At 43.7% G+C, this 57,671-nt stretch carries 49 protein-coding genes (1 of these 49 running past the window's edge); 23 read left to right on the plus strand and 26 right to left on the minus strand.

Features of this window, described 5'->3' with window-relative positions; translation table 11 throughout:
- Window positions 1–325 precede the first annotated feature (325 nt).
- Complete coding sequence (locus AAA938_RS12885; RefSeq protein ID WP_338229148.1) at window positions 326–1,903, plus strand: ArnT family glycosyltransferase; 1,578 nt, start codon at window positions 326–328, stop codon at window positions 1,901–1,903.
- On the opposite strand, the gene AAA938_RS12890 is transcribed toward AAA938_RS12885, so the two are convergent.
- The 4 genes from AAA938_RS12890 to AAA938_RS12905 form a co-directional block, all read right to left on the minus strand.
- A complete protein-coding gene (locus AAA938_RS12890) occupies window positions 1,904–2,779 on the minus strand; it encodes a DUF5777 family beta-barrel protein (RefSeq protein WP_338229149.1) in 876 nt (291 codons plus the stop codon).
- Window positions 2,776–3,318, minus strand: coding sequence for a YceI family protein (locus tag AAA938_RS12895; RefSeq protein WP_338229150.1), 543 nt, complete (start codon window positions 3,316–3,318; stop codon window positions 2,776–2,778). The genes AAA938_RS12890 and AAA938_RS12895 overlap by 4 nt, the downstream gene beginning before the upstream one ends.
- Window positions 3,315–3,812 carry a Rieske (2Fe-2S) protein gene (locus AAA938_RS12900; RefSeq protein WP_338229151.1) on the minus strand — a complete coding sequence of 166 codons (498 nt, stop codon included), beginning with the start codon at window positions 3,810–3,812 and terminating at the stop codon, window positions 3,315–3,317. Before AAA938_RS12900 ends, AAA938_RS12895 begins: the two co-directional genes overlap by 4 nt.
- A gap of 75 nt (window positions 3,813–3,887) precedes the next feature.
- Window positions 3,888–4,424, minus strand: a complete 537-nt coding sequence (locus AAA938_RS12905; RefSeq protein WP_338229152.1) for a hypothetical protein — start codon at window positions 4,422–4,424, stop codon at window positions 3,888–3,890.
- A gap of 468 nt (window positions 4,425–4,892) precedes the next feature.
- On the opposite strand from AAA938_RS12905, the gene smc reads away from it, so the two are divergent.
- From smc to AAA938_RS12925, 4 genes are all read left to right on the plus strand, one after another.
- Window positions 4,893–8,432, plus strand: coding sequence for a chromosome segregation protein SMC (smc, locus tag AAA938_RS12910; RefSeq protein WP_338229153.1), 3,540 nt, complete (start codon window positions 4,893–4,895; stop codon window positions 8,430–8,432).
- Window positions 8,433–9,082: 650 nt separating this feature from the next.
- Window positions 9,083–10,240, plus strand: coding sequence for an McrB family protein (locus AAA938_RS12915; protein WP_338229154.1), 1,158 nt, complete (start codon window positions 9,083–9,085; stop codon window positions 10,238–10,240).
- A 3-nt stretch (window positions 10,241–10,243) separates the two neighbouring features.
- Entirely contained in the window at window positions 10,244–12,529 is a 2,286-nt protein-coding gene (locus tag AAA938_RS12920; protein WP_338229155.1) for a DUF2357 domain-containing protein, read from the plus strand.
- Window positions 12,530–12,534: 5 nt separating this feature from the next.
- Window positions 12,535–13,626: a competence protein CoiA family protein gene (locus AAA938_RS12925; RefSeq protein WP_338229156.1), complete on the plus strand. Its 1,092-nt coding sequence runs from the start codon at window positions 12,535–12,537 to the stop codon at window positions 13,624–13,626.
- A 343-nt stretch (window positions 13,627–13,969) separates the two neighbouring features.
- Here AAA938_RS12925 and AAA938_RS12930 read toward each other — a convergent pair whose 3' ends face one another.
- Window positions 13,970–14,440 carry a hypothetical protein gene (locus AAA938_RS12930; RefSeq protein WP_338229157.1) on the minus strand — a complete coding sequence of 157 codons (471 nt, stop codon included), beginning with the start codon at window positions 14,438–14,440 and terminating at the stop codon, window positions 13,970–13,972.
- A 291-nt stretch (window positions 14,441–14,731) separates the two neighbouring features.
- The gene (locus AAA938_RS12935; protein WP_338229158.1) at window positions 14,732–17,713 is read right to left on the minus strand and encodes a DEAD/DEAH box helicase; all 2,982 of its coding nucleotides are present in this window, start codon (window positions 17,711–17,713) and stop codon (window positions 14,732–14,734) included.
- A 453-nt stretch (window positions 17,714–18,166) separates the two neighbouring features.
- Here AAA938_RS12935 and AAA938_RS12940 point away from each other — a divergent pair, with 453 nt between their 5' ends.
- The gene (locus AAA938_RS12940) at window positions 18,167–18,661 is read left to right on the plus strand and encodes a hypothetical protein (protein ID WP_338229159.1); all 495 of its coding nucleotides are present in this window, start codon (window positions 18,167–18,169) and stop codon (window positions 18,659–18,661) included.
- Between the two features lie 264 nt (window positions 18,662–18,925).
- The gene (locus AAA938_RS12945) at window positions 18,926–20,737 is read left to right on the plus strand and encodes an adenylate/guanylate cyclase domain-containing protein (RefSeq protein ID WP_338229160.1); all 1,812 of its coding nucleotides are present in this window, start codon (window positions 18,926–18,928) and stop codon (window positions 20,735–20,737) included.
- Between the two features lie 204 nt (window positions 20,738–20,941).
- On the opposite strand, the gene AAA938_RS12950 is transcribed toward AAA938_RS12945, so the two are convergent.
- Entirely contained in the window at window positions 20,942–22,066 is a 1,125-nt protein-coding gene (locus AAA938_RS12950) for a hypothetical protein (RefSeq protein WP_338229161.1), read from the minus strand.
- 135 nt (window positions 22,067–22,201) lie between these two features.
- On the opposite strand from AAA938_RS12950, the gene AAA938_RS12955 reads away from it, so the two are divergent.
- The gene (locus tag AAA938_RS12955; protein ID WP_338229162.1) at window positions 22,202–24,100 is read left to right on the plus strand and encodes a sensor histidine kinase; all 1,899 of its coding nucleotides are present in this window, start codon (window positions 22,202–22,204) and stop codon (window positions 24,098–24,100) included.
- Window positions 24,093–24,731, plus strand: a complete 639-nt coding sequence (locus AAA938_RS12960; RefSeq protein ID WP_338229163.1) for a response regulator — start codon at window positions 24,093–24,095, stop codon at window positions 24,729–24,731. The genes AAA938_RS12955 and AAA938_RS12960 overlap by 8 nt, the downstream gene beginning before the upstream one ends.
- Window positions 24,732–24,882: 151 nt before the next feature.
- Here the strand turns inward: AAA938_RS12960 and AAA938_RS12965 are convergent, their stop codons facing one another.
- Window positions 24,883–25,971 carry an aromatic ring-hydroxylating oxygenase subunit alpha gene (locus AAA938_RS12965; protein ID WP_338229164.1) on the minus strand — a complete coding sequence of 363 codons (1,089 nt, stop codon included), beginning with the start codon at window positions 25,969–25,971 and terminating at the stop codon, window positions 24,883–24,885.
- Window positions 25,972–26,029: 58 nt separating this feature from the next.
- Here AAA938_RS12965 and AAA938_RS12970 point away from each other — a divergent pair, with 58 nt between their 5' ends.
- Window positions 26,030–27,346 carry an APC family permease gene (locus AAA938_RS12970; RefSeq protein WP_338229165.1) on the plus strand — a complete coding sequence of 439 codons (1,317 nt, stop codon included), beginning with the start codon at window positions 26,030–26,032 and terminating at the stop codon, window positions 27,344–27,346.
- Between the two features lie 7 nt (window positions 27,347–27,353).
- Here AAA938_RS12970 and AAA938_RS12975 read toward each other — a convergent pair whose 3' ends face one another.
- Entirely contained in the window at window positions 27,354–27,803 is a 450-nt protein-coding gene (locus AAA938_RS12975; protein WP_338229166.1) for a GNAT family N-acetyltransferase, read from the minus strand.
- Between the two features lie 248 nt (window positions 27,804–28,051).
- Here AAA938_RS12975 and AAA938_RS12980 point away from each other — a divergent pair, with 248 nt between their 5' ends.
- Entirely contained in the window at window positions 28,052–29,407 is a 1,356-nt protein-coding gene (locus tag AAA938_RS12980; protein ID WP_338229167.1) for a metal-dependent hydrolase family protein, read from the plus strand.
- Window positions 29,408–29,759: 352 nt separating this feature from the next.
- Here AAA938_RS12980 and AAA938_RS12985 read toward each other — a convergent pair whose 3' ends face one another.
- Together AAA938_RS12985 and AAA938_RS12990 are read right to left on the minus strand one after the other, a co-directional pair.
- The gene (locus AAA938_RS12985) at window positions 29,760–30,662 is read right to left on the minus strand and encodes a hypothetical protein (RefSeq protein WP_338229168.1); all 903 of its coding nucleotides are present in this window, start codon (window positions 30,660–30,662) and stop codon (window positions 29,760–29,762) included.
- 26 nt (window positions 30,663–30,688) lie between these two features.
- The gene (locus tag AAA938_RS12990) at window positions 30,689–31,909 is read right to left on the minus strand and encodes a hypothetical protein (RefSeq protein ID WP_338229169.1); all 1,221 of its coding nucleotides are present in this window, start codon (window positions 31,907–31,909) and stop codon (window positions 30,689–30,691) included.
- A 133-nt stretch (window positions 31,910–32,042) separates the two neighbouring features.
- Here AAA938_RS12990 and AAA938_RS12995 point away from each other — a divergent pair, with 133 nt between their 5' ends.
- Both AAA938_RS12995 and AAA938_RS13000 read left to right on the plus strand, forming a co-directional pair.
- Window positions 32,043–32,843 (plus strand): universal stress protein, encoded by an 801-nt coding sequence (locus AAA938_RS12995; protein ID WP_338229170.1) that lies wholly within the window; start codon window positions 32,043–32,045, stop codon window positions 32,841–32,843.
- A 132-nt stretch (window positions 32,844–32,975) separates the two neighbouring features.
- Entirely contained in the window at window positions 32,976–33,425 is a 450-nt protein-coding gene (locus AAA938_RS13000) for a D-Ala-D-Ala carboxypeptidase family metallohydrolase (protein WP_338229171.1), read from the plus strand.
- A gap of 34 nt (window positions 33,426–33,459) precedes the next feature.
- On the opposite strand, the gene AAA938_RS13005 is transcribed toward AAA938_RS13000, so the two are convergent.
- From AAA938_RS13005 to AAA938_RS13025, 5 genes are all read right to left on the minus strand, one after another.
- Window positions 33,460–34,017 (minus strand): CIA30 family protein, encoded by a 558-nt coding sequence (locus AAA938_RS13005; protein ID WP_338229172.1) that lies wholly within the window; start codon window positions 34,015–34,017, stop codon window positions 33,460–33,462.
- A gap of 104 nt (window positions 34,018–34,121) precedes the next feature.
- Complete coding sequence (locus AAA938_RS13010) at window positions 34,122–34,616, minus strand: thermonuclease family protein (RefSeq protein WP_338229173.1); 495 nt, start codon at window positions 34,614–34,616, stop codon at window positions 34,122–34,124.
- 93 nt (window positions 34,617–34,709) lie between these two features.
- Complete coding sequence (locus tag AAA938_RS13015) at window positions 34,710–35,105, minus strand: hypothetical protein (RefSeq protein WP_338229174.1); 396 nt, start codon at window positions 35,103–35,105, stop codon at window positions 34,710–34,712.
- A 4-nt stretch (window positions 35,106–35,109) separates the two neighbouring features.
- Window positions 35,110–35,976, minus strand: coding sequence for a hypothetical protein (locus tag AAA938_RS13020; RefSeq protein ID WP_338229175.1), 867 nt, complete (start codon window positions 35,974–35,976; stop codon window positions 35,110–35,112).
- A gap of 131 nt (window positions 35,977–36,107) precedes the next feature.
- Entirely contained in the window at window positions 36,108–36,836 is a 729-nt protein-coding gene (locus tag AAA938_RS13025; protein WP_338229176.1) for a carboxypeptidase-like regulatory domain-containing protein, read from the minus strand.
- Between the two features lie 389 nt (window positions 36,837–37,225).
- Here AAA938_RS13025 and AAA938_RS13030 point away from each other — a divergent pair, with 389 nt between their 5' ends.
- The 3 genes from AAA938_RS13030 to AAA938_RS13040 all read left to right on the plus strand — a co-directional run bounded on the left by AAA938_RS13030 (window position 37,226) and on the right by AAA938_RS13040 (window position 41,983).
- Window positions 37,226–40,459, plus strand: a complete 3,234-nt coding sequence (locus AAA938_RS13030) for an endonuclease/exonuclease/phosphatase family protein (RefSeq protein WP_338229177.1) — start codon at window positions 37,226–37,228, stop codon at window positions 40,457–40,459.
- Window positions 40,460–40,616: 157 nt separating this feature from the next.
- Window positions 40,617–41,207, plus strand: a complete 591-nt coding sequence (locus AAA938_RS13035) for a Crp/Fnr family transcriptional regulator (protein WP_338229178.1) — start codon at window positions 40,617–40,619, stop codon at window positions 41,205–41,207.
- 74 nt (window positions 41,208–41,281) lie between these two features.
- Window positions 41,282–41,983: a hypothetical protein gene (locus tag AAA938_RS13040; RefSeq protein WP_338229179.1), complete on the plus strand. Its 702-nt coding sequence runs from the start codon at window positions 41,282–41,284 to the stop codon at window positions 41,981–41,983.
- Between the two features lie 59 nt (window positions 41,984–42,042).
- Here the strand turns inward: AAA938_RS13040 and AAA938_RS13045 are convergent, their stop codons facing one another.
- A complete protein-coding gene (locus tag AAA938_RS13045) occupies window positions 42,043–43,062 on the minus strand; it encodes a hypothetical protein (RefSeq protein WP_338229180.1) in 1,020 nt (339 codons plus the stop codon).
- Between the two features lie 167 nt (window positions 43,063–43,229).
- Here AAA938_RS13045 and AAA938_RS13050 point away from each other — a divergent pair, with 167 nt between their 5' ends.
- Complete coding sequence (locus tag AAA938_RS13050; protein WP_338229181.1) at window positions 43,230–44,474, plus strand: cation:proton antiporter; 1,245 nt, start codon at window positions 43,230–43,232, stop codon at window positions 44,472–44,474.
- A 174-nt stretch (window positions 44,475–44,648) separates the two neighbouring features.
- A complete protein-coding gene (locus AAA938_RS13055) occupies window positions 44,649–45,362 on the plus strand; it encodes a head GIN domain-containing protein (protein ID WP_338229182.1) in 714 nt (237 codons plus the stop codon).
- Here the strand turns inward: AAA938_RS13055 and AAA938_RS13060 are convergent.
- The 4 genes from AAA938_RS13060 to accC are packed head-to-tail and all read right to left on the minus strand — an operon-like array spanning window position 45,359 to window position 49,153.
- Window positions 45,359–45,730 carry a hypothetical protein gene (locus AAA938_RS13060; protein ID WP_338229183.1) on the minus strand — a complete coding sequence of 124 codons (372 nt, stop codon included), beginning with the start codon at window positions 45,728–45,730 and terminating at the stop codon, window positions 45,359–45,361. The genes AAA938_RS13055 and AAA938_RS13060 overlap by 4 nt on opposite strands.
- Before the next feature lie 57 nt (window positions 45,731–45,787).
- Window positions 45,788–46,378 (minus strand): Maf family nucleotide pyrophosphatase, encoded by a 591-nt coding sequence (locus AAA938_RS13065; protein WP_338229184.1) that lies wholly within the window; start codon window positions 46,376–46,378, stop codon window positions 45,788–45,790.
- Window positions 46,353–47,657: a DUF1015 domain-containing protein gene (locus AAA938_RS13070; RefSeq protein WP_338229185.1), complete on the minus strand. Its 1,305-nt coding sequence runs from the start codon at window positions 47,655–47,657 to the stop codon at window positions 46,353–46,355. The genes AAA938_RS13065 and AAA938_RS13070 overlap by 26 nt, the downstream gene beginning before the upstream one ends.
- Window positions 47,657–49,153 (minus strand): acetyl-CoA carboxylase biotin carboxylase subunit, encoded by a 1,497-nt coding sequence (accC, locus tag AAA938_RS13075; RefSeq protein ID WP_338229186.1) that lies wholly within the window; start codon window positions 49,151–49,153, stop codon window positions 47,657–47,659. The genes AAA938_RS13070 and accC overlap by 1 nt, the downstream gene beginning before the upstream one ends.
- 183 nt (window positions 49,154–49,336) lie before the next feature.
- Here accC and AAA938_RS13080 point away from each other — a divergent pair, with 183 nt between their 5' ends.
- Both AAA938_RS13080 and AAA938_RS13085 read left to right on the plus strand, forming a co-directional pair.
- Entirely contained in the window at window positions 49,337–50,587 is a 1,251-nt protein-coding gene (locus AAA938_RS13080; RefSeq protein ID WP_338229187.1) for an aminotransferase class I/II-fold pyridoxal phosphate-dependent enzyme, read from the plus strand.
- Between the two features lie 102 nt (window positions 50,588–50,689).
- Window positions 50,690–50,866, plus strand: a complete 177-nt coding sequence (locus tag AAA938_RS13085) for a histone H1 (protein ID WP_338218482.1) — start codon at window positions 50,690–50,692, stop codon at window positions 50,864–50,866.
- Window positions 50,867–50,931: 65 nt separating this feature from the next.
- On the opposite strand, the gene AAA938_RS13090 is transcribed toward AAA938_RS13085, so the two are convergent.
- The 5 genes from AAA938_RS13090 to AAA938_RS13110 form a co-directional block, all read right to left on the minus strand.
- Window positions 50,932–52,503 carry a S8 family peptidase gene (locus AAA938_RS13090; RefSeq protein ID WP_338229188.1) on the minus strand — a complete coding sequence of 524 codons (1,572 nt, stop codon included), beginning with the start codon at window positions 52,501–52,503 and terminating at the stop codon, window positions 50,932–50,934.
- A gap of 225 nt (window positions 52,504–52,728) precedes the next feature.
- Window positions 52,729–53,277: a DUF4136 domain-containing protein gene (locus tag AAA938_RS13095; RefSeq protein WP_338229189.1), complete on the minus strand. Its 549-nt coding sequence runs from the start codon at window positions 53,275–53,277 to the stop codon at window positions 52,729–52,731.
- Between the two features lie 71 nt (window positions 53,278–53,348).
- Window positions 53,349–53,951, minus strand: coding sequence for a DUF6992 family protein (locus tag AAA938_RS13100; protein WP_338229190.1), 603 nt, complete (start codon window positions 53,949–53,951; stop codon window positions 53,349–53,351).
- A 30-nt stretch (window positions 53,952–53,981) separates the two neighbouring features.
- Window positions 53,982–54,605, minus strand: coding sequence for a LysE family translocator (locus tag AAA938_RS13105; protein WP_338229191.1), 624 nt, complete (start codon window positions 54,603–54,605; stop codon window positions 53,982–53,984).
- A complete protein-coding gene (locus AAA938_RS13110; RefSeq protein ID WP_338229192.1) occupies window positions 54,598–56,151 on the minus strand; it encodes a GH3 family acyl-acid amido synthetase in 1,554 nt (517 codons plus the stop codon). The genes AAA938_RS13105 and AAA938_RS13110 overlap by 8 nt, the downstream gene beginning before the upstream one ends.
- Before the next feature lie 49 nt (window positions 56,152–56,200).
- Between AAA938_RS13110 and AAA938_RS13115 the strand changes: the two genes are divergently transcribed.
- The 3 genes in view from AAA938_RS13115 to AAA938_RS13125 are tightly spaced (at most 29 nt apart) and all read left to right on the plus strand, a layout consistent with a single transcriptional unit that may run on beyond the window.
- Window positions 56,201–56,905: a YggS family pyridoxal phosphate-dependent enzyme gene (locus AAA938_RS13115; RefSeq protein ID WP_338229193.1), complete on the plus strand. Its 705-nt coding sequence runs from the start codon at window positions 56,201–56,203 to the stop codon at window positions 56,903–56,905.
- 29 nt (window positions 56,906–56,934) lie between these two features.
- Window positions 56,935–57,258, plus strand: coding sequence for a DUF423 domain-containing protein (locus AAA938_RS13120; protein WP_338229194.1), 324 nt, complete (start codon window positions 56,935–56,937; stop codon window positions 57,256–57,258).
- A gap of 4 nt (window positions 57,259–57,262) precedes the next feature.
- On the plus strand, window positions 57,263–57,671 hold the beginning of the coding sequence (locus AAA938_RS13125) for a D-alanyl-D-alanine carboxypeptidase (protein ID WP_338229195.1). 884 nt of this gene lie beyond the right edge of the window; 409 of the gene's 1,293 nt are visible here — the first part of the coding sequence; its start codon is at window positions 57,263–57,265; the stop codon falls past the right edge of the window.

The following is a 57,671-nucleotide window of genomic DNA, read 5'->3' on the forward strand; positions in this document are numbered from 1 at the left end:
TGACCGGTATATTTCTTCCAAATCTCAACTTTTGAGTAATTCCCCGAAAGATACTCTTTGATCATTTCTTCCCGTTCAGCCCAACTCAGAGATCCTATTCCTCTTGTTTTTTGTTCTTTTTGTCGTTTCATAGTAGTTTACTTTGTGTAAACTCAATTCAGGACAAGTCACCTTATTTCAATCCCCCCAGCCCCCTTTTCAAGGGGGAGTCGCCCTGTCTTGAACTCCAACCCTTTATCCCTTAAAATCAACCTTCAATTCCATCTTATCCCATTTGTAATTCCTGATCAATAAATTTTCACACATTCCCTCCTATATTTACCTCATGACCCGATTTGTTCAGAATCAACCCAAGCGTGCAGCATTTCTTTCTGGGACGATATTTCTGTTTTTGTATTGGTTGCTTGGATTCGATGGGATTACTTTTTCCGACGATGTGTATTACTTGCTTGCAGGAAAAAGCTTCTGGGAAGGCACCATGGAGGTAAATGCCTACCATTTCTCCAGTCGTTGGGGAGCCTATGTGCCCTCTGGATTTATAGGATTTATCTTGGGGTTTGATCCGCATAAGATATCCCTGATTTCGCTACTCAGCTATGTGGGGAGTCTATACCTTTTGATTAAAATCCTTCCCATGGGCAGCAACCCCTGGGTTCTGGCTCTTTGGGCAAGTACTCAAGTTTACTTTCTCCACTTTTTGACCAAGGTTTATCCTGATTCTCTGTTGGTTTTCTGGACTGTTCTGGTTCCCTTTTCTGCCTACTTCCGCAAGGAAAACCCTTTTCTAGCCTCTCTTGGAGTGATTTTGGGCTTGTTTCTTGGATTTATCACCAAAGAAACCATTGTCTTTTTGGCCCCTCTGCCTATCCTGCTTTTTATCTGGGACAGGAAAAATCAAAACTCCAATACGCCCTTTTACTTCGGGATATTGGGTTGGGGCTTGCTATTTGGCGCAGCCTATCTGTCCTACTTCTGGATCAAATTCGGCGATCCCTTTTTCCGGGTTAGCTCGATCAACGCAGGGCACTACATCTCTGAATTCACCTATGCGGACAAAGGACCTTGGGCCATGTTCCGAAGACTGAGCTACCTGCCCATCCTCACCTGGGTGGAGCGTTCTTATTGGCTTTGGATCGTCCTGGCCCTTCCGGGAGTCTGGAAAACATGGAAAACAAAGCATAGCCCCGGTATCGAGTTTGCCCTGACTGCCTTCTGCCTGATTCTGGGCTTTTGGTTTATGTCATCCACCTTGGAGATTTACAACCCCATCTATCTCAATCCACGGCATCTGATCATTCTGGTTCCGATTCTGGCCTTTTTGATTCCTTTGGGTTGGGGAATTTGGGAGGAAAACCCAAAGGTAAAACAGCTTTTAATTGCCCTGATTGCCTTGGGAGTAGGCATCAGCCTAGTTCAAAAAGACTTTAAAATGGTCGTCTTTCAGGCAAGTTTTCTCGGGATTTTCTGGATTAAAAATTCCAAGTTTCAAACTGCTTTTCTTTTCCTTATTCTGATTGTCCCTGCCTTGGCTTCTATTTTTTATCAAGAAAAAATCAAAGCCTATACTGATTTCATTGAAACTTTATCCAAAGAATTAAATTCCACTGAAAATCAATCGATTATTATAGTCAATGATTTCGTGAAATTCAGCGAGGAAGTTCTTTTTCCCGAGGATGAAAAAGCAAAAATCCAGCTCTTCCCCTTGGAAAAACTGGATTCTCTGAAAGGCATCCATCCGAAAGAAATCCGGGTTTTGATCTACGAATATTACCTGCATGCTTATCCTCAGGAACAGGAGGAAGTCGATGGGTTAGAGGCTTGGCTGAAGCAACATTATTCACTCGAAAAAGAAGCGAAGGAAAACAAGGTTTGGATTCGGACTTTTACCCAATCCTCCGAGTGATTACCTTCTTTTCATTTGCCCCAAAGCAAAGATCCGATTGACATTGAATCCCAGTCTAAACTCCTCTCCGGGTACTCCATTTCCTCCAGCCAAAAGATAGGGTTCAGTCAAGGCTTCGGAAGTCACAAAGTACATCTGGAACACGTGCCCTCCGGCTTCCACATCCCAACCAATTCCAAAATTGCTTCGCAAATCCGAATTCAGATTGGGAATGTATTGAAGGGTGAGCGAGGATCTCTCCGTCACTTTCCACTTGCCACTCATACCTAAAGCCAAGTAGAAATTTTGATCGCCTTCGATCTGATAGATAGAAAGGGGATTCGTGAAGTAGGCAAACATTGGCGTCAACTGGAAGCTGATTTTCCCGGAAAACTTCCTCGCCAACATCACCTGCCCAAAGTAATTCATCCGGTCTCCAAAAGCAGGCTGCTCAGGCTCGGGAAGAAAGGTGTAGGAATTGGTAATCACGCCTGCACCTCCTGCCAAACTCAAGGAGAAAGGCATCTTTCCGTTTTGGGTTTGCTCGAAAAGATGGTAGCGTCCAAACACCTGATACACTTTGTCCCGACTTGCCCGGGATACGCCCAAGGAGAGTTTATCACTCAATCCAAACTCAAAGCTGAACTGAATATTCGCTCCATTGTCCAGACCAAAGAGATTTTCCACTCCCCCATCCAAAGTCCCGAAAGTATGCATGATCGCAAAGTGCATGGACTTTTTCTCCAAAGGCTCCACCGTCAGTAGGTTGATATGTCTTGGAGCATGAAAAATCAAATCCACAGGCTGATTTTCATTGGCAAGCTGTCTTTCCAGTTGGGAAAAGGCAGGTAGAGCCAACCCAATTAGGAAGGCAAGGAATAAAGATATCTTTCTCATTTTTTGGGACTTAAAGTAGCGTTGATCGTGATTTTCTGCTCGGAAGCCAGTTCGTAGAAGACCAACTTGGGTATTTCGATCTTGTAATCGTCCAGCAGGATCACAAACTCAGATTGGAGATCCAAACTCTTATCGTTTTTCTGGGTCAGGGTACCTTGCACGGTGATTTCCCGCTCTACCCCATGAATTTTGAATTTCCCCTTGGCTTTGACCGGGTAGCTCTTACCAGTTTCCAAAGCTGGAATGGGCTCCATTTTGCCGGTAAACTCCGCAAAGGGATATTTATCTGTTTCCAGATAGTTTTCACGCATATGCTTATCCCGGAGGCCTATTCCCGTATCCAGGGTATTCAGATCGATGTAGAAATCCAGCAGATTTTTTTCCAGGTCGATCAAACCATTTAGTGCTTTTGACTTGCCTTCAAACTCATTCAGAGGTGCTTTGCTGAGAAATACCACCGAGCCTGTTTTGGTGAGATATTCTTGTGCAAAACCGAAAAGAGGAGTGAAAAGAAAAACAAGCAGAACCAGGCGCCTCATCTTGTGATAATCAGATTGGTGCCTGACACATTGGTGGTAAACTGCTGCAACGGGGCATTGGCAGGTCCCTGCAAGACTTGTCCTGAAGGATCAAAAACAGATCCGTGACAACGGCAGGTGAAGCGGTTGTTACCAAAGGTCCAGCTATCAAAACAGCCCGAATGGGTACAAACTGAGGTCAATGCGACAAATGACCCGTTGACATTGGCTACAAGTGTTCGGGTATTGGTGATCAAAAGCCAGTTACCGGCTGTCTGCAAGCCCTGCTGCACGTTGAGATCGATAGTGATGGTATTGCCGGACACAGAAATGCCATTGCCACTGCCTCCCCCCACAGGCGGGGTGGTAGGGTCAGCATCTTCTGTGGAAGAACAGGATGTGAAAAAGGACATCCCAAACAGGGAAAGAGTCATACTCAGCCCTGCCTTTTCAAGAAATTTTCTACGGGAATCGGTCAGACTTCCAGCTACTTGTGGTGCTAATTCTGGTTTCATGGGATAATGATTTTGTTGCTTCGTGATGTACGAAATAACAATAGAAACCAGATCGAATTGTTTGGAAAAAAAAGCCTAAAAATGCTTTCGGTTGAGAATTTCACTCAGAATTATCGCATCCCGGACACTTTGTGGATTCTTTAGCTTTTCAGCATAGGGATTTACCTTTTTCTGATTTTGGGCTTTTAGCCGAATATCCCTTGCCATTTCCTCAATAGAAATCACCTTTGGTGCAGCCTTGCCTTGTGCTGCCTGAGATTTGCTCCTAAATGCCCCCTCGTAATATCTCGCCTCATCGTCCACTTCTTCGACGTATTCCGGTTTGTAGGATTTTCTTTCAGGAAAAAAGGCAGGTTTGGTCGGCTCATTTCGAGTCATAACTTCCGCCTGAGCAGCCTGTGGCTGAGGTCTAGGAGGTGCTTGAGGCTTGGGCTGTGGATTTTGGGCCTCCCGGATTTCGCGGAGCAGATCTTCAAAAGTCACTCCCTTCTGAGGACTTTCCGGCTGATTATCACCGGAATCCACAGGATCCTGCCCCTTCTTTTTTCTGGTAGCCTGATAGATAAAATAACCGATTACCGCTATGATGTAGATGACTTGTCCAAAATCCATGGCTTTAAGTTAGGAGAAAAATGAATTGAAAATAAAGGAAAGGAGAAATACAATGGAAATACCTTGGAAATACGCTCCCTTCGGTCGCGAAATAAATAGGAAACTATTTACGATTTACGAATTACGATTTACGACCTTGAATTGTACCTCAATCCTCCAAATAGTACTCAACCCCTATCTCACCGACCGCAGGGAGGTGTATTTCACGAAGTGTATCTCGCGAAGCATATTTCAATATTTACGATTTACGAGGTACGATTTACGACACTTTTTGGGACTCCAAACCTTACTCCTAATCCCAACCCCTATCTCACGTAGCGCAGCGAAGTGTATTTCACGAAGTATATCTCGCGTAGCCTATCTCACCGACCGCAGGGAGGTATATTTCACGCAGTCTATCTCAATAAATTATTGCCAAATCCATCCTTTCGCCCTATTTTGAAAGCTTATTCGTAAGGAGATTTTTCGATGCTGCTTAGTAAACTGGAAATCAAAGGCTTTAAGAGTTTTGGGGACAAAATGGTCATCCACTTCGACAAGGGAATCACCGGCGTGGTGGGCCCCAATGGCTGTGGCAAGTCCAATGTCGTCGATGCCATCCGATGGGTTTTGGGGGAGCAAAAATCCCGCATGCTCCGCTCGGACAAGATGGAAAACGTCATCTTCAACGGCACCAAAAACCGCAAACCTACCAATATGGCGGAGGTTTCCCTGACTTTTGAAAACACCAAAAACCTCCTCCCCACCGAATACACTCACGTCACCATCACCCGCCGCTACTACCGCACAGGGGAAAGCGAATACCAAATCAATGGAGTCACCTGCCGCCTGAAGGACATCACCAACCTATTCATGGACACGGGGATCAACTCCAACTCCTACGCCATCATCGAGCTGAAAATGATCGATGAGCTGCTCAATGACAAGAATAACTCCCGCCGCGAGCTTTTCGAAGAGGCCGCGGGAATCCATAAGTTTAAAACCCGAAAAAAGGAAACCCTCCGCAAGCTCGAAGATACCGATGGGGACCTGGCACGGGTGGAAGATTTGCTTTTTGAGATTGACAAAAACCTCAAATCTCTGGAAAAGCAGGCCAAACAGGCTTCCAAATACTTCGAAATCAAGGAGGATTACCGCAAGGCCAGCATCAACCTGGCCAAAAAGTCCATCGAGAAGCAGACCCAAAGTCTCCTCGAGGCCAATGCCAAAATCCAAAGCGAATCAGACCGCAAGCTTCAGGTGCAAACCCAGATTGCGGATCAGGAAGCCCAACTTTCCCAGCTCAAAGCCGATCTGATTCACAAGGAAAAGCTGCTTTCCTCCCGTCAAAAAGCACTCAACGAGCACGTAAACAAGATCCGGGCTTTTGAGTCGGAGAAAAAAATCAAAAACGAGCGCCTCCGCTTTTTGGAAGACCGCTCCCAGACTTTGCGGGAGCAGATCGATGCCGACCGCAAGTCCAACGACCGGGCCGGTTTCTCCATCCGCTCCCTGATGCAGGAAAAAGAAGCCGCCGAAAAGCTCCTCAATGAAAAAGAGGTGGTCGTCTCCCAGCTTCGGGAGGAATACGATGCCCAAAAGGTCATCACCTCCGACAAGCAAGCTTCCCAAAAAGAGGTGGCTCAGCGATATGAAAGCCTCAAAGAACGGGTTTACCAACTCGGAAAAGAAGTAGAAATCAAGCAGATTCAGCTCAGTACCCTCAAGCAGGAACTAGAGCGGACTTCTTCGGACGACAGTTCTCAGGAAGCGAATCTGGCCGAATTTGAAGATAAACTGGTGGGCCTGAAGGAAGAGCTGGACCAAGCCCAAAGCGAGTTCAGCGCACTCAAATCCAAGCAGGAGGACCAGGATCAAAAGATCGAGGAGACCAACCGGGTCATCGAACTGATCCGGGAGGAACTGACCACGACCTCCCGCAAGCTGGACTCCAAGACCAACGAATACAACCTGACCAAATCCCTGGTCGAAAATCTGGAAGGCTTCCCCGAAGCGATCAAGTTTTTGAAGAAAAACTCCACCTGGGGCAAGGACATTCCCCTCCTCTCCGACCTGCTTACCACGGACGAAAAGTACCGGGTGACCATAGAAAACTACCTCGAGTCCTACATGAACTACTACGTGGTGGACACCGAGGCTCAGGCCATTGCGGCGATTCAGTTGCTCAGCGATGCGGCGAGAGGAAAGGCCAATTTCTTTGTTTTGGAGCACTTCGAGCGCTTCAAGTCCAGCCAAAGCAAGCTCTTCTCCAATGCCATCCCGGCCACAGAGATCATCGAATTTGATGTGAAGTATAGCCGCCTGATGAGCTTTATTCTGGACAATGTCTACCTCGTGCAGGGGGATTACAAGGACTTCCCTGCCGATCCGGATTGCATTTTCCTCTCCGAATCGGGCAAATACACCAAGCGTAAATTCTCCCTTTCCGGGGGTTCGGTCGGTCTTTTCGAAGGAAAAAGAATAGGCCGGGCCAAAAACCTGGAAAAGCTGGACAAGGAAATCAAGGACCTGGGCAAAAAGGTCTCTGCCACCCGGGCCAATCTGGACCAAAAGCTCAGCGACCTGCTCAAGCTCAAGGAGGTTTCTTTCAAAAAGACTCTGGAAGAAAGTCAGGCCCGCATCAATGAGCTCAATTCAGCCTACGTCTCCATCCGTACCAAAAAGGAACAGCTGGCCGAGCTCCTCAGCTCCAATGTGCACAAGCGGGAGGATATCCTCGAGCGCATCGCCAACCTGGAAGACAGCCTTTCGCATATCCTGCCCCAACTGGCTGAGGAAAAGGAGCAGTTTGACGGACTGGCGGAGCAGGTGAGCGTGCTGACTGAGGAGGTGGAAGCCGAAAACAAGCGACTGGCCGAAAAGTCCCAGTCCTTCAATCAGGAAAACATCACCTATATCCAGCAGGTCAACCGGGTGAATAGCCTGGAGCAGGAGATTGAGTTTAAGCAGAATGCCTTCGAAAGCTCCAAAGAGCGGATCGAAAAGTCCCAAGCCGAACTCGCCCAGCTGGATGCCGAGATCAAAACCCTGCTTGAAAACAACGAAATCAAGGACGACGAACTCATCGAGCTCTATTCCGAAAAAGAAGGCATAGAACTCGGAGTCAACGAGGCCGAAAAGGACTACTACGGTGCCCGGGGTCTGATCGACGAGACAGATACCCGCATCCGCAGCCTGCAAAAGGCCAAGGAAGGCTTCGACACCCTGCTTCAGGAACTCCAAAACGCAATCAACGAAATCAAGCTCAAGATGAGCGGGATGAAGGAAAGACTCAGCGTGGAGTTTGATCTGGATCTGGATACCCTGATGGAGGAAAACCCAGCCATAGACCCGGAATTCGAGGACTTTGCCGAGGAGGAACTCCGGGACCTGGTGCGCAAGCAGAAGGAAAGACTGGAAAAAATCGGCCCGATCAACCCCATGGCCATGGAGGCCTACGACGAGATCAAGGTCCGATACGACTTTATCACGACGCAGAAGGATGACCTGATTCAGGCCAAGGAAGGCTTGCTCAGCACGATCTCCGAGATCGATCAGGTGGCAAAGGAAACCTTCCTCACCGCCTTCGCACAGATCAAGGAAAACTTCGTGAAGGTCTTCCGTTCCCTCTTTACCGAGCAGGATGACTGCGACCTGACCCTCGTGGACCCGGACAATCCCCTGGAGTCTCCCATCGAGATTATGGCCAAGCCCAAGGGCAAGCGTCCGCTCACCATCAATCAGCTAAGCGGGGGGGAAAAGACCCTGACGGCCACTTCCCTACTCTTTTCCATCTACCTGCTGAAGCCGGCCCCCTTCTGTATCTTCGACGAGGTGGACGCCCCGCTGGACGATGCGAACATCGACAAGTTCAATCAGATCATCCAGAAGTTCAGCTCCGAGAGTCAGTTTATTATCGTGACGCACAACAAGCGCACCATGGCCAGCACGGATATTATCTATGGCATTACGATGATCGAAGCGGGAGTCAGCCGGGTAGTGCCGGTGGATTTAAGGGAGTTGGCTTGATTAAAGAAATCAGTTATAGAAATTTTATACCTAGTTCAAGGTGTTTCAAAAAGTATAAAATCATTTTGATAATCATATAATTAATTAAGATCTACAAAGATTTAATTCTTATCACTTTTAAATAACTTAAAAAACAAATGGTTGATTTATCAAGCGAAAATATTGATCCAAAAGTTTGGTTTGTTACTCAGGGAGCGACTTTCAGGCAGGATAGAGGAATGAAATTTTTGTGGGCACCTGAGAAAGGGAAAGACAATAAAGGAAGATTTTATTGGGAAAATGTTTTCAAAGTAAAGAAAGGAGATATAATCTTTAACTATTCAGAGGGAGAACTTAGAGGTGTATCAATTGCTAAAAATGATGGCTATAAAGCGGTAAACAGGGATATGCAATCTCCTTGGGGCCCTAATGGGTTTAGGGTAGATATAGATTTGGTGATGTTAAATCCTGGGATAAAGAGTAGTCTCTTAACTAAGAACATCACCCATTTAAATAGGTGTTTGTCAAATGTGAAAAATAAGCCTTTTAGCTCCAATGGATCAATTAACCAGGGATATTTATATGAGTTTAGCAAAGAGGGCGGAAAATTTCTAAGACAGATTTATGGAAAGCCCTTTGGAAATGATTACATAGATCAATTTTTTGGTAATATGGAAGAAAACAATTCAGATCATTATGAAGCACCAAAAACAGAGTTTAATCCCAACTATTTTATTTCTTCAATTGAAAGTGCAAATCTATATTTTAGTCATTTATTGATAATAAGACTTTTAGGGTCTCTTCAAACAAAACCTTTTTTAATTCTAACAGGTCTCTCAGGTTCTGGAAAAACCAAACTTGCCCAGTCTTTTGTAAAGTGGATTTCTGAAGATTCAAATCAGTTTAGGATCATTCCAGTAGGCGCAGACTGGACCAATCGGGAACCGCTATTTGGTTATCCCAACGCCTTGAATTCTGATGAATACATCAAACCGGAAAACGGGGCTTTGGAACTTTTGATTGCAGCAAATGAAGATCCAGACCTCCCCTTCTTTTTGATTTTGGATGAGATGAACTTGAGTCATGTGGAGCGGTATTTTGCCGACTTCCTAAGTGCCATGGAATCTGGAGAAGAAATTTTCCTGCACAGCGGAACTGAAGTTATCAGCGGAGTACCTCCCAAAATCAGGATTCCTAAAAATCTCTTTATCATCGGCACTGTCAATATCGATGAGACTACCCACATGTTTAGCCCCAAAGTGTTAGACCGGGCGAACACCATAGAATTCCGAATTACATCTGATGAAATGACCGACTTTTTGGAGAAAGTTGGTGAAATCAACATGGAATATCTGGAATCCAAAGGCTCCAATATGGCCAAAAGCTTTTTGGAGATGGCTTTGGATAAATCAGTTCCATCAGAGGGAATGGATAGTGTCAAAGTGGAGTTAGGCAAATTCTTTGTAGAACTGAAGAAAGCAGGAGCGGAATTTGGCTACCGATCAGCAACAGAAATCCTCAAACTGATCGATCGCCTCAAAAAGATTGACCCAAGTCTGGAGGTAGATGCCAAATTGGATATTGCCATTGTTCAAAAATTGTTGCCCAAGCTCCATGGATCTAGAAGAAAATTGGTTCCGGTATTGACTACCCTAGCCAATTTATGCTTGAAAGAAACAATTCAACCTGAAAAAGAGGGAGGTTCGATTGAAAGCAAGGTGTTCGAAGTTGATATTGAAAAAATCAAATACCCCATTTCTTTTGAAAAGCTTGCACGTATGAGGAAAGCAGCCATCGAAAACGGATTTGCAAGTTTTGCCGAAGCTTAATTTATGCCGGCTATTTCCACCATATCGATTGACCTATCCGATGTTGAAAAAGGGTTGGTTTTAGAAATCCTAAATAAAAATAAGGAAGAGTTACTTTTTGACGAGGTACAGACAAGCGAAGAAAACAATGAAGCCAGGTATCAGCTGGTAGAAGGTTGTTTTTATGAGTTTGATTTAAGCAACCCTGATTTCTTTCTTAAAGCAGATAAAGATAATATCGTTCAGCCATCTCAGAAGCGGCCCTATTCTGGAATCTTGGCTCCAAATATTTATGTCGGGACGCTGTACCTGAATCTTCTAAAAAAAGGGGTTGAAAATCCGGTTAAAAGAATCCCTTTGGAGGTTAGATCCAGGAAAACAGGTTATAGGGATGATTACCGGGACATGCTGGAATTCATTACTGAAAAATGCACTGATCTTCTGCTTCAGATCAATTCTCCAGTCTATCAAAACTTTGAGCCTGATTTTGACAATGATATTTCGGAAGAAGTTCTGTACCAAAGGTTCATATTTTTAAAGTCCATCATAGGCACTTCGGAATTCAATGAAGCCATTCATCGGATTGTCTCTTTTCCCAATACCAAATGGGAAGAAGAGACTGAATTGAAGGACGTCAGAAATACCCGCCGATTTTCGAAAAGCTCAATCACAGAACTTATCAGAGGAAAAAACAGGGTAAAAATCCCCTCCTCTCACCCATTGGTTGGCTATGGGTTGGATTCTGTTCCTGCAAAAATCTTGTCCACCAGAAAAGTGGATTCACTGGACACCCCTGAAAACCGATTTATAAAATATGCTCTAGAGACATTTTTGAAATTCTGTGTGGAGATCAATGCTAAAGCCAAAAAGCTGAATGGCCAAAGCCAATTGGCCAAAGAATCAGAACGATTGGTAAGTGAACTGGAAAATCATCTTCATCATACAATTTTCAGTGAAATCTCCCCTCCCCACCTATTGAAATTAAATAGCCCTGTCCTACAGAGAAAAGAAGGCTACAGAGAGGTTTTGCGGGTTTGGCTGATGTTTGACTTGGCTGCCAAGCTAATCTGGAAAGGCGGTGAGGATGTGTATGAAGGAGGCAAAAAGGACATTGCCACACTCTACGAATATTGGCTCTTTTTTAAGCTGTTGGAAATACTCCAAAATCTTTTTCAGATCGAGCCTAAAGAATTGGAGAAGTTAATTACACAAACAGATGAAGGGCTCAATATCAATCTGAAACAGGGAAAGTTTACGGCTTTGAAAGGCATTTTCAACTCTGGAAAAAGACAATTCCATGTTCGGTTCAATTATAATAGGTCATTCACAGGAAATCGAGATTATCCTGATTCGGGTAGCTGGACAACCACTTTAAGGCCAGATTATACTTTATCTGTTTGGCCATATGGAATAAAAGAAGAACAGGCAGAGAAAGAAGAGTTAATTGTTCACATTCACTTTGATGCAAAGTATAAGGTGGAAAATATCCTTCAGATCAAGGAAAATGAAGATGGGTTAAGTGAAGAAAAAACAGAAAACAGAAAAGGCATATATAAAAATGCTGACCTTTTAAAAATGCATGCTTACAAAGATGCAATAAGAAGATCAGGCGGTGCATATGTATTATATCCTGGGGTTATTTCTTCAACTGAAAGAAAGGGATTCCGGGAAATTATTCCAGGATTAGGAGCCTTCCCAGTACGTCCATCTAAACTTGATGATGGCACTAAAGAACTTCAAGGTTTCATTAAAAAAGTTATCGACCATTTTATCAACAGGGCTTCCCAAAGAGAGAAAATTGCACTAAAATCCTATGAAGTTCACAGAGATGAACCTAGGGAAGAAGATCGGGTTAACGAATTCCTTCCAGAGCCTTATGGAGAAAACAGAACATTGATACCTGATCAGACATATGTTTTGGTTGGTTATTATAAATCAGCGGAGCATTTGGCATGGATTGAAAAAGAGAGAAAATACAATTTTAGGACTGGAACAGGAAATGGATCTCTTGCCTTAGATTTTAAGACTGTCAGCGCCAAATATTTATTACTCCATACAGGAGGAGACAAAGATTCATCCAAACTCTGGAAAATTGTAAGTAAAGGACCAAGAGTATATTCAAAGAGTGATTTGGAGAATCTCAAATATCCGAATCCAAGCCATGAATTTTATCTAGTAATTGAACTTGAGGCTGTCAATGAAAAAGAATTTATTGGCAAAATCTGGGACTTTAAAGGTCTTCCAAATTATAAAAAAGGAAATGCGTCAGCATTTCCCTTTACAAGTAGTTTATCAGATTTCTTTAAATAAAGGTTATGCAAGCACTTTTGACTCTTGGCCTAAGAAATGGGAAATTGTTTGACATTTCTGAGGTGGAAAACGGAATAAAATGTAATTGTTTCTGTCCTAATTGTGGAGAAAGATTAATTGCAGTATCAAATATCGAATCAAAAGCTTATAAAAATTCAGCACATTTTAGACATGAGTCAGGAGTAGAATGTGTTGGAGCCTATGAATCTGCTTTACATATGTTAGCTAAAGAAGTTTTCTCAAAGCTAAAAGAAATGCAATTACCTGATTATCATTTTGATTATGATCAAAGCAATAAATTCTCACTAGAGAAATCATTTAATATCATAAAATTTGAAGATTGCCAAATTGAGAAGAGAATAAACCTTGAAAACTTTTATTTTGTTCCTGACCTTATTGGAATAGTTAACGGAACAAAAATATTTATTGAATTTGCATTTTCTCATTATATCGATGTTGAGAAAAAAGAAAAAATAATTCAAAGCCAGGTTGCTTGTATTGAGATTAACATTAAAGGAATGGAATTGGATCCTAAAGAATTGGAAAATCTTTTTCTTTCAAAATCTGATAAAGTTTATTGGATATCAAACCCGAAACAAGATAGAATTTATAAGGAAAAAGAAAAAAGGCGTAAAGAATTGAATGAAAAAGAAAAACAGAATAAACTCCAGGCTCTAAAAGAAGGTAAAGTAAACTCTATTCAAATTACTAATAATAAACTTTGGATTTGTCCAAAGAAAATTAATTTTTTTGAATGGTTTAAGACATCAAAGTATAATCAGCATCCCATTTTAAAGGAAATAGCAAATGGTGAATTTTGGAATGAAAAATTCTATGGGCATTATAGTACCGAGGAATATATTTTCTTCAAAGGAGAAAAGGTATTTACAAGCATTTATCCTTATCTAGGAGTGGATGACGATCCTAATAGACCACTATTGCGAGATGGTTTAAAAAGAATATTAGAAAGAAAATCCCTTGATTCGAATTTATGCAAGTATTGCACATTCGATAAGGGCCTTTTTGAGTATAAAAATAAAACTTTCCAAATCTGTTCCTTCAAAGGGAAGAAAGGGTTTATCAAAGATATTTTATAATTCTTATTTGTTTCCTTTCTTTTTTCCTTAATCGAGCGATTCCGAACCGGTATTTCCAGTGATTGAATTGGTTTATCGAGATTCCCAACCGGTATTTCCTTTCTTTTTACCTGTTTATCGAGGCCTTGAATCGGTATTTCGAGATATTTTACCTGTTTATTGAGGTTCTGGAGTGGAATTTCCAGACTTTTTTCCTGTTTATCCAGATTAGAAATAGGAATATCTGGGTTCGGAATCGGTATTTCCATACTGGGAACTGGGATTGGAGAAGGTCAAAAAAATACTGCCGGAATTGGCATTCCGGCAGTCGGGAGTTTTAAGCAACTTTTACTCTTTTCTGATTCTAAGCCCCATTTTCCTTCTTTTTGGGCTTTTGCTCATACCTTACTCTTAAATCCTCATAAATGGGCTTAGCATTGGGAACGTCCATTTTCACTCCCATCTGTACAGATTTGTAGTAGGCATTGCTGGGCTTCATCAAGTCCGAACCCACTTCCAGCAAGGTATCATTGAGATTGCTGGTGAGTTGATTCAAGGCATTGAATACAGGCCCCAAATCTACATGTGCCTTCCAATCCTTATCCATTTCTACCACCTTGGCAAAGGCAGGAAGAAATTCAGGATTGGATTTCGCATACTCCAAGACCTTTTCGACAAAAGGCTTGGAGGCCTCCCCCATCTTATTTCGCTTTTTGCGCTCCTCCGGCGAGAGAGCGATGAGGATTGGACCGAGTACGGTCTGCAACACAGCAATGGCGTCTTTGACAGCCTTGAGATCTGCCGGAGAGATCTCAATGGAAACTTTGTTTTCCATGGTTTAAAAATTTTTTAGTGAAACAAATATTAAACAGTAAAAAAATACTGTAAACAAAAGGTAATCAGTTAGTTTTATATTTCAAACTAAACTTGAAAAATTTTTCAATAGAATTAGTTTCAAGATGTTTTTGGATTTAATTCACTCCTCTATCGATCGGATTTGGGACATATTATAAGATCGACTTTCGGTCGTGTAAAATCCATTTTCCTCACAGAATTGGGGAACTGCAACTTTGGGCCGTATGTAAAATTTGGGTTTCAAATAGGTTGGTTAGAAAAAACCATGCAGTTATTCAAATAAGGCAATTTGATATGCATCTCCTTTGATCTTATTCATCAATTCCCGGATGAATTCGTAATGCTTGACGTAGGGATTAGGAATGGTAATTAGGTTGATTCCTTTAGATCGGAGCAGCTCCATTTTTACTTTATCTGATTCAATCCGCTTACTGTTTTTGTAGTGTTCTGCACCGTTGATTTCAAAGACGACCTTTGGTACCCGGCCCTGGTAAATCACCCCATCGAACTCCTTCTTATTGACGGCATGATTATCGATTTCTTCGGGCAAGACATCCAAGACTTTTACATTCCGTTCAAATCGGCTACCCTGAACGGAGCAATAGTGGCTCATTGTTTTGTAAAATTCGTTCTCAAATTTTGAGTCATTCGAAAACCCAATGGTAAATCGGTTTGCCGTGCTTTGTGGGATCTGTGTGGTGCCGTTTTTTTGCACATAATCTACCAAGGCATAGAGGTCATCATCTTTTCTTGACAGGATATCAATTGCATTTTTATCGGCCACCACAATCAGGTTCTCTTGGGCCCTTGTGACTCCGACATTGATCAATTGGCTGTTGTTTTTGATCCAGTCGTAGGTTTTTGGGGATGTATTTCTTGATAAGGAGGTAGATATCATGATGGTCTTGTTCTCCTGCCCCTGAATTTTGTGAATCGTACCACAGCTTACCGATTCGTCTATCTCCTTATTGGCTTTAGCCCTTCCCAGAAATTGATTCAACACGGTTTCTTGATTACGGAAGGGAGTAATGATGAATACATCGGTTAATTGATTTTCCGCAATGTATTTTATGATCTCCGCTGCTTCATCTATGGAGGCATTTCTACTCTGTTGATTTACATTATTCACATCAATCAGCTTCAACTCGCCTTTCGTTTTGATCTTCGACAGGTTCAGCTTGTTTTCATAAAAACGCATGTTGGAATAGTTGATGATCTTTTCTCCACAGCGGTAATGATAGCTCAGCAAAATATCCCTTGAAATATTATCAATCCTCTTATAAAGTGACAGGACAGAATTGTTGTGGTAATCATAGGTCTTGTCTATACCAAAAGTCCGCATCAGCTGATGACCTGTACTCTCTTCGAAAACGACGATTGGCTTTAGTTGATTGGTGTCGCCAATAAGGACCATGCTTTTGCATTTGGAAATAGGAATCAAGCTTGTGGCAATATCGCATTGACCCGCTTCATCTATTACCAGTAAATCAAACTTAAATTTCCGTCCTAGCTTGCGGCTCGAAATGTTGGTAGTCAGGATAATTGGAAATACTTTGGTCAGCTTTTCCAAGTTCTCATCGATCGCGAGCCATTTATTGAATTCTTTAACTTGTATATCGGATTCCTCAATGGCAAGTATTTCAATCAGGTCAGCATAATCCTTGGTTTTGAGTCGTTTTACATACCTTAAGGATTCATAGTAGAAAAACTGCAGCAGCTGGTGATTGTCTTTAATGACTTCATATAAACTGTCAAGCTCATCAATATTGGTATCCGGAATCTGACTCAGTTTCTCTTCAATGGCCAGTTTTTCTTTTTCCAGTAAATAATTCCCAGCTTTTGACAGCAGACTATTTACGAACTCCAGGTTTTGAGATTGTTCAATTCTAGTCTCATGATTTTTGATTTTCTCAAGCAATTTCCGGTTTTTTTCCTTGGACTTTTCTTTGAGATTATAAAGCAGTTTTTCTTTTGGGACATCCTTGGTTTCAAAGTGGTACCATTCCTTTATTACTTCGATAGCCTGTGCTACTCGCTCGTTATTTCCAAGCCGAAGGACAGGAAGCATGATTTCCTTATTCAGGTATTTGCCTAGATACAACTTGTCTTTTATCCCGTCTATAGGCACATTGTTGTTGGACGAAATCAACAGTGTTTTGTCATTCGTGAGGCAATTCACGATGATATTTAATATGGTTTGGGTTTTCCCCGTGCCAGGAGGTCCCTGCACATAGGTGACTGGAAATTTCAGCGCATTATAGATGGTTTGGATCTGATCAATATTTATATTCCGATCAAATAGTACGATGTGCGGCTCCTTCCGGTCTTTTCGATCCAGCAGTGATAATTTTTGAAAAAAGGCCCTTAGCGGAACTTCTAAGCCATCCTTTTTATATTCTTCATGGATGTGGTCATAAATCCCGGCTATATCTATCTGTGCATATCCTAGGACAACAAGTTCCGGCAAGGTATTGATCATTTCCCCGGTTTTGAAATTACCCCTCAACAATTCTATGGCTTCTGACTGATCCTTGGTGTAAACTGCTTCAAAATCTGTAGGACTCAAATCGGTGTAATAAGACAGGGAGTGCTTTACATCTTTTATATAGAAATTCGAATTGAAAAGTGTTTTGGTACCCACATGTAACTTTTTGTTTACAGGATCAAGCGTGAGCTTTCTGTAAGCAATTACAAATTTTCCTTTGGAGGGTAAATCAATTGAAAATTCACTGATCGCGAGCTCATATTCATAATACTTGCGATAATCGTTATGATAGATCTCTTTTATGATCTGTTTCAGTTGCGCGTCATTCAAGGAATAGGGGTTTTCCTTCGCCAATTCCGTCAAATCCACTCCTTGAATTAAATGGGATTTGTGCAAGAAGGGATCTTTATTGGCTTTGTAGCATTCCAGGTAGTAATTCAATAGGTTATTATCATACCGGTCAAATTCATACACCTGCAAACTTTCATCCTCATCCAGCTTTTTGATCAGTTTCTCTGAAGATTCAAAATGAGAAAACTTAAGAATTTCGGCAGTCTGAATAGCTGAGATGGAGATTTTGGCATTAAAAATTGGGGGTTCTTTGGTGACATTAAACATGTTAACCCACAGTTCATCTTTGGCGCTGATGTCGAGAATGCATATCCAAAAAGGTGTAATCTCCCCTTTCTTATTTTTGTAGGTTATGTTTAAGAATTTCCCTTCCCTGATGGCTTTACCAATAAGTGAAGTGATTTTTTTGTCAATCATTTGGCGGGAAACTTAAATTTCAGGATTCCTGATAATTCTAGGCACTTTATATTCTCTCAAATTGAATGTGTTTTGAATCATCTTCAAGGAGTATAGTTTGGCAAACTGTTCAGGTTTACGGTTTTTGGAAAAGTAGTTTTCGGAAAGGTTAAACTTAGAACTAATCATCTAAACATCCAACTCCTATTGAGAATCTCCTCTCTTATTTAATTTAGTGTAGATTTTAGGACTAGTCGAAGATTTGTGCTAGGAATTGGTCTTTTATTGAATTTTTAATCACCTCATAAAATCTACCAGTATCCCAAAAAACTCCCCTTACGATCTCCTTCGTCCTTGATTCCCGGCCACCTGAAAAGTAATTACCCTATTTAATACAATGCACAAAAGATATTTAATTAAAAGAATGGGTTAAACGTATATTTTTCTATATTCTTACAAAAAAAATCTTCAATTATGAACAGGAACAGCTTTTTACTCACCCTACTCGCCCTCTTGTTATTTGGATCATCCCAAGCGTTTAGCCAAGGCGCAAAGGATATCACCATCAATTTTACCATCAACGCCGAAGCCATTTTTAACGGGGGAAGTGTAGAGGAAAACTCTCAGCTTTCTGATGATAACAATGGCAAAAGCGGCAATGGAAGAGCCTCTGACTTTGAGTCAAAAGCCTACCCTTCCAAATTTGTCAACTGGGAAATTTTTGAATCCGGCCCCAATTCCGCCAATTATCAGGTCAAATTCATAGACTTCCCCTGGACAGGAGAGGTAAAGGCCTTTTCTAAAAACCCCATCCAAGGTGGCGGCAAAAAAGCCAAAGCAAAAATTGAGAATAACGCAAAGGAAGGCACGATCAAATACACCATCCGGTTTACCATTCGTTCCAAGGCCACCGGAGAGACTCGCACCTTCGAACTGGATCCCAAGATCAGAATCATCTCGAGGGCATAGCGGTTCTTTTGGTCTTGCCCAATCCAGGTAAGGATCATCGGCAGACCTTGATTTTGGTCCAAAAAGGACATCTCACCGGGGAATGTCCCAGAGGTAAGCAGCTCCTGATTCGATTTCAGTTGAGTCCGGAAAAATGTCTACCGCTCATTGAAGTATGGGAACAAAAGATCAAATTTTCAGTCTATTTTGCAGGGTAGCTTATCCAATAGGCTACCCTGACAAAATTTTGGGTCTTACATTCTTCCTTACTAGCTCGCATAGAACTTGAAAAATCTGGTTTTCTTTTTCCTGTACTTTTCGATTTGCAATCTGGCTCTTGCTCAGGCTATGGATGAATCCAGTCAGATTCGTTCCAAGGCAGACAGCATCAAGGAATTGTACTACGCCAGCGGTGAAAAAAATCTGGATCACTTGGCCAGCTTTATGGTCTATGAGGCTAACCCGGACAGCTTGCTGAAATACGGAAAGATCTATCTGGAAAAGGCACAGCGGGATTCTCTGGACAACCATCTTTCCAGCGCCTATAGCATGATCGGCTACTCCTACAAATACAAGGGAGACCTTTCCAAGGCCTTGGAGTACTTTTTTGAATCCCTGAAATATGCCCAAAAGTCAGGCTCCATGAAGGCTCAGGGCAGGTCCTATGTGACGATCGCAGACACCTATTCTGCCAGCAAAAACAGTCAAAATGCCGCCATCTATTATCGGAAAAGCATTGAAGTCCTCGAGCAGGAAAGTGATTCCACCTCCCTGGGTTCGGCTATCTTCAATGCGGGGGATGAGTATTTGAAACTGGGAAAGCTGGACTCCGCTCTCCTCTTTGTGGAGCGGGCCCAACTGATCTTTCAAAAAATAGATTTTGAACTGGGCCAGGCCTATTGCCTCGGCAACCTCGGGATGATTTTGGCAGAGTACGGGGACAAACTCACTTCCGAAAGGCGCATCAATGAGGCCGTGGCCATTCTTGAAAAGTACGAGGAATACTACCCCATCTCCGTCTATCTGAACTACATGTCCAATATCTATCTGGAGAAAGGAGATCGCATTTCTGCCTTGACCTATGCCCAACGAAGTCTGGATCTGGCAGGAAAATACGGCCTGAAAGACCAGATCAGCGAGGCCAACCTTTTGCTTTCCAATATCTATGAGGCGCTGAATAATTCCACCAAAGCGCTGGAGTATTACAAAAAGCACATTCAATACCGGGACAGTGTCAATAATATTCAGGCCGTACAGGAAATGGCCAATCTGCGGACCGACTATGAAGTATCCCAAAAGCAGGCCGAAGTGGATCTCCTGGAAAGCGCAGCGACTATTGCCACCCTGAGGGCCAAGCGTCAGACCTTGCTCCTTTATGGGGTTTTGGTCATGTTTATTTTGGTTGGCCTGTTGGCGATTGGCACCTTTAGACGATTTAAGTTTGAAAAGGAGACCAAGAAGATTATCGAAGAGGAGAAAAACCGTTCCGACCAACTTCTGCTCAATATCCTTCCGGAGGAGATCGCCGATGAGCTGAAAATCCACGGAAAAGTAAAGGCCCACCGCTTCAATTCCGTGACGGTGCTCTTTACGGATTTCAAGAGTTTTTCTACCATGGCTGAAGAAATCTCTCCCGAGAAACTGGTAGAGAGCATTGACTATTACTTCAAGGAATTTGATCGAATCACAGACAAATACGGACTGGAAAAGATCAAAACCATCGGGGATTCCTACATGTGTGCGGGCGGACTTCCTACGGAAAACCAAAGAAATGCCTTCGATGTGGTCCAAGCCGCACAGGAGATGATGGAGTTTACCAAAAAGCCCAAACCGGAGGGAATCGTCCCCTTTGAAATGCGGATAGGAATTCACACCGGGCCGATTGTAGCCGGGATTGTAGGGGTTAAAAAGTGGCAGTACGACATCTGGGGTGATACGGTGAATATCGCCTCGAGAATGGAAAGCAACTCCCAAGAGGGAAAAATCAATATCTCAGGCAAGACCTATGAGATCATTAAAGACGAGTTTGACTGCGAATACCGGGGCAGCATCGAAATCAAAAACAGGGGAATCTGGGATATGTATTTTTTGAAGTAACCCCCCTACCCCCCATTGAGGGGGGAGTAGGTCACGAAAAAATCAATTTTGTATCCTTCTTTAGGACATCCTTAAATTCCTTGTGTCCTTGGTGTTCTTCGTGGTTATCTCTTTTGAGACCTCATTTAATCCTTTGAGAACTTGGTGGCAAAAAAAAATGGCCTGCGTTTCCGCAGACCCATGAGAGTTAAAAAATAGACTGAATTAGGGATCTATACAGAAGCTTCCACTGACCTTTGCCAGCTGCTTGTTTGTTTTATTGTCATAGCCATCCCCGTAGGCTTCAAACTCATAAGTGCCGCGAATCTGAGGGCTGACAGATTCGATAAATAAATTCCCGGTATCCTTATTTTTTCCAAAATCCCGGTTGGTTCTCCAGTCGTCATTGATCGACCCTTTTAGCGCAATGAGCCTGCCTACTGCTCCCGCATTGGTTAAGCCAGCCCCTGCACCTGCATTGATGAAATCCAGCCTCTTATTTGCCACCAGATTACCCGGGGTTAGGAGGATTTGAATTACATACCGGGTATCTCCGGATGTTCCGTCGATCACTAATCCCACGTCAGAAGATTTGTAATCTGAAAATATGGTATTCCCGGCTACCTTTTTGCCTGTACCAGTCACTTGGGAAACTGGCCTGATTTGATCTCCCCAGTAGCTCACCAAAGTGGGGGCTTTGATTTCGTTAATACAGGAACCTGAACCGGAGCCTGAGCCTCCAGAGTCAGTTCCACCCCCAGAACCTCCTCCGGAGCCCAGTAATCCTCCAGTGCGACTTGTATCAAAGTCGATATCGAAATCAAAAACAATCTGCTTGGAAGCTCCCCCTTCACTGGATTGAAAGTCTCCCACAACCACCAGGCTTAAATCCCCCGAACCTTCGTAGGTATCCTTTGCCTCGATGGTAAATCTTGAAACTCCCCCGATTCCGCTGATCGGAGTGAATACATTGCTCAGAAAAGTCGTAGCCTCATCCAAATAGTTGTCCACCAAATCCAGTCCTGATCGTCCGTTGTTTGGCGCTCTGAAGTAGAAGGTATCATTGCCTAGAGTGAATTTTAGAGAAATAAATTCATTCGAAACCGATAGCTCTTGGATATTGGAAGTGGATAGCCCCGTCTCCACCCCATCAATAAGCAACTGCCCATTGGCAATCAGCTGGTCAATGGATCCGTCTGCGGAATTAAACTGCAGGAGGTAATCCTCTACTTCTGTTTCAAAGAGTTCACAGCTGGGGAGGAAAAATAAACTGAGAAAAAAGAAAAGGCTTGGAAACAGTACTTTATTCAGCCGGATAGTCCTACTGGGGAAAATAGACTGCAAATTCATAGGCTGGGGTGTATTAAGTTTTATCTGGGTTAATTTTTTCTCAAGGATCTCAGCCTCAATATTCGAGGAGTTTGTCTCCATCCACAATACCTAGAAATTGGTATTTTTCAAGGGCCTTGTTTTAAATACCGGTCAATGTTTATCTTGCTTTTCCATTCACCCCTTCACCTGTATTTCTTGATCATCACTGATTACTCTTGGATTAATTTTCCGGTAAAAGTTCTGTTTAAGCGCATTGTCTATTGGGGCTTTGCTCTGTTTTTTCTTTTCCTGGGGGCTTGTGCAGAAAAAGGCAATGAAGTTCGGTTTGGCGTCTTTCCTGACGCAGGATATGAGTCTACCCTAGCCTGGGAAAGCTTTGATACGCTGCCTAAAAGTCAGACTTTGTTTAATCCGGGAATTACCCGCACCCCTTGGTGGATTGGATTGAACCTCAGCAACCCTACGGATCAGGAAAGACAGCTTTACTTTGTCCCAAGCAATCCTCATATCAATCGGATTCAGGTTTTCGAAAACCGATCTTCCCGTCCCTCTATGGAGTTGGGTGATTTTTTTTCCTTTGAGCAAAGGCCATTTTTGGATCGGGACTTGGTGATTCCGCTTACCCTTCCTCCCAATAGCGAGCAGGAATATTTGATCTGGATGGACAAGGTGGGAGAAACCTTCCATATCGAACCCAAGATTTATGATTTTGGGGAGTTTCAGGAGAAAAAAGCAAAAGACACACTAGTCATGGGTTGGATTTTGGGTTGGATGTGTCTTGTATTGGTTTTTGCACTCTTCTTTGCAGCCGAGCTCAAATCCTCAAGCGGGGCAATTTATGCGGCTTATGTGCTTTCCATTTCACTTTGGCTGGCCACCCATTGGGGACTTACCTTTCAGTATATCTGGCCGGAGCAGGTCGTATGGGTGGGGAAAGCCCGCCCTTTCTTCAATCTGACCACCAATATCTTGATTCTGCTTTTGGTCATTCGATTTTTCCCTCCCCACATAACCGGAAAAATGACCTCCAGAGTCATCTGGGCTGTAATCATCGTCCAAGTAGCCCTGATCTATTCCATTTTTGCTACCTCTGAGATCATGAGCAATACGGAAGGAAAAGTCCAGCTCCTGCAATTCACGCTGGTGGTTTCCCTGCTTTCCAGCCTGCTGGTTTTGGTGTATTCCTATCAGCAATGGAGAGCAAAAGTGCCTCTGGCCGGATACTACCTGCTGGGAGTGGCCTTTTTGGCACTCTTTGGAATTATCCTTCAGCTGAATCAGAAAATCCTTCCCATGGGTCTTCCCTCCTATTTGGTGGATTATGGCAGCGCCTTTGGCCTGATGGGTGAGACAGGAATGATTACGGCAGCTTTTGCCCGGAAGGCATCTCTATTCAAAAAGGAAAAAGAAAAACTGGCATTCGAAATTCTGGAAAAAGAAAAGCAGGTGGCCGATCAATTGATCCAGGTTCAAGAGGAAGAGCGAAAGCGACTCGGAAGAGACCTGCACGACAGCATTGGAGGCATGCTGGCCAGTCTGTATCTCAAGACTGAAACGATTCAGGCAGACAATCAAGAGCAATCTTTGACGGAACTCAGGCAAATGATCGAGCAAAGCATACAGGAAGCCCGATCACTAAGCCACAACCTCACTCCGCATCATTTGGAGGAAAACGGGCTGGAAAATGTGCTCAGCCTTCAGATCAATCTCCTTCGGCAGAAATACCCTTTGGATTTCCATTTCTTTTTCAAAATCGATTCAGAGCTTCCCCAGACACTTCAGGTGATCCTGTACCGCATTTCCAATGAACTCCTGCAAAATATCGTCAAACATGCCCAGGCTACGGAAGCCTTGCTGAGTATTTCAGAAATTGACGGGAAAATAGAGTTGATTGCGGAAGACAATGGAAAAGGAATAGATCCTGAACTTCCGAAGACAGGAATCGGCTTAAAGAATATCCAGGAACGAGTAGCTTACCTTAAAGGAAACCTGGACTTGGAATCCAGTTCTGCCGGTACTACCATTACGATTACCATACCCCTACATGCTTAACTTCTCTGAAATCAAACTGGTACATATTGATGACCACTTGCTATTTGCCCAAGGGGTCTATTCTTTGATTGGAAACGAGTCCTTTATTCAGGAATTAGTACATGCTGAGACGCTAAAGGAAGGTTTGGAATGGGTAAAAAAAATTCAGCCTGATCTGATTTTACTCGACTATTTTTTACCGGATTCCAATGGAATTGGATCAATCCGCGAACTTAAAAAAATATGCCCGGGCTGTGGGATCATTTTACTCACTATGGAAAACAATCCCGAAGTCATGGAAAAATGCAGACAGGAAGGGGCTATTGGGTATTTGCCAAAATCCATCAGTAAGAAGGCACTTTTGGATGCCATCAACAATGCCATCCAGGACATTCCTACCTTTCCCGAAATGAGTCCCCTCGCTCCAAAAGCCCCAGAAGCTCCATCCCAAATGAATATTCTGAGTAAAAGGGAAAAGCAGATTGCCAACCTGATCACCCAAGGATATACTTCAGCAGAGATTGCCGAACAGCTTTTCCTCAGCGAACTCACAGTCAATACCCATCGGAGAAATCTCATTCATAAACTGGGCTTGAAGAATTCCGCTCAGTTGGTAGCTTTTATTGAGAATTTGAGATTTAGGGATTCTTGAAAACCCTATTCACCATTCATTTCAACTTAGGCTAAAAACCTTCTTGAATTCTTTGTGTCCTTGGTGTTCTTCGTGGTTATCTCCTTCTTGAACTCATTTAATCCTACGTGAACTTTGCGGTTCCCCCCCTTCGTGGTAAAAAAACAAGATTTTACTTCCCCAGAAACTCCGCCAGCAATCCCTGAAAATGATGCACTCCTTTCTCCATTTTGGGAGAAAACCGTCCGGTCTGGTAGGCCCGTGAGGCCATCCCTTTGAATACCCCTTCCACCACAAATTCATCCTCCCGCTCTACCTTGTCCAAAGCCGCTCCTGCACCCGTATCCAGTTTGGATTCGTCGTAGACATAGCTGATGAAACTGACTTTGGTTCGATTCAGGGAAATGGGCTTGACCACATTGATCGAGCAGCCCCAGGGATAAAAGTTGAACATCATATTGGGGAAGATCCAAAAATAGTAGGCAGAAATCTGCTGCCCGTAATCCTCGTGCTCCTTTGGCAAATCAAAGACATGCTCCCCACCGGAAGAATGCCCGACCTGCAGATTGCAATGCGGATAAAGAATCGTCTCGTACTTCCGATAATCCAAGACAGCATTCAATCCCTCGTGCACAAAAGGGATATGAAATCCCTCCAGATAATTGTCGCAGTACAAAACCCAATGGGCATTGACCAGATAATCCTTGTTTCGGCTTTTGTCCTCTTTAAATTCCTCCAAAGGGAGAAAACCGATCTTTCGGTTCATGGCCTCCAAAACCGGTTCAAAATCAAAAGCGTCCTCACCCAAAGCCGTAAATAACCAAGGACCCAGATTTTTCAAGGGAAACTGGGTCAAGTGATCCTCTTTTCTCGGAAAATCCTTCGCTTCCTTAAACTCCGGCATAAACTGGAATTCCCCCTGCAGATTGAATCTCCGTGCATGGTAGCCACAGATGATTTGCTTGGTTTTGCAAGGGTCATGGCAGAGGATATTGCCCCTGTGGGTACAGACATTGGACAAGCAGTGAAGGGTCCCCTGATCGTTTGTCAGTAGCATGGGTTCCTCCAATCCAAACTCCAAAAAAGTGACCGGCTTCACCTGACCGGGAATTTCCACTTGGCTTTTATCCCCGATAAACTGCCAGGATTTGGCAAAGACTTTCTCGATCAATTCATCAAAGACCGATTGGGAACGATAAAAGGAAGAAGGGAGCGTTTCGGCTTGGGTAATATCGGGATGGATGTGGAAGGCTTTGGACATATTTCTTTATCTTACTGCATCCACAAATTAAGGAAAACCCACCAATCCTATCTTTCATTTGAAAAATTCCTCGACAAGGCAACTTGGGCTGATCACTGTAATTTCCCTGGTGGCAGGAGGAATGATCGGTTCCGGGATTTTTTCCTTGCCCGCTGTCCTGGGCCAATTGGGAGCAATCAGCCTTTTGGGATGGATTTTGGCCGCAGCCGGGGCTTATACTTTGGCCATCATTCTGGGCAAGCTGAGCAAGGCCATTCCTGAAAGCGGCGGATCTTATGCCTACACCAAAACTGCCTTTGGGGATTTGCCCGCTTTCTTGGTCGCTTGGGGTTATTGGCTTTCCAACTGCAGCACCAATGCCGCCATTGCCCTGGCCTTTACCGGCTATCTGAGTGTACTATTCCCTTTTTTGGAAACCTCCCTTTTTGCCTTTGGGATGACCGCCTTGGGAGCGATCTGGAGTTTGACCGCCTTAAATTTCTATTCGATCCGCTCTTCGGGCAATCTTCAGGTGCTTACCACTGCCCTGAAGATTCTTCCTTTGCTGATTGTGGCTATTGGGGGATTCTTTTTCTTTGACAGCACCCACTTTCAGCCTTTGAATCTTTCCGGTGAATCAGATTTTCAGGCCATTACCACCGCCTCTGTGCTTTGCTTTTTTGCCTTTATGGGGATCGAGGCCGCGACAATTCCTGCAGAAAACATCAAAAACCCAAAGCTTACGATCCCAAAAGGAACCTTGATTGGAGTGACTTTGGTGGTTTTGCTGTACCTTTTCAGTACGGTTTCACTTTTTGGAGTGCTATCCCCCGCCGAATTGGCAAGCAGTCTGGCTCCGTTGAGTGATGCAGGAGTTTTGATCTTTGGGAAAAATTCCAGTTATATCATTGCTGTGGGAGCCTGTATTTCCACTTTTGGGGCTCTGAATGCCTGGATTTTGATTCAGGGTCAAATTTCTTACGCGATGGCCAAAGACGGACTTTTGCCCAAGACCCTAGCAAAGAAAAACCGATTTGGAATCCCCGGAAACGGATTGATTTTCTCCAGTCTTTTGGTGACTGTGGTGCTGGTTTTCAACTTCAGTGAGAGCTTTGGCAATCTGTATTCCTTTATGATCCGACTGACCACGGTGACCTCCTTGTTTTTTTACCTTTCGGCCGCTCTTTCCTTTGGGTATTTCTGTTATCGGGGGCGATTTGGTTTTGTCTGGAACATCAAGACCATCCTTCTTTCTTTGCTGGGATTAGGATTTAGCGTTTGGTTGTTTGTGGGTTCAGGCTGGGAAGCCATTCTCTGGGGTCTGGGAGGAATAGTGCTGGGCTTACCGGTGTTTTTTTGGAGTAAAAAGCAAAACCAAAAGCTGAATAGGCCATAATTCTTCCTCAGGCTTTTCTCACCATCTCGATATGCTCAATCCCGTCTTCGTCGTAGGTTTCTCCCTCGGCTACAAAGCCCAATGAAGCATAAAATTCCAAGGCGTAAGTCTGCGCTCCCAAGCGGACAGGAACGGGTCCATACAGAGATTCGCAAGCGGCAATGGCTTCTTCCATTACTTTTCTTCCCAAACCCTTACCCCGATAGGCAGGTGCAGAGACCACCCGTCCAATAGCCACCTCAGCATAAGAAACACCCGCAGGCACAATCCGGCAATAGGCGACCAAATCTTCTCCATGATACAGGCTAAGATGATGGCACTTTTGATCCTTATTGTCCATATCCAAAAAGACACAGTTTTGCTCCACCACAAATACCTCACTTCGGAGTTGGAGGAGTTCATAGAGCTCTTCGTTGGTCAGTTGGGAAAAGGTTTTTAGCCGGGATTCTAGTTGCATAAGCAGAAAATCTGGTCTGGAGATTTGATTTTACAGAAATCGAAGATAGGCCAAAAGTCCAAAAGAGAGTTTGACTTTTAGCTAAATGGGAGAATTCCTCTGTTTTACTCCCAAAACCGAAAAAATCAGGAAAAAGGTAACAAGTGGCCTTGCTTTCAGTTATTTTTAAACTAATTGCAACTTTGCTAAGGCCTTTTAAATCCAATCGTTCGTTTTTTCCAACTATTAAGTGTCCCCCTCTTTTGCTTATGAAGCCCAAAATTTCCAGTTCCCGAAAAATCACCGTCGCCTATCTTTGCGCAATTCTTTGGTCTTTTTGTTTTCCTGCCTGGTCACAGGAACCCGCCCGGACCGTATTTCAGGGAGTTCGGGTCTTTGATGGCAGCACGGGTACACTTTCTCCCGCCCAAAATGTACTGATCGAAAACAATACCATCCTGCAGGTCAGCAGAGAATGGACACAGGAAATGAAAACTGCCCCAACAAAAATCGATGGTAAAGGAAAAACCTTGATTCCGGGATTGATCGATGTGCATTTGCATTTGGTTTTTGGGTCTCTGAGTATGGTAGAGATGCTTTCTCCCGGCTTGAATCAGGAGGGAATAATGAACAAAGCCGGAAAAGGGGCCGAGGAAATGCTGATGAGGGGCTTTACCAGCGTCAGAGATGTGGGAGGCCCGATTTTCCCATTGAAAAATGCGATAGATCAGGGCAAAATTTTAGGACCCAGAGTATGGCCCTCCGGAGCAATAATCAGTCAGACAGCCGGACACGGGGACTTTCGCACTCCTGATGAGCGATCGAGGAAGTTTTTTGGCACTCCTTCTCGGGCAGAACTTTTTGGAGCGACTTTCATAGCCGACGGAAAGCCGGAAGTGCTTACCGCAGTGAGGGAAAACCTCCGTTTTGGAGCCAGTCAGATCAAGCTGATGGCCGGAGGAGGTACTTCTTCAGCTTATGACCCGATAGACGTGACTCAGTACACCTTGGAGGAAATGCAGGCTGCGGTCGAAGCTGCGGAAGATTGGGGTACCTATGTCACGGTCCATGCCTATACCGACCGAGCGGTGCAAAAAGCCATTCAGGCCGGGGTGAGATGCGTGGAACATGGGCAGATGGTATCTGAGGAAACCCTGCAATTGATGGCTGAAAAGGGCATTTGGCTGAGTCTTCAAAACCTGATGGAAGACAGTCCCAATATGGACCCTGCCCGGAGAGAGAAAAGAAAGCCCGTCCTGGAAGGACAGAAAAAAGTCTGGGCTAAGGCCAAGGAATTGGGAGTGAAATTGGCTTGGGGAACGGATTTCCTCTTCGAACCTGAGCTCAATCGAGAGCAGAATGCCTACATTCTAAAGCTTCAGGAGTGGTTTTCTCCTGCAGAAATCCTGAAAATGATTACCCACGACAATGCCCAACTTTTGGCCCTTTCCGGGAATAGAAGTCCGTATCGGGGGGAATTGGGCGTGGTCAAAACCGGGGCTTTGGCAGATTTGATTTTGGTTGACGGGAATCCCTTGGAGGATCTTTCCCTCCTAGCCCAACCAGAGGAAAAATTTCTGGTCATTATGAAAGACGGAAAAGTGGTCAAGAACAGGCTGAAGTGATCCGATCATCCGAAAATCTGACTCTGATTTAAGAATGATTTTGAATTGAAGAGGATAAGGCTCAACCGGCTTGAGTCAACAGTCCGATAGCAATCGGAACACAGTACTTTTCATAGTATTAATACCCTTATTTTCTTTAGTCAAAGGGATAAAAATGATTTTTCAGATAATGCAACATGGATATACGGAAATTTGCCAATAGCTTATCCTAAAGGTCAAAAAGCCGATTAATGGTAAAATTTTTGGGCATCTTCCGTCTTCGGACTTCGGTCTTCCGGCCAATGATTAGTCAACTGCCAGAATAGCGCATATCTATCCAATCTAGTTTCCATAGAAAAACCTCCTGTAGCTCTCAGCGCTTTTCCCTTTCCTCCGACCGGAAATAGAAAAAGAGACAGACGTACATCACGCAGGTGAGCACATGCCATATCGCATGTCCCTGAAAAATGGAATCCGGACCGGTAAACTGGTCCGCAATATCCAAATCCCGTATCCGGGAACCCAAAACTAGGGCGACTACCCCTCCCAAAAACCAGCGAAATTGGAGGTGCTTTCCCGGGGTAATGGCACTCACTCCGGCAAAAAGAAATAAGATCCCACTCAGGTAGCCTGAGATTTCAGTGAAGGAATACTCCCATTTGTAATAGGTAAAATAAACCGAGCCCAAAATGATCCCCAAGGACAAAAGCGGCCAAGTGGACAGTATCTGATTGGTTTTTGGAATTCGCATTTTGGGAAGCCAACTCCCAAAGGCAAAGGAAACCAAAGCAATCAGAGTAGCATACATGGCACCGACGTCACACTGCTGCCCGTAATGCGTCAGGGAGGCATGGAAAAATCCACTTCCCAATCCCAAATAAATCCCGGTCAACCCGAATAGTAAAGTCTGCACAGGGGCAAAAGTCAGATAGCCCCTTCGGAGTGGCCATTTCCTTTTCCAATCATAAATCCCCAAGGCCAAAGCATAAAAGCCAAAAAGGATATAAACGATATTTGACCACGTATTCATCCGGGTCCGGAAAACACTGTCTGAATAGATTCGCTCCCCGTATTCGGGATCAAGAAATTCCGCTGCAGGTTTCCAATCGGTCCAGACAGGAACGTCCTTTCCCCACCAAAAAATAGCTACAGCTATCAATAGTACGATTCCCGTCCCACCCAAGCCAATGCCGTGTACCCAAGCCGGAAGACTATCCAACTTTAACCTTTTGGTCAAGGGAAGAGCAAGTTGCTTAGCGAGTGACTTTCGTGACATGGGATTGGATTTAACTTGGGTTCAGATTAAAAATTATCAATAGGTACTGCTGAAATCCCAATGGTAGGCTGATCTCCGGTAATGGTCCAGGCAAAGAAGACCTGATTTCCATAAATTTCCATTTGAGGAAAACCACTCCGTCTACCGGGATCCATGGAGGCTACTTTTTGCTTTGGAAATGTGTCTCCGGCCCGATTGATCTTTTGCACCATCAAAAAAGTGGAATCTCCGGCCATTTCCATCCAGGAAACCAATCCTTCCTGCTCGTTGAGCAAGGCCACATCTACCCTACCCAAGGCATCCCGGATGCTGATTACCTGAGGAGGAAAAAAATCCGCTCCGCTAGTTTCGGAGAATGCGACTTTGACGGCAGATTCCTGATTGACATCGGTAAACCAAGCGGCAAGGACCGTTTGGTTGATAGCTGCTACTTTGGGACCATTGACCGGGCAGCCAGTAATCTCCCAACCGTCAGGGTAAATGATTTGGGGTTCGGTCCATTTTCCTTTAACCAATCGGGTGATGGCAATATCCCGGATTTCCCGGTCTGAGCGATTTCGATAAAGAATAATCGGCCCCTCAGCGGTCATGGCAGCCGTAGTTTGACAACAATCGCAGGTGCGGGCGTCTAGGAGTTCGTCCCAAAGGACCTTTCCTTGCAGATTCACCTCTGCCGCCCGAATCGTCATCGCACCTGAGGCTTCATGATTGGAATGATCATGCCCTCCGGAAGTATTTCTCCCATCCAGCCATGTGACCAGATAGCTGCTGTCGGAATAGGCAATGGAAGTAACAAAACCATGCTCTGTAAGTGTGCTGTCCTGATGAAGCGGTAGTTGGTTGGTCCACTTGCCATCTGCCGTGGAAAAGGCCTGAAGCTGTATGTCGTAGGAGAAAGTGGCCGGGGAAGACTTTTTCAGAACATGAGCCAGGTAATTTCCCTTGTTTTCAACGAGTGCCGGAAAGTCCGCCCAGTTCACAAACCAATCCTGCCCTTGGGTGATCATTTCAGGTTCAGACCAGCTTTCATTTTCCCACCGGGAGTAGAAAAGTGCTGAAGTGGAGTCATTGACTGAAGAAACAAAGGACAGTAGAAGCTGATCCTCAGATGCAGACAGGACGGGCAGAGAGGCAGGAAGGTCTCCGGGAAAAGGAATAGACTCGGGTTTCCAGTTGGTTTTCTCCGGGTTTTGGCAGGAAAACCCGAATAGCAATCCACAAATGGCGATAAGCTGAAAAGATTTCATTTGATAAAAGTAAGGATTGGAAGAATGGAATGGAGGATTTTTGAAGGTAAAAAGAAACAGAAAACTCAGGCATTTTATACTCTTTACCATTGGAAAAATTTAACTTATCTGATCAATAAACCCACCCACTACTATGCTTGAAAAAATAATCGTGCCTGTGGATTTCTCTCAGGAAGCAGAAAATGCACTTTGGTTTGCTGCAGAAATAGGCAAGCGAAAATCTGTCCCGCTTTCCATCATTCATTGCCTATCCGAGTCTGAATCCAGATCGGAAGAAGAGAAAAAAATAAAGGACCTGAAGGAAAAACTCACCCTGACCTTTGGTTCGGAATTGGCCTGCGATTGGGAATTAACCGATATGGATTTGGTCCATGCCATTAAAAACAGAACGCTCAATCCGATGAATCATCTCCTTGTAATGGGTACCAAAGGGGCAAGCGGATTGAAAAGAATCCTGATTGGCAGTAATACGGTTCGGGTTATTTCTGAAATAAAAACCCCTGTGTTGGTCATTCCGGGAGTGGCCCGGTTTTCGGATTTTGTGAAAAAAGGCAAAAACAGGGTGGTTTTAGCCAGTGATTTGGAAGAAATCAAAGATGAGTCCGGAATGAATTTCTTTGAAGAATTCCTGAAACTGATGAACGAACCCAAACTCAGAATTCTGAATGTCCGGCCAAAAAACACTACTCTGGACTATGAAAAGCGTCTCCTAAGAAAGAGTTTGATTTCTGCTTTTGGAGAGGTGGCAGATACTGAGAAGGCCACGGTTTTCAGCAATAATATCCTGCACGGGATTCAGTTTTATCTGGAAAAAAATGAAGATACGGGCTTAATTGTTATGATTTCCAAGGATACGGGAGGGCTTTTTCAGCGGCATTTCACCCACGAAATGGCTGCCATGACTCATTATCCGCTACTGATTTTGAATGAGTAGGTTTAAAAAATCAAGGGGGCGAAAAATATAAATTTGTAGGCTGAACAAGAAAATGCTCTTTTTTCTAACTTGTATAAGTAATTAGCTTTCAGCGTATCCTGTTCTTTTTTTTCAATTTTTACTTCGAATCATATGCAACTCACCAAAAACTTTCCGCTTCGAGAATTGCTCCGATCTCAGACCGCCACACGCTTGGGTTATGACGAGCAATTTTCCCCTGACCCCATCATCATCGACAATCTCCGGCTCCTTTGTGAGCATGTGCTTCAACCGCTTAGGGATCGATTGGGCCGGGCTGTATTTGTCAATTCCGGCTATCGCAGTCCCCGAGTCAATGCGGCAGTGGGCGGCTCTCGAACCAGTCAGCATCTCACAGGACAGGCTGCAGACATCGAAACCGGACATCTGAGCATCGAACAGCTGTATCAGCGGATAAAAAATTCCGATCTGCCTTATGATCAGCTCATTCAGGAATTTGATCAATGGGTTCATGTATCCTTTAATCCCCAAGGCGGGAGAAGACAGTGCCTGCGAGCCACTTTTGATGAAAACAGGAAAGTAAAATACACAGTTGACACCTGAAAAGTTGAAAAAGGTCTAGATCAAAGACACGAGCTTAGTAAAACTTCAAGTAGTCGATCTGAAGTACAAAGCTTCCCTCCTGCTTATCGGCCAAAATGAAGCCGATCCGCTGAATCCCTTTCAATTCATCAGGTCTGACGCCTTCCGCTATCGTATTGCCCATTCGGCTGATTTCCAATTCTTTTAAGGGTATTTTCAAAGTTTGCCATTCTTCACTTTTACCCCCAAACTTCTTTCTGAATTTGGGAAGGTAAAAAGGCGTCTCTTTCTCAATCAAGAGTTCAAACTTCCGATCGGTGTCAGACTTAAATCGGATTTCGAAAAAGCTAAATTCGGAAAGATCATAGACTCCCAAAGCGCTTCGAAGAGAGACAAAACCTCCGTTATTCTTCAAAGAAACCGATCCGGAATAGACTACTGCATCTGCAGTGAGTCGGGCTTGGGATTCAGAAAGCCCTCCCATTACCCCATCATTGATAATGGTCCAACGTCCAAAATCCTTGCCCTCTCCAAAATCAAAAACCAAAGATTTCTCCATCAAAGTGAAATTTAGCTGAATCCAAATAATCCCAAACCAAGTGATGATGCCCATAATTGGAAAAGGAGTTTTCGGGGAAATTTGTTTTCAATCGCTCCACAAACCTCAAAGGCTGGCTGAAGTCTCGATGCCAAGGATTTTGCCTTTTTACCCAAAATTTATCTCCAAAGGCCTTTTTTGGCAGCTCTGGCTTCTTTTTCCAATTTTTGAAATAGCCCCTGATACTTCACATTGGGCGGGTAAGTGGCCACTTGTGCATAGCCTTCTTTGACGAGCAGAGCATTGACCATGGTGCCTGAGGAAAGATAGGCATAGGCAAGGGTCCGTTTGTATCGGTCTGTTTTCTGGACATCAAACTCCAGCGTCACCTGTTTATTGAGCAAAAGCCGCTTGGCATATTCACTGGCTTCTTTACCAAAATATTGAGCTTCTCTGTTGCCTGTTTTCCTGGATTCGGGGGCATTGATACCGATCAATCGTATTTTCTCCTCCTTTCCAGAAGGATATCTAACCCAAAAGGTATCCCCGTCAGAGACTTTGAACACCGTAACTGATGTGGTTCTCGTTTGGGAGAAAGCGGGTTTTTTGGGGCCAAAAGAAAATAGAATGGCTAGAAGTAAAAGAAAAAAAGGAAGCTGGCTTTTTGTAATCATAGCCTAACCTACTGAAAAAAGAAGGCCTAGGTTGTTCCTTGTTTGAAAATATCAGCTTTGGAGAGAAGTTTAGACGGAAATTGTCCCAAACATTTAATCGGACTTCCACAATTCCAGAAGTCCTCGGAGATTGCTGCCTATTTTTTCGGGATTTTTTTCCAAAATGGCAGCTCCCAAAACCAGAATTCCTGCTGCCACATCCATTGCTTTCTGGATATTTTTCAAATCCTTGATCGTATCCTGAATTTCCTTGGTCAGACCCTGGATTTGCTGAATGGAGGTTTGAGCCTCATCCATGACTAACTGGGCAGCAAAGGCCAACATATCTTCGCCGGATTTAAGAATGGCATATTGAGAATCACTGAGTTCTTTGTTTTCCTCCAAGCTGAGATCATCCCAATGGGTGTAACGATACTCTCCAATGGCCATTCCTAAAAAATAAAATTGGTCCGAAAGCGTCCGAACTTGTTCGGGAGTGAGTTTTGCCATGGTTTCAGCGGTTTAGTTGATTAAACTCCTGGTATAATTTCTGGATTTCTTCCGAATAGCCCAACAGACTCTGTGTCAATTCTTTGAGGGAGAGCTGATTCCTTTCATCATAAAGCTTTTGATGACCTTTTGCTATTTCATTGAGACTTCTCGCATAGACATCCAAGAGTTTTTCCTTTTTCTCAATCTCCTTCAGGCTGAGGTAATAGGTTCGGACCGCACTCTGATTTTCAAAATCAGAATCCAAAGTCCTCCCCATCATCATGTCCTTATATTGGCTGTACAAACGGGCTTTTTTAAAACGCAATTCTCCTTTTAGATCCTTTGAAATCAGCATTTGAAACTTCCCAAGCAAAGTCTGCAGAGGAGCATCGGCCTCCTCCAGATACTGGGCGATTTTCTTTTTTCTAAATCCTGTCAAAGCAACATCAGAAAGAAGATTTGAAAGAGCTGCATAGGCCCCTGCTTCGGATTCATTGATACTCACCGGTCCATATTGCTCGGCAGAAAGAGCCTCAAATACCCGGTCTGTTTGATAGGATGTTAAGTCCTTTCCGGCCAGTTCACCCAAACCCTTCAGATAGTCATAAATGGTGGTATAAAAGATACCTGTGACACTGTCAGCTTTTGAATACAAATCACAGGAACAGGACAATTCCAATTGGATGTCCAAGGTCCGAATGGCTTCATCCCTGCATCGGTCTTCACAATGATCCAGAAAGGAATAGCCTAATTCATTGTAGTGAGCCACATTGGCCGTTGCAGTCCCTGCAAATTCACGGACTCCTTTGAGACTGACACAACTTGCCAGCAATAATGGGAATACAAAACCGGGGAGTATTTTTCTAAAAGTGTAAATAAAGTGGCTCATGGTGAAAAAGATGGGAAGAAATAAGAATTGAAGAAGGAATGGAATTTACTCAATCCTTCCAAAAAAAAGAAAAAGTCCTAAAGCCCATTCCTACTTGATAGAAAAGCAAGTGAAAAGAGCCCAGTTCTTTCTCAAAAAGTGACCGAAGCTACTCCTGTACTGTTGGGATTGATGTTTGGAAAGATGGTTTTCTGAGTTTGAGGATCCACATAGGTGTTGCTAAGAAATGAATCTCCATAAGCCCGAATGTAAATCGTCCCGGTAGGTGCTATTCCGATTTGATTGAGCTCTACCGGAGTAAAAACCCTGTAATAGGGAGTATCCTGGACCACATAAACCAGAGAAAACCCCTTGTAATTGGTAAATGAAACATCCGGACTATCACTGAAAAAATACCGGATATACCTACGATTGGAATTATTGGCTACCGGTGAGGTAGTTACAAAGGTCTCGATGGCAGTTCCCGAGACTTGGGCGGTTATTTCTGTTACAGAAGTAGTGGATAATTGACCAAGAGAAGGAATATCGGTGATCGGAGTCAATGGAGATTCATGTTTGACTTCTGTTTTCTTAAATGTGCCATAACCCTCTTTTTCAAAAGTCAGGGTGTAGGTGCCAAATGGAACATCAACAATAGAAAATTTACCTTCATTATCGGTAAGTGCACTTCGGGTAGGAGTTAAATTCTCTACAATGATTCTCATTCCCGAAGGATTGAGATTGGTTGAACTTTCATCAAAAAGGAATACAGATCCAGTGATAGTTCCTGAAGTAGGTTCGGGTAAGGGATCATCTGAAGACGTCCCGCAGGCCGCTAAAGCAAATACCCAAATCAACAGAGAATAGAGAGGAGCTTTCATAAAAGAAGAAGACAAGTCATTCACAATCATACTAATTCATGCTAGTAAAATAAAAAAAATCATTTTGTTTTTGAATGTACCCTATGGGTTGGTCACTATTCCAGCAATTCCCAAATACATGTAAATCGGTCTGATTTAAAACTCAATCACATCCGCTTTACTGCCAAAAAAAGCCTAAGGAGACTAAGATAGCCTGATTTTGCCTACTTCAATTTTCCTGAAGGTGTACTTTACCTAGGAAAAAAGATCCAGCCAATTAAGGTAAAAAGAATTCGGAGTAGTCGGCATTGGGGCTATTTATGTTTAATTTTTAACCTAACGGTAACCCAGTAACCTTTCATATCAATTAGATCTGTTGCAATTTGCCCCCAAGACTTAAAATAAATTTTATGGGAAAAAACTTCTACTCTCTCTTTTTGATTCTTCTCGGTTTCATTCCTATTTCAGGCTGGTCCCAAGAAGTATTTATCAATGAAATCCACTATGATAATGCCAGCACAGACGTCGGTGAAGCGATAGAAATCGCTGGGCCAGCGGGAACGGATTTGACAGGTTGGTCTATTGTCCTGTACAATGGGTCAAATGGTACCCTGTACGATACTGATAACTTGTCCGGTACTATTCCCGATTTGGGAAATGGCTTCGGTGTGGTGACTTTAAATTATCCATCCAATGGTCTTCAAAACGGAGCTCCTGACGGTATTGCCCTGGTAGATAATGGAACTGTTGTCCAGTTTCTAAGCTACGAAGGCACTTTTACTGCTGTAGGAGGACCTGCTGATGGCTTGATTAGCACTGATATTGGAGTTGAGGAACCGGGAACTACTCCGGTTGGTTTTTCGCTTCAGCTGAGTGGAAATGGCAAAGTGTATTCCGATTTTTCCTGGCAAGAAGCTGCTGACAACACTTTTGGAGCCTTCAATACCGGACAGGTTTTCCTTTCTGAGCCCGTTCTTTTTGTAAATGAATTCCATTATGACAATGCCGGTGCTGATGTCAATGAAGGAATTGAGGTAGCCGGAACCGCCGGTCTTGACCTTGCGGGATATAGTATTGAACTATACAATGGAAACGGTGGTGCATCTTACGGCACGATCGCACTTTCAGGGATTTTGCCCAATCAGGACAATGGATTTGGAACCTTGTTTTTCTTTATTTCCGGACTTCAAAACGGTTCGCCTGATGGATTTGCCTTAGTAGATTCTGACGGAAATGTCATCCAATTCTTAAGTTATGAAGGAAGCTTTGTTGCCGTGGGAGGTCCTGCGGATGGATTGAGCAGCGAGGATGTAGGAGCGACTCAAGGCTCGGGTACTCCAGTAGGCACTTCTTTGCAGCTTCAGGGTACAGGAACCAGCTATGCCGATTTTACCTGGTCAGAGATTATTTCCAGTACCTACAACCAAATCAATACCGGACAAAGCTTTGGGGGCGTAATTGTGGATCCAGAACCAGTTCTGATTTCTATCGCAGAAGCCCGACAGAAGGCCCAAGGTACCGAAGTTCTTGTAAGGGGTATCCTTACAGCGTCTGAACAATTTGGCGGACCTGCATTCATTCAAGACGAAACTGGAGGAGTTCCTGTTTTCGACGCTCAAATTCATGGTGCCGGACTATATCAGATTGGAGATGAACTTGAGATTTTAGCTAGCGTAGGGGCATTTAACCAGCAAATCCAGTTGGGCAATGTAACTGAAATCGAACTGATCAGCTCCGGCAATCCAATCACGCCTAGAGTAGTTTCTATTTCCGAAATCAATTCTAGTCTCGAAGGACAATTCATCCAGATTCCTGCAGCGGCCTTTGCAATTCCGAAAGGACTTCTGTTCCCAGAAAGCAACTATGTAATCACTGATGGCACAGGGACATTGGACTTGAGAATCGACGGACAAGTCAGCAGTCTGGTCGGAAGAGTAATTCCATCGGATGCTCAGACCATTACGGGTGTTTTGGGAAGTTTCCGTGGCACTTTGCAGCTTTTCCCAAGATTCATTGAAGATCTTCCAGGAACTACTCCATACGAAGCGGCAGGTTCTGATATTCCAACCGGAGAGACCTTGGATGTGATGACCTGGAACATGGAGTTCTTCGGAGCTACGATCAATAACTTTGGTCCAAATGATGTCACGCTTCAAGCCGCCAATGCCCTTCAAGTATTCCAAGCTACACTTCCTGATGTGATAGCAGTACAGGAGGTTAGCGATGAGGACTTGTTGGCAAGCCTAGTGGCTCAGCTTCCAGGCTATGCAGTCATTTGCTCTGACCGATTCTCCAGATCTTTTGAAGCTCCAGATCCTACTTTCCCTCCACAGAAACTCTGCTTGATTTACAATACTGAGGTGGTTGAGATTTTGGAAAGTAAAGTTCTCTTCGAACAGATTTATGATGAAGCCAGATTGGGATTAAATAATCTGCTTGATGGCTATCCTACGGGCACTCCGTCTTCTTTCTGGTCCAGTGGCCGTCTTCCTTGGTTGATTACAGCCATTGCGGATATCAATGGAGTAAAAGAAAAAATCAACTTCATCAATATCCACGCGAAGTCAGGCTCATCCAATGAGGATTTGGAGAGAAGAAGATTTGATAATAAGGCGCTAAAAGACACCTTGGATGCTTTCTATGGAGATGAAAACATCATTCTTCTTGGGGATTACAATGATGACTTGGATGAATCCATCGGTTCTGGGCCAAGTACTTATGAGGTAATTACCAATGATCCGGATTTTGATGGAATCACCGTCTCTTTGAGCGAGGCAGGGCTCAGATCCTTTATCTTCAATGACAATGTGATCGACCATATTACCCTTTCCAATGAGTTGTATGACAACTATCTGGAAGGTTCGGAGACTCTATTTATTCCATTCAATCTGATTCCTAACTATGCCAATACCACTTCCGACCACCTTCCGGTGTCTGCAAGGCTTTTGGCAGGTGAACCTCTATTGTCTGATGCCGGAGAAGGTGGCGTGGTCTATTTGGGCTATGCTCCACAAGAAAGCATCACGCTGAGTGCTACTGATGCTACAGGAGGAAATGGAGCCTATACCTACTCCTGGAGTGACGGACAAATGGGTCAGGTAATCACCGTTTCTCCAACTACGACAACCACCTACACCCTAACTGTAACCGATGAAGCAGGAAATGTCTTCACCGATGAGGTCACGGTATGTGTAGTCGATGTCAGAAGTGGAAGAAAAGGAGACCGAGTCCTTGTTTGCCTACCTTTGGGTAATTCCGGAAGATCCAGAACCCTAAGTGTAGCGCCTCAGGCAGTACCGGCCCTATTGAAAAATGGAGCAACTTTAGGTGCTTGCGGAACTATTCCTTGTCAGGATTCCGGAGTTTCGGCTCTCGAGGCTGATTTCAAATCTGCCAAAATCCAAAGATTCTTCCCTAACCCAATGGATGCAGAGATCAATCTGGAACTGGACGAGCCAGTCAGTGTCACAGTAGCCTATGTCCTTTTCAATGACCGAGGCGAAACTATGACCAGTGGAACTGCAGATTTTATCGATGGAAAACTGAACTTGACTTTCCCTGGAAATCAAATGAAAAGAGGTACTTACTACCTGCATCTGAATCAGGGTCAAGAGACCAAAATGATCAGACTGCTTAAGCGATAAGTATTTTGAATATCAGGTTAAAGCCCGGTCAATTGATCGGGCTTTTTTTTGGATCAAAGGCCTATTTACAGCAGCCTCATGAACTATGTTGATTTGAGATTTGATGTCTTGGATTTTTTTATAAAATCTATCCACCTCATTTTCCGTATCTTCAGCTATGCCAAAAACTAATCCTGGAGCTTTCGATCAGCTTTTTGCCTATTTCTCCAAAACAGCACCGATTTCGAGGCCTGAATTTGAGCAACTCATCCCCTATTTTGAACCCGTATTTTTCCCAAAATACAGCTACCTTCTGCGTCAGGGAGAGATTTGCAACTCCATCTATTTTGTAAGCCAAGGCTCGTTTCGCATTTATCACATCCATGAAAATGGGCAGGAACTCACTCGGTATTTTGCTTTTGCAAATAAGTTTGGGACCAATCTGACCAGTATGATTGAGGGAAGTCCTTCAGTAGAAAACCTACAGGCTATCGAACCCCTTGATGTTCTGGAGGTAAAAAAGCAAGTCTTTTTCGAACTTGTGGAGCGCATTCCTCAAGTGAATAAAATCTACCTCAATATTTTACAAAACGCCTACATCACCTCACAAAAAAGAATCTATGACCTCCAGGGAATGCCTGCCTTGGACCGACTCAGGTGGTTATTGGAGCAGTACCCATTAATTCTCAGTCGGATTCCCAGTCGAATGATTGCCTCTTATCTGGGCATCACCCCATATACCTTAAGCCGTTTGAAAAGTGAGATTTAGGCTCAAAGTCTTGCTCTAGGGCAAGAATTGGGTTTCCCTTCTCCTCTAATTTTGGAATGATCAAACTCATTCCAATGAATTATAAATCAATCACTTATTCCAAGATTCTTATTCTACTTCTAGGGCTAATCAACGGGATGATTTCCTCGGCCAAGGCCCAAGAAGCAGCCTCACCTGCCAAACCCGGACCTCCCTCACCTCCGATTCCTCTCGAATTGATGTTTGGGCATGAACAGCTCAATTTCCAATTGATCGTTAAAAAGAAATTCAGTCCCACGAGCAAGTTTGACCTATTGGTCATTTCTGTTTTCTCAGAAAATTGGAATCAGGAAAATAACCTTGGAAATTCGGTCGTCATCCCCTTTCAGTTCAATTACAACATCGGCAAAAAAGGATTTGCCATAGCCGCAGGAGGCGAAGGCAACTCGGTGGTGGGATTCAGTCCATTGGTAGGTTTAGAACATAGCTATGCCAGTAAAAAATGGCTGGCAATCACCGTGCTCAACTATTTGATCAATGAAGAGCAGGACCTGAAGCTTTTTGGACTGTATGAATTCAAGCCACCCATCAATGAAACCTGGTCACTCTACAGCCGGGTTCAGTTTGTTTACAATTTGGGCTTGGCCGAAAATCAGCACAACCGGAGTTTTCTTTACCTCCGGCTTGGATTGAAAAAGGGTCCTTTGGGCTTTGGGCTGGGTGCCAATTGGGATCAATATGGATCGGAGAAGGTGGCCAAAGACAATTTTGGTGTCTTCACCCGCTGGGAGTTTTAAATCAAAAAAGCTGTCTCTGGTTTTGCCAGAGACAGCTTAATTTCTTGTATCGACTTTCCTTATTTCTTACCTACGGATGTATAGGTCTTGGCAAAGTCCTGAGCATATTGTCTAAACATATCCCGAGCCGCGGCTTTGTAGGTTTCTTTGTCCATTTCTACAATAAAAGGATCAAATTCAATTGTAGCCCCTCCTATCCCGAACATTTTATTAAAAAGGCTTTTTCCTTTTTCAGAGTCTTTGTAGATGTTTGCCTTGTACTCCTTGTTGGCCACATATTCCATCGCCAGTTCAGCCGAAGCATTATTTGCACCATTTTTTCCTACAAAATCGAAGGTATTGCGGCTGATATTCATTTTTGGCAAAACCTTGGTTTCGGCGGTTGTAACGGACTTTTTTGTACCCGCGTCTAATTGGACATCCAATTCTACGGTAGCAAAATTGATGTCGATATTCTGGAGAAGTAAAATCGCCCCAGTTTCTTTTTGGATGTTTCGGATCATTCCTATGAAGGGCACTCCCCCTCTGGCTAATGATTTTTCGTCGAAGATGAAGACTCCATTTTCAGGAAACATGCGAATTTTGCTCTTCGTATCCTCATCGTCATTTTTCTTGCCCTTGTTGGCAGTTTTATCCGAGTACTTTTCTGACATTTTTTGAAATCCTTCGGTCTTGGCAAACTCCTGAAGAGGAAGTACCTGAATACCTGCTTTGGATATTTCTTCCTCCAAAATCAACTGAAATTCATTAGCCAGCTCCTGATAATCCGAAAGCTGCATATCCGTATCCAAAATTGTGGTCGTCTGTGCGGAAGATTTTGCCTCCCCACCATAGCTTCCGCCTTTACTTGCAGCCTCAAAGGTGTTTTGGAGTTTACTTAGCTTGCCTTCGCTGACCACCACCTTGGTTTCCACAAACTTATCAAAGCTTACACTTAATTGAGGAATGGTTACTATTTCGCTCTCTTGGGACAATTTGTTGTAATATCCCTTGGAGCCGAAGCCTTTGAACATATCCTGGGCTACTAAGCCTGAGTATGCCAACAGGACCAGAAAGAGAGTAGATGTAATTTTTTTCATGATCATTTAATTTGGGGTAAAAGGAAAAAGATTTGATACAATATTCCCCTCAAAATTTTAAGAATTGAATACGACATTTGACGTATATTCCTTGGTAGTCTTCCGTACCATCCCTTGGAAATAGGCTTTGTCTGTCTATTTTAAGGACTCATTCAAAAAATTGACCTATGGATATTTTTGCAATTGTCACTGTACTGACCATACTCTCGGCGGTTTTTGCTTACGTCAATACCAAATTCTTGAAGCTTCCCTTCACCATTGGTCTGATGATTATCGCCATGACCTTTACCTTGGCGATCATTATTCTAGGGCATTTTGAAAACCGAATCCTGGTCCAATCCAAAGAACTGATTGCTTCCATCGACTTCAGAACCCTACTGCTTGAAGTGATGCTGAGCTTCTTGCTATTTGCTGGAGCTCTTCATACCAAGCTGGATGATCTGGCCAAGCAGCGTGGCCCCATCATTCTGTTTGCCACCTTTGGGATTGTCGTTTCTACTTTTATCGTTGGTATAGCTTTTTATTACGTTGCTCTTTTTATGGGTCATCCGATCGATCTGATTTACTGCCTATTATTTGGGGCTTTGATTTCTCCCACGGACCCAATCGCTGTTTTGGGAATATTGAAGGAAGCCAATGCTCCTAAAAAACTGGAGACCAAAATAGTCGGAGAATCCCTGTTCAATGACGGAGTTGGTGTAGTGGTCTTCCTCGTTCTACTTTCTATTGCCCAGCGGGGAATTGCCTCCGTAGAAGCTCAGGAAGTGGGATTTTTGTTTTTTGAGGAGGTATTCGGAGGATTAGCCTTAGGTCTTTTGATGGGGTGGTTGGGATTTAAAATCATGAAAAGCATAGACCACTATGAGACAGAAGTTTTGATTACTCTTGCTTTGGTCATGGGGATTCATGCCTTGGCAGTATCCCTACACTTCTCTGGACCATTGGCTGTGGTGGTAGCGGGTATTTTCATTGGAAATAAATCTCCAGAAGTTGCCTGGTCTGATAGCACCAAGCTATATGTGGACAAATTTTGGGAACTGATGGACGTCTTCCTCAATGCCATTCTGTTTGTTTTGATCGGATTTGAGCTTCTGATCATTACCCTAAATGGAGAATACATCCTTTTGGGCCTTTTGGCTATTCCGGTCACCTTGCTTGCCCGATATTTGGCCTTAAAGGGACCTATTGTCTTTTTCAACAAAAGGCTGGAATTCATCCCAAAAACCGACCTGATTATGACTTGGGGAGGAATCCGCGGTGGGATTTCCATTGCCTTAGCTTTAGCTCTTGAGCCAGAAATGGAGCGGGACTTATTTCTGACAGTGACTTATGTAGTAGTGGTTTTCTCCATCATTTTCCAAGGATTGACGATTGGTTCTTTGGTGAAAAGAGTTCTGTCCAAATACCAGTAAGAAAATGGTGGTTTATCCCCCTTTTCAATAAGGCATTTTACCTGTCCGAATTCAGGACAAAAGTGTTCCGGAAAAATACAATTTCACTCCTATCTCAAAATAAGAGCCCTTACCATATTGGACATTTTGGAGAAGGTTCGTAATTAGAAGAAAAATTCCCCAAATCCCTACCCTATGAAGTTCTCACTATCAATCTTTTATGCCCTCCTTTTTCTTTCTATTTTCTCTTGCCGGGAAAGAGATGGAAGTTCTGATAATCGCTACGATGAAGTAAAGGACCTCAGCGGAGTGTCCAAGCTCAAGGTAAAGGGTGTATTTAACCTGATGCTAACCCAATCAGACCAAGAATCCATTCAGATCATTGGAAGTCAGAAACTGGCTGAAAAGCTCAAAATCAATCAAAATGGAGATTTATTGGAGCTAACTCTGGAAGATGTTAAAGGCAGTTTTTTTGAAATGGATGAACTGGAAGTAAGGCTAACCATTTCCGATTTGGAGTCTTTTGAATTTAACGGTGTGGGAAATATTGAGACCAAAAACCCTTTTATCACTGATCAGACAGCTATAAAAGGGGAAGGTGTCGGAAATCTTGAATTGGAAATAGAATCCCAGCAAATCAGTGCAGACCTCAACTTGGTGGGCAGTATGAAGCTGAAAGGTGAATCTGCCTTACTCAATATTACCAATGAAGGGATCGGAAATATTGATGCCTCCCAACATAATGCCGAAAAAGTAAATCTGATCAGTTCAGGAATTGGTCGGGTAGCTGTTCATTGCACCGGGGAATTGTCACTGGATGTCTCCGGAATAGGAGAAGTGAAATACACCGGTAATCCAACAGTGATCAAGGAGAATGTAAGCGGAATAGGAAAAGTAACCCGCAATTAGGAATTAATCTGGCACACCGAGTTAGCCGGAATCCAGATTGGGGTCAGGTTTTCAATATCATCGACCGCTATCCCATCATTTGCCCCCAATACCCCAAGGGAATTGCCTTGGCAGTCCAACACAATAATGGCAAAATTGCAAAAGGGACAGCAGTTTTGGAAAAAGAAAATGGATTGACCCTGATATCTTCCTGACATCACATAGGTGTATTCCGAAAGTTCCGATTGCTCTGCTTCTTCGATGGCTGCTTTTAGCCAAGGTAGTTCCTCTGTAGGATTTTGAGTACCGCAGTAAGTCAAAGGATCTTCCTCATTACAAGAAGCCAAAAGGATCAAAACTAGCAGTAGGCCAAGGAGTCTTTTCATCATTTTCCGTTTTGATTTCAGGACGAAATAACCGGAGAAAAAGCTACAGGAAAGCGATGATTATGACCACTTTTTCAGCTGCTCATAAACCAAATGCAGAGGAAATCCCATCACCGTAAAGTAAGACCCCTGAATGCTTTGAATGCCTACAAAGCCGATCCATTCCTGAATTCCATAAGCCCCTGCTTTGTCAAAAGGCTTATACTCCCGGATATAGTGCCAAATCTCCTCCTCCTCCAAAAATCTGAAGGTAACTTCAGCCTGATCTTCCAAAGTCACACTCCGCTTGTGATCCCGAAGAGTCACTGCGGTCATCACAGTATGAACTGCACCGGAGAGACTTTTTAGCATATCAAAGGCTTCCTCTTCAGTCTGGGGCTTGCCAAGTATATGCCCATTCTCGATCACCACTGTATCAGCCGTGATCAGGATCTCATCCTCATTTAAGGGCTCTGGATAGCTTTCAGCCTTTAATTTGGAAAGATGGGCAGCGACATACTCCGCGGGAATATCAGCCGGCACACGCTCGTCTACATCCAAGGCTTTTACAGTAAAATCCACCTCCAAACCTCTGAGCAATTCCTGTCTGCGAGGAGATGCAGAAGCCAAAATCAGGCTTTTATTCTCAATATTTTTCAAAAAAGGCTTCATAATTCGATTCAAATTCATCCTGACGGATACTGGCGAAGAGCAATCCGCCCAAGGCCTTGGGATAAAAGTAAGTAGATTTTTGTGGCATCACAGCTCCGGACTTGCATACTTCCAAGACCTGCTCAAGGTCGATTTCCCTAGTGATTACCGCAAAGTCAGCTTTTCCTTCCCTTACTTCTCGGATACATCTTGAGAAATTCCGCTCAAATGCCAAGTTTTTAGATTTTCTCTGCTCCTCGGAAGACATTCCCAGGATTTGGTGAAAAAGCACCTCATGCAAAATCACCAAGTCTAAATTTCTCAGAGAATCAGGAAGTTCAGGTTTGATTTGGGACCAAAGCTCAGGTTTAAACTTAATGATCCACGCCTGATCTTTAAGTACAAGTCCAAAAGACCATTTGCGCTGAAAGGTGTACGTGGCAAGCTCCTCCGCATCTCCAAAAGGCCGCATATCAAACCATTGGCTCAGTTTTTCCAACAATTCTTCATCAGACAAGTCCAGTTCATAATAAAGTCTGTGGGTAGGAAGAATTTTCAGATCATTTCCATGGGCATTGGTGAAATACATCAGGTGAAAGTCTGAGCCTTTCCATTTCAATTCAGGAAATGTGTCCTTTTGCTGCTTTCGATATTCGATCGCCCCTTCCAGTCTATGATGACCATCAGCGAGGATCACTTGCTTGCTTTTCATGATTTCCAGAAAGCGGGAAATGACACGGGCATCATGGATGACCGATAACACTTCACGGACTCCCTGATAATCCTCCACTTCATACAATGGAGAAGCGATAGCCGCGTCCATGTATTTTTCAAGCTCCTGACTTTCATCTTCATAGAGTCCGTGCGTCGGACTGGCCTGAATCTGGGTAGCTGCCAATAAATCTATCCGGTCATTGACCGCAGAGACAATGGTACTTTCATGCCGGAGAATCTGATTTTCTGACCAATCATAGGCCTTGATCTGTGCGATAAACCCTTTCCTACATCGCATTTCTCCTTCTCCGGGCAATCTGAAGTACTGGTAATACACATAGATTCCCGGCAGGTCATCCTGCTTGAGAATCCCTTCATTTTTCCACCTTTCCAAAGTTTTTTGAGCCTGAACAGGTGGATTATCCCCTTGGGGTACAGATAGATGAATACTGTTGAAAGGATGGTGGTAAAGCATTTCCCTTTGCTTGGCTGAAACCACATCAAATAAAGGCGCCACCAAATCCTCCAGGGTGTTTGTCCACTCCTCACTATATCTCCAAGCCCTCAGAGGTAAAATCTCAGCCATCAGAGTAATCGGTTTTTCCAATTGGTAGTTGGAACTGGATTTATTGGCTTTTTTGGATTGATTCTTTGATCTTCTTGCTCATAAAAGGCCACAGCCAAAGCAGCCAAAATCTCTTTTTCCACAGATGAAAAGACCGGTTCCAGCTTGTCGGGAGTGAAATACCGCTCGACAAATTTGGTATCAAACTGACCTGAGGTAAATGCTTCATGCTGCAAGGCAAATCGGCAAAAATCCAGTGTTGTTTCAATGCCCGTAATCCTGTATTCGTTGATCGCCCGAATCATCCGGTCAATTGCATCCTGCCGGTTCTCCCCATGAGTGATCAGCTTGGCAATCATGGGATCGTAATAAATAGGAATGTCCATTCCTTCCTCAAACCCATCGTCCACTCGAATTCCCGGACCTTGAGGTCTACGGTAGGTCTTCAATTTTCCGATATCTGGGAGGAAATTGTTTTTGGGATCTTCAGCATAGACTCTCACTTCCACCGCATGCCCATGGATTTTTAGATCCTCCTGCTTGAATTCCAAGGATTTGCCTTCTGCCACGAGGATTTGCTCCCGGACCAGATCTTTTCCAGTAATCATCTCCGTGACGGGATGCTCCACTTGAAGACGGGTATTCATTTCCAAGAAGTAAAAGTTCAACTGGTCATCAACGATAAACTCCACTGTACCCGCACCATAATAATTGCAAGCTTTGGCTACGCCCACGGCTGCCTCTCCCATGGCTTTTCGCATTTCGGGAGATACGACGGCAGAAGGTGCCTCTTCGATTACTTTCTGATGGCGTCTTTGGATCGAGCATTCTCTTTCAAAAAGGTAAACGGTATTTCCCTGTTGATCTCCCAAAACTTGGATTTCAATGTGTCTGGGTGAAGTGATAAATTTTTCAATAAAAACTGCCCCGTCTCCGAATGCAGATTGCGCTTCGGAAACAGCCCTTTGCATTTGTTCCTCAAATTCTCCTTCAGATTCTACAATCCGCATTCCTTTTCCGCCTCCGCCTGCAGAGGCTTTGATCAAGATAGGATAGCCGATTTCTGCAGCCTTATTTTTTGCGGCAGCGATATCTGAAATCGCTTCTTCGGTACCGGGTACCAAGGGAATATCGTATTTGGAGACAGCCTGCTTAGCGGCCAATTTGCTGCCCATGACCTCTATGGATTCGGGTGAGGGACCCACGAAAATAATTCCCGCATCAGTCACTTTACGGGCAAAGTCTGCATTTTCAGAGAGGAAACCGTATCCGGGGTGAATGGCATCTACCCCAAGTTCTTTGCAGGACTGAATGATTTTTTCCCCTAACAAATAGGACTGATTGGACGGAGGCGGGCCTAGGCATACTGCCTCATCGGCAAATTGCACATGGGGGGAAAGTCGGTCAGCTTCTGAGTAAACTGCCACCGTGGCAATTCCCATTTCCTTTGCGGTACGCATAATTCTCAGGGCAATTTCACCCCGGTTGGCAACCAAAAGTTTATTGATTTTGGGCATAATCTCTACAGTTTTTTGGGCTTGGATTTGAGTCCGGAAGCGAAATAAGGAAATAATGTTGACTAATGCCGATTGATCCAGAGAAATGAAACTGAATTTTGCTTCAAAGGCAATTAAGTTTTATTTTTGGCGGATTTTAATGAAACCAATCATTAAAAAATTACACCTAAAACTCTACAAGCTTTGGATCTATTTGCAAAATTAAAAACGAATATGGGCCCTTTGGGCAAACACTCTGGGTTTGCTGATGGGTATTGGTCTTTTCCTAAACTGGAGGGAGAAATCGCTCCCAGGATGAGATTCAAAGGGAAAGAAGTACTCACTTGGTCCCTTAACAATTACCTAGGCCTAGCCAACCACCCGGAGATTCGAAAAGCAGATGCTGATGCTGCCGCAAAATGGGGAGCTGCCTATCCAATGGGAGCCCGTATGATGTCAGGTCAGACCAATCTTCACGAACAATTGGAAGACGAATTGGCTGCTTTCGTAGGCAAAGAAAAATCCTACTTGCTGAACTACGGGTATCAGGGCATCATGTCTGTGATCGATGCCATTTTGGACAGAAAAGACGTAGTAGTCTACGATTCCGAATGTCATGCCTGTATCATCGATGCCTTGAGAATGCACTTAGGCAAGCGCTATGTATTCCCTCACAACGATATTGAAAACTGTGAAAAGCAGTTGGAGCGTGCCACCAAATTGGCTGCTGAAACAGGTGGAGGAATTTTGGTCATCACCGAAGGAGTTTTTGGAATGACCGGAGACCAAGGCAAGCTGAAGGAAATCGTAGAATTGAAGAAAAAATTTGATTTCCGTCTCTTGGTGGACGATGCCCATGGCTTCGGTACTTTGGGTGCTACAGGAGCCGGTGCCGGTGAAGAGCAGGGAGTTCAGGATCAAATCGACCTTTACTTCTCTACTTTTGCCAAGTCAATGGCTTCTATCGGAGCTTTTATCGCCGGAGATGCTGATGTGATTCTATACCTGAGATACAATATGCGTTCTCAGATCTTTGCGAAATCTCTTCCAATGCTGTTGGTAGAAGGAGCACTTAAGCGTCTGGAGCTGATCAGAACACAGCCTCAACTCAAAGAAAATCTCTGGAAAATCGTGAATGCATTGAGAAAAGGCCTTCATGAGAACGGATTCAGCACAGGAAAGTCTAATTCTCCAGTAACTCCTGTGGTGCTAAACGGTACAGTGGGCGAAGCGGCAGCGCTTTCCATGGATTTGAGAGAAAACTACGGCATCTTCTGTTCAGTAGTGATTTATCCAGTAGTACCTAAAGGCATGATTATCTTGAGATTAATTCCTACTGCAGTTCATACCCTTGCTGATGTAGACGAGACAGTCAAAGCTTTTGCTGCTGTAAAAGACAAGTTAGTTTCTGGAGTTTATAAGAATTCCGAGCTGGCACTTTCCTTCGGTGAATAAAAAAAAAATTAAAAAAAACGGCCTCAGGGTTGAATTAGTAAGTATTTGGGCTATATTCGATCACAATTAACTTATCATCAACCTAAAAAATAAACTTTTACTATGAGCAGATTTAGTGAAGTAAAAAATCTTGTAATGAGCTTGGAAGCAGATTTCGAAAAGTTCTACGAAAAAGGTAATCAAGCTGCAGGTACCAGAGTTAGAAAGGGAATGCAGGAATTGAAGACTTTGGCGCAGGATATCAGAACTGAAGTTCAGAATAAGAAAAACGCCGGATGATCTAAGAAAATAAAGGTGGCTTCAAGGCCACCTTTATTTATTTAGAAGGGGTTTAGGCCCCTTTTTTAGTTTACACCCACAGCGGCAGCTGCATTTAGATTTCCAAATCCGTATTGGGAACTTCGGTTTGGAAATAGATCTGAGGTTGAGCGCATTTGATTGAGCACTTGGTCTCTGGACCAGCCTGGATTTTTAGCCCAAACCAAAGCTGCAATTCCTGAAGCGGTTGCCGTGGCTACAGAAGACCCCCCCACAGTAGAAGGCTGATCTCCACTATTGGCCAAACTCAAAGCGGTAGTCCCCGTTCCTGAGCGCTGCATCACTACCGTAAACTCCACCTGACTGCCTGAATGGCAAGTATCGCAACGCTGATAACCAGTACCTTCCTTAATCCCGGTAACAGCCACGGTCTCACTCATGTTGGCAGGGAAAATTACCCCAACCCAATTGGTGAATGTAGTGGAAGTTCCTGCCGCAGCAAAAATCAGTTTGCCTCTGTTGAAAGCATAACGCACCGCATCAGCTACTTTGGAATTGGAGAACACATCTCCGATCGACATACTAATAATCCGCACATCAGATCGGTTTCCCAAAAGAACCAAGGCTTCTGCAACTCCATTTTTCTCATCCGAAGAATTGATAATGACGTCACTTGTACCACGAACTGAGATCAAATTGGAATTGTAAGCCACTCCCACACTATTTCCAACCGTGTTTCTCGGTGCTGCAATTACCCCAGACATCGCAGTACCATGTCCGCATCGATCATCTGGACCGTCATAACTTTTCCAAAACCAGAAGCCGGTCTTGAAGGTCCCGAACTTAGCTACAAAGCGACCTGAAGATTCACCGGAATTAAAACCGGAATTGAGCAAAGGTTGATTGGGTGACAGTCCAGTATCGATGACTCCAACAGTGATTCCGGAACCCGTACTTTGACTCCAGGCTTGTGCAATTCCCATCTGCTGATAGTTCCAAGAGGCTTTTGCGTTGGGGGTTACTGCGGTAAAATCAGCATTGGAAAGCCCTGTATCTGCACTGTTCGAACAGCCTGCATCACTCTGGATACGTGCAGCAGGACTATCTCCACTATCGAGCAAGGAATAATCAAACTGATAGCCTACTGGTTCAAAATACCTTACCTCGGGCATCTTTCGGAGATTTTGCAATACTTCAAAATCCGCCACTTTCACCTCCAGATAGGGTAATTGCTCATGAATCAAGGCATCCTGATCGCGAAGCCGGTAGTTGGGACTCTGATTTTTGGAAAGCGTGGCTGAGATCATTTCCAGGATGGACTCTGATGCAGCCTCCCAATTAGCCGAGCTTACATCATCCAGTCCGATTCGGGCGTTGGGATCTTGCATTCCCACTGGCTTGTATCCTATGGTCAAAATAGAATCCCCCTGAATCAAAGCACTGTAGAGCAATTCATCACTTTGCTCCATCCAGATAAAGTCCCCTTTTTCCCGAAGGGAATGAAGAATAATCCGGTCAATTTCTGATGAAGGGATTATTTTTTGGACCTCCTGAGTATCCTCCGAAATGGAGACCGAGGGCTGTTCTTCCTGAGTACAGGAAAAAACCACAACTGCTAAAAAAAGCAGACTAAGGGTGATTTTGGATTTGAAAAACATGGTAAAAATTTTTGTTTAAGTTTAACTTTCAAGAAGTTATGACTTTCCGACTTTAGAAAAAAATAGTATTTGTGGAAAATTGAAAATTGGATAAACGCCAATTTTTGGGTCAGTCTTTTCCTTTAATAAACTTTCGTTCCCCATTTTCTATCTTCTAATGGACAAAAATCCTTTTATCCATCGAATCAAGGAGGAATTCTCAAACCTAGGGTAATAAGTGAAAACCTATTCTATTTCGTACAAGGAGGTCAGTAACTGATGGAGAACAAGATCCATCTTATCCAGATCAAACTCGCGACTACCTCCATAGACCACTCCCGAACTGATTCCCATCCATGCGATTTCATGGGTCTGTGAGTCTTGGATCAAAAAAATCACCTTTCCGATCATTCCGGAATTAATGATTGTACTTCCTCCACCACTTGCATTCGGAAATCTATTGCCTGAATTCCATACATCATAAAACGGACCTGGAACGGAAGAATTCTGCGACATGTCCACAGTTTCAATAAAATCCCTAGAAACAACCACTCCCTGAATCAAAAAATCCGGATTCTCTGAAGTTTCCTCAAATCCGTAATCGATTAATTTATCTCGGAAGGCAAGTTTGACCCGCTCATTTCTTTTATCAGAATAATCTTCCTCTATCATTTTAAAAGTCTGATATTCTTTCAGCAATTCAGAATTGGCGAGTGTATCTACTCGGAGAATTTCAGAAACCTTGCAGGAGCTCAAAATAAAAACCAAAGCAAGTAATGGGAGTAGATTTTTCATTATTCGAAGATTTTCAAAGGAATAACTAAAAATACGAATTAATTAATAAGAGGTTCGAAAGCAATCCCTTTTTAAAAATTCATTCTGAGATACACTCCTGTTGGTCCCAAACTGATATTCTGGACCAGGCTCGGGAGCTCTTTTCCATGAATCTGATGAAAGCCATACATGATTCCATCAAAAACCAATAAGAAAGCACCTTGGAGGATAATCGACTTTCCAAATCCAATCAATCGTTCATTATCCGTTCTCAGTCCCCTCTCCTTTAGATAAAGCCCTCCTGCCATGTATGCCACATCCAAGGCCGTATTGACCAAAAGAATCTTCTCAATACTTTGCTGTGCCTTCATCGTCTCCCAAAAGTCAGTTCCGGGAGTTTCCTTGGTTGCCTGCCAATAGCCAAAACCTGCAATGAGCAGATTGACCGAGTTCCAATACAGATTCATCTGATGAAAAGCCTTGGTCTCTCCTGTAGTCTGACTCGCTCCTATCCCACCCCAAATCATATTTCCCACAGCCCAAGAGCCCAAAATCAACATGCCTTGCTGATTGTAATCCAAGCGGGTTTGATTGAACTCAGTCAATTGAGGTAAATCCTGACCCAAAACCAGAGAGGTAGAGGTGAAAAAAAGGATCAAACAAAGTACAAAGGGCGAGAGAGTTTGCTTTTTCATAAGTGATTAACCTGCAGATGAAAACTAAGTTCAAGAAAAATAGGTAGTCCAAAGCATTCTAAAACCAAAAAACAGCATCACAAACCCCACCCCTTTATTCAAGAAACCCATCAAACGAGGCGTCACAAACCGGGAAAGCTGTTTGGCAATGAATGCTTTGAGCAAATCAACCAAAAAGACGGTACCCAAAATCCCAACATAATACAGGCTGATTTGAGAACCGGTCCAATTTTGCTTCAATGAGACCAAACTCGCGATGGAAATCCAAAATAATAGAACAAAGGGGTTGATTCCATTGATACTGAATCCTTTGGCAAATGCATTTCTCTTTTTGGGAATCGGTAGCTGAATTCCTCCCGTATTGGGTCTTTCTACCTGTTTTTTGATCAAGGAGTTGATTCCGAATCCCATCAAAATCAATCCTCCGCCATAGCCAAGAACCTTTTCAAACAAGGCAGTATTGGCCAAGAAAGACACCCCAAAATATGTGAGGATCACATAAAGTGCATCACTGCAAAGAATGCCCAAGGCCAAAACCAAGGCGTAGCGAAACCCATGCTGAAGGCTATTGGTGATCAGGGTAAAAAAGACCGGACCAACGATGACACTCAGCAGCAAACCCATGCTTACCCCTTCCAGCCAGGCGCTACCCATTGATTAAACCGTTTTGAAGGAGATATTCCAACCAAGCCTGTCCTTTTTCTCCTTTCAGTACCCGGGGAAATTTATTCTGTCCCCCTTCTTTGCCTTGGGCTTTCATCCAGTCATAAAAAACCGAGGAAGGTAAAACCTCCACCAAAACCTCTTTCAAGGCATGTTTTCGCTCCACGGCATAGTCATCATTGAGTTGGCAAAGGTGGGAATCCAGCTTGTCAAGGAAAAGACCGGAATCTATGGGGTCATCTGAACCGATAAACCATCGATGCGCAAAAAGATTGCCGGAGGGAATCCCCAAAACGGTGAATTCACGAACTCGAATATTCAGATCCTCCGCCACCAACTCAATAGCCTTGTTCATGTTGTCCACAGAAAGATGCTCTCCACAAAGGCTCAAAAAGTGCTTGGTACGGCCGGTAATGATGATTTCGGACTCTTCTTTGGACACAAAGCGAATCACATCTCCAATCAGATACCTCCAAGCCCCGGCACAGGTGGTGATCAAAAGGGCATAATCCTTCCCCTCTACGATTTCATCAATTTTGAAAGTCTGTGCTGTAGGCAGAATATTACCATCGGAATCAAAATTATCCTCAGTGAAAGGCACAAATTCATGGAAAATCCCATTATTCAGCACCAATCGCATGGACTTCCGATTGGGTAAAGCCTGAAAAGCAAGGAAGCCCTCAGAAGCGAGGTAGGTCTCCATATAGGTTAAGGGCTTGCCTAGGAGTCCTTCGAATCCTTTCCGGTAAGGCTCAAAAGAGACCCCACCATGGACGAAAATCTGAAGATTGGGCCAGATTTCATGAATGTGCTGCACCTGATACCTTTGAATGATCTTTTCCAATAGAATCTGCAACCATGCCGGTACACCGACAATGATCCCTATATCCCACTTGGGTGCATTTTCGACGATTTGATCCAGTTTGTCACCCCAGTTTCGGTTTTTGGAGATCTTTTTTCCGGGTTTGTAAAATCGCTGAAACCAAATCGGAAGGTTGCCTGCCGTAATGCCGCTGAGGTCTCCCGAGAAGTAAGTCCCATTGAACTCGAGATCTGTACTGCCCCCAAGCATCAAAATGCCTTTGGTATATAGAGAAGCCGGAAAATCATACTTGGACAAACTCAGAATCTGTCTAACCCCAGTCCTACGAATGGCCTTGACCATGGACTTGGTGATGGGAATATATTTGGAGGCTGCGCCTGAAGTCCCCGAACTCAAGGCGAAATACTTCACCCGACCGGGCCAGGTTACATTTTTCTTTCCTTCCTGTAATTGATGCCAAAACTCGGCGTGAATGGAATTGTAATCATAGATAGGAACCTGAGCTTCGAATCGCTCATAAAAATCACCAGGCCCTTTCCTAAACCCCTTTAAAATGTCATGAAAATCATACTTTTTACCCACAGCTGTTCGCTCTGCTTTCAGTAAAAGTTTCCTGAGCTGTTCTTTCTGAAGGTCAAGAGGTTGGGTGACTTCCTGTTCTAAACTTTCCCGGAGTCGGATGCCCTTTTTGAGCAAATTGCTAAGGATTGCCATATCTTTGTTTTGGCCTATGAATGTAAAAATGAACGCTTAAAAATAGAAAATGGATATCAAAGCCAATTTAGAAGCCGTCAAAAAATCATTTGTCAACCCTTCCTGTCAGCTGATCGCTGTGAGCAAAACCAAGCCCATTGAAGACCTCAAAGCAGCCTATGCAGCGGGGATACGGGACTTTGGAGAAAACAAGGTGCAGGAAATTCAAGCCAAACAGCCGGAGATGCCAACTGACACCCGGTGGCATATGATCGGACACCTTCAGAGCAATAAGGTCAAATATATCGCCCCCTACGTGCATCTAATTCATGGAGTGGATTCATTCAAACTATTGAAAGAAATAAATAAGCAGGGCAAAAAGATCAATCGGGTGATTCCCGTTTTACTGCAAATGCATATTGCCGAGGAAGAAAGCAAGTTCGGATTTGATCAGACAGAATTGGAAGAAATGCTCAATTCGGAGGAATTTGCCCAACTAACCCATGTTCAAATTAAGGGTCTGATGGGCATGGCTACTTTCACGGAAAATTCAGATCAAATCAGAAAGGAATTCCGAGGTCTTAAAACTCTATTCGAGGAATTAAAAAAACGTGATTTGCCTCCTTTTGTCCACTTGGAAGATTTATCCATGGGCATGAGCGGAGATTATCAGATCGCGCAGGAAGAAGGCAGCACCATGGTGAGAATCGGTTCGGCGATATTTGGAGCAAGAAATTATTCACAGGGAAGAACGGAAAAAAAATACTCGCATTAGCCGGCATTTCCGGGGCATTAGCCGTCGGCTTGGGCGCCTTTGGTGCTCATGGCTTGGAGCCGATTTTGATCCAAAACGGAAGATTGGATACGTTTGAAACGGCCGTCAGCTATCATTTTTACCATACGCTTGCTCTTTTTGGAATAGGTCTGCTAGCCTTCCTCAAGCCTGAATGGAAAAATCTCAGCTTTTCGGCTTGGTGCATGATTTTGGGGATTTTGATTTTCTCAGGATCACTTTATATCCTTTCCTTGACGGGAATTACCTGGCTTGGTGCCATCACTCCATTGGGAGGAGTTGGATTTATTTTGGGTTGGTTGGGACTGGCTTATTCCGCACTTAAAAACAACTAGCCCATTGAGACTCAAAGCACTTTTTTTCCTTGCTTGGCTCATCACCTCACTGCCTACAGCAGCCCAGCTGAGTCGAGCTCAATTTTCTTCTCTGGAAAATATTCTGGGAGAAAAAAGCAGCTTCTCTGGGCATATGACTGGATTTATCCTTTATGATCTGGATTCTCAAAAGGTGGTTTATGAGAAAAACAGTCAGCTCAATTTTATCCCTGCCTCCACGACCAAGCTTTTTACGCTATTCGCTGCGGTGGCCATTTTGCAGGACAGCACTCAGACTTTGAGGTATGTTGCTTCGGGAGATACGCTAAAAATCTGGGGAGCAGGGGATCCGAGCTGGAAGTATCAGGATTTTTTCCAGCCTGATTTTGAAAAAGTCTGGAAAAACTATCAAGTCATTCAGTATTCCGATGCCA

This window comes from Algoriphagus taiwanensis, from assembly GCF_036245645.1.
GTDB lineage: Bacteria > Bacteroidota > Bacteroidia > Cytophagales > Cyclobacteriaceae > Algoriphagus > Algoriphagus taiwanensis.

What these genes read in the sequence shown, in the direction of transcription:
- AAA938_RS12885 (WP_338229148.1), top strand. Translation starts at nt 326, where the DNA reads ATGACCCGATTTGTTCAGAATCAACCCAAGCGTGCAGCATTTCTTTCT.
- AAA938_RS12890 (WP_338229149.1), bottom strand. Translation starts at nt 2,779, where the DNA reads ATGAGAAAGATATCTTTATTCCTTGCCTTCCTAATTGGGTTGGCTCTA.
- AAA938_RS12895 (WP_338229150.1), bottom strand. Translation starts at nt 3,318, where the DNA reads ATGAGGCGCCTGGTTCTGCTTGTTTTTCTTTTCACTCCTCTTTTCGGT.
- AAA938_RS12900 (WP_338229151.1), bottom strand. Translation starts at nt 3,812, where the DNA reads ATGAAACCAGAATTAGCACCACAAGTAGCTGGAAGTCTGACCGATTCC.
- AAA938_RS12905 (WP_338229152.1), bottom strand. Translation starts at nt 4,424, where the DNA reads ATGGATTTTGGACAAGTCATCTACATCATAGCGGTAATCGGTTATTTT.
- smc (WP_338229153.1), top strand. Translation starts at nt 4,893, where the DNA reads ATGCTGCTTAGTAAACTGGAAATCAAAGGCTTTAAGAGTTTTGGGGAC.
- AAA938_RS12915 (WP_338229154.1), top strand. Translation starts at nt 9,083, where the DNA reads ATGGAAGAAAACAATTCAGATCATTATGAAGCACCAAAAACAGAGTTT.
- AAA938_RS12920 (WP_338229155.1), top strand. Translation starts at nt 10,244, where the DNA reads ATGCCGGCTATTTCCACCATATCGATTGACCTATCCGATGTTGAAAAA.
- AAA938_RS12925 (WP_338229156.1), top strand. Translation starts at nt 12,535, where the DNA reads ATGCAAGCACTTTTGACTCTTGGCCTAAGAAATGGGAAATTGTTTGAC.
- AAA938_RS12930 (WP_338229157.1), bottom strand. Translation starts at nt 14,440, where the DNA reads ATGGAAAACAAAGTTTCCATTGAGATCTCTCCGGCAGATCTCAAGGCT.
- AAA938_RS12935 (WP_338229158.1), bottom strand. Translation starts at nt 17,713, where the DNA reads ATGATTGACAAAAAAATCACTTCACTTATTGGTAAAGCCATCAGGGAA.
- AAA938_RS12940 (WP_338229159.1), top strand. Translation starts at nt 18,167, where the DNA reads ATGAACAGGAACAGCTTTTTACTCACCCTACTCGCCCTCTTGTTATTT.
- AAA938_RS12950 (WP_338229161.1), bottom strand. Translation starts at nt 22,066, where the DNA reads ATGAATTTGCAGTCTATTTTCCCCAGTAGGACTATCCGGCTGAATAAA.
- AAA938_RS12955 (WP_338229162.1), top strand. Translation starts at nt 22,202, where the DNA reads ATGTTTATCTTGCTTTTCCATTCACCCCTTCACCTGTATTTCTTGATC.
- AAA938_RS12960 (WP_338229163.1), top strand. Translation starts at nt 24,093, where the DNA reads ATGCTTAACTTCTCTGAAATCAAACTGGTACATATTGATGACCACTTG.
- AAA938_RS12965 (WP_338229164.1), bottom strand. Translation starts at nt 25,971, where the DNA reads ATGTCCAAAGCCTTCCACATCCATCCCGATATTACCCAAGCCGAAACG.
- AAA938_RS12975 (WP_338229166.1), bottom strand. Translation starts at nt 27,803, where the DNA reads ATGCAACTAGAATCCCGGCTAAAAACCTTTTCCCAACTGACCAACGAA.
- AAA938_RS12980 (WP_338229167.1), top strand. Translation starts at nt 28,052, where the DNA reads ATGAAGCCCAAAATTTCCAGTTCCCGAAAAATCACCGTCGCCTATCTT.
- AAA938_RS12985 (WP_338229168.1), bottom strand. Translation starts at nt 30,662, where the DNA reads ATGTCACGAAAGTCACTCGCTAAGCAACTTGCTCTTCCCTTGACCAAA.
- AAA938_RS12990 (WP_338229169.1), bottom strand. Translation starts at nt 31,909, where the DNA reads ATGAAATCTTTTCAGCTTATCGCCATTTGTGGATTGCTATTCGGGTTT.
- AAA938_RS12995 (WP_338229170.1), top strand. Translation starts at nt 32,043, where the DNA reads ATGCTTGAAAAAATAATCGTGCCTGTGGATTTCTCTCAGGAAGCAGAA.
- AAA938_RS13000 (WP_338229171.1), top strand. Translation starts at nt 32,976, where the DNA reads ATGCAACTCACCAAAAACTTTCCGCTTCGAGAATTGCTCCGATCTCAG.
- AAA938_RS13005 (WP_338229172.1), bottom strand. Translation starts at nt 34,017, where the DNA reads ATGGGCATCATCACTTGGTTTGGGATTATTTGGATTCAGCTAAATTTC.
- AAA938_RS13010 (WP_338229173.1), bottom strand. Translation starts at nt 34,616, where the DNA reads ATGATTACAAAAAGCCAGCTTCCTTTTTTTCTTTTACTTCTAGCCATT.
- AAA938_RS13015 (WP_338229174.1), bottom strand. Translation starts at nt 35,105, where the DNA reads ATGGCAAAACTCACTCCCGAACAAGTTCGGACGCTTTCGGACCAATTT.
- AAA938_RS13020 (WP_338229175.1), bottom strand. Translation starts at nt 35,976, where the DNA reads ATGAGCCACTTTATTTACACTTTTAGAAAAATACTCCCCGGTTTTGTA.
- AAA938_RS13025 (WP_338229176.1), bottom strand. Translation starts at nt 36,836, where the DNA reads ATGAAAGCTCCTCTCTATTCTCTGTTGATTTGGGTATTTGCTTTAGCG.
- AAA938_RS13030 (WP_338229177.1), top strand. Translation starts at nt 37,226, where the DNA reads ATGGGAAAAAACTTCTACTCTCTCTTTTTGATTCTTCTCGGTTTCATT.
- AAA938_RS13035 (WP_338229178.1), top strand. Translation starts at nt 40,617, where the DNA reads ATGCCAAAAACTAATCCTGGAGCTTTCGATCAGCTTTTTGCCTATTTC.
- AAA938_RS13040 (WP_338229179.1), top strand. Translation starts at nt 41,282, where the DNA reads ATGAATTATAAATCAATCACTTATTCCAAGATTCTTATTCTACTTCTA.
- AAA938_RS13045 (WP_338229180.1), bottom strand. Translation starts at nt 43,062, where the DNA reads ATGAAAAAAATTACATCTACTCTCTTTCTGGTCCTGTTGGCATACTCA.
- AAA938_RS13050 (WP_338229181.1), top strand. Translation starts at nt 43,230, where the DNA reads ATGGATATTTTTGCAATTGTCACTGTACTGACCATACTCTCGGCGGTT.
- AAA938_RS13055 (WP_338229182.1), top strand. Translation starts at nt 44,649, where the DNA reads ATGAAGTTCTCACTATCAATCTTTTATGCCCTCCTTTTTCTTTCTATT.
- AAA938_RS13060 (WP_338229183.1), bottom strand. Translation starts at nt 45,730, where the DNA reads ATGATGAAAAGACTCCTTGGCCTACTGCTAGTTTTGATCCTTTTGGCT.
- AAA938_RS13065 (WP_338229184.1), bottom strand. Translation starts at nt 46,378, where the DNA reads ATGAAGCCTTTTTTGAAAAATATTGAGAATAAAAGCCTGATTTTGGCT.
- AAA938_RS13070 (WP_338229185.1), bottom strand. Translation starts at nt 47,657, where the DNA reads ATGGCTGAGATTTTACCTCTGAGGGCTTGGAGATATAGTGAGGAGTGG.
- accC (WP_338229186.1), bottom strand. Translation starts at nt 49,153, where the DNA reads ATGCCCAAAATCAATAAACTTTTGGTTGCCAACCGGGGTGAAATTGCC.
- AAA938_RS13085 (WP_338218482.1), top strand. Translation starts at nt 50,690, where the DNA reads ATGAGCAGATTTAGTGAAGTAAAAAATCTTGTAATGAGCTTGGAAGCA.
- AAA938_RS13090 (WP_338229188.1), bottom strand. Translation starts at nt 52,503, where the DNA reads ATGTTTTTCAAATCCAAAATCACCCTTAGTCTGCTTTTTTTAGCAGTT.
- AAA938_RS13095 (WP_338229189.1), bottom strand. Translation starts at nt 53,277, where the DNA reads ATGAAAAATCTACTCCCATTACTTGCTTTGGTTTTTATTTTGAGCTCC.
- AAA938_RS13100 (WP_338229190.1), bottom strand. Translation starts at nt 53,951, where the DNA reads ATGAAAAAGCAAACTCTCTCGCCCTTTGTACTTTGTTTGATCCTTTTT.
- AAA938_RS13105 (WP_338229191.1), bottom strand. Translation starts at nt 54,605, where the DNA reads ATGGGTAGCGCCTGGCTGGAAGGGGTAAGCATGGGTTTGCTGCTGAGT.
- AAA938_RS13110 (WP_338229192.1), bottom strand. Translation starts at nt 56,151, where the DNA reads ATGGCAATCCTTAGCAATTTGCTCAAAAAGGGCATCCGACTCCGGGAA.
- AAA938_RS13115 (WP_338229193.1), top strand. Translation starts at nt 56,201, where the DNA reads ATGGATATCAAAGCCAATTTAGAAGCCGTCAAAAAATCATTTGTCAAC.